This is a genomic window from Streptomyces sp. 15-116A (assembly GCF_025290915.1).
In the GTDB taxonomy this organism is placed as follows: Bacteria; Actinomycetota; Actinomycetes; order Streptomycetales; family Streptomycetaceae; genus Streptomyces.
The window spans coordinates 1-57,671 of sequence record NZ_JAOCQE010000007.1 but is presented as its reverse complement, the minus strand read 5'-3'; the positions used below and the strand labels follow the sequence as shown (position 1 = coordinate 57,671).

Below are 57,671 nucleotides of genomic sequence, written 5' to 3'. Positions count from 1 at the left end.
TGCTGCTGGCGGCGACGCCGTATCTGATGTCGCGTGCCGTCGACGAGGGTCTGGAGCAGGGCGACATGGGCGCGCTGGCCGTCTGGAGCGGCGCGCTGTTCGCGGTGGGCGCGTTCAACGCGTGGCTGAGCATCATGCGGCACCGCACGATGACGCGGGTGCGTATGGACGCCCACTTCCGCACGGTGAAGGTGGTCGTCGGCCAGACAGTCCGCCTGGGCGCCTCGCTGGCCCGCAAGGCGGGCGCCGGTGAGGTCGTCACCATCGGGGTCGGCGACGTCCAGATGATCAGCCAGTCGCTGACCGTCGTGGGACCGGGTGTGGGCGCGGTCGTGGCCTACGCGGTGGTGGCGGGCCTGCTGCTGTCGGTGTCCCCGCTCCTCGCCGCCGTGGTGCTGCTCGGCGTCCCGGTGATCGCGCTGGTGGTGGGCCCGCTGGCCGGCAGGCTGCAGGGCAGGGAGACGGAGTACCGGGAACGGCAGGGCCTGCTGACCGCGCGGATCGGCGATCTGGCGGGCGGGCTGCGCGTCCTGAGCGGCCTCGGCGGCAAGACCCTGTCCGACGCGTTCCGCCGCGACTCGCAGCGGCTGTGCGAACAGGGCTACCGGGTGGGCGCGGTCACCAGCTGGATGCAGGCGCTGGGCGCCGGACTCCCGGCCCTGTTCCTCGCCGGCGTCACCTGGGGCGCCGCCCGCCTGGCCGCACAGGGCGAGATCACCGTGGGCGAACTGGTCTCGGTCTACGGCTATGTCGCCGTCCTGGTCTGGCCGGTGGCGTTCCTCATCGAGTGCGGCTACCAACTGAGCCGGGGCGTGGTCGCGGCCAGGCGCGTCACGGCACTCCTGCGCCTGCAACCCCCGCCCCACACCGGCACATCCGACGCCCCCGCCGAGCCCTCAACCCTGTACGACCCCGAGTCGGGCGTCCGCATCCGGCCAGGCCGCCTGACGGCCCTCACGTCCGCGCATCCCAAGGACACCTTGAACATCATCGACCGCCTGGCCCGCTACACACCGTCCGACGTCACCTGGGGCGACCGGCGCTTGGACGACATCCCTCTCGCCCAGGTCAGAGAACGCATCCTGCTGGCCGACGCGGAGGCACACCTCTTCGCAGGCAAGCTCCGCGATGCAATCGGCGGCACAACAACCCACCCCAGGGGCGCGGGGCTGTATCGATCTGCGGCTCCGCCGCGGGGCGCGACCAGCCACAACGCACCCGCAGCCGCCCCACACCAGGCCACGGCAGACGCAGACGCGCACCTCACCCAAGCCCTCCACACAGCCGCAGCAGAAGACATCGTCCAGGCCCTCCCCCACGGCCTCGACTCCCCCCTCGACGCCCAGGCCCGCAACCTCTCCGGCGGCCAACGCCAACGCATCCGCCTCGCCCGAGCTCTCCTCACCGACCCCGAAATCCTCCTCACCCCCGACCCCACCTCCGCCCTCGACGCCCACACGGAATCCACCGTCGCCGACCGCCTCCGCACCGCCCGCACGGGCCGTACCACGGTGGTCACCACCACCTCCCCCCTCCTCCTGGCGAGAGCCGACCTCGTGCACTACCTCGTCGACGGCAAGGTCACCGCAACGGGCACCCACCACGAACTCCTGGAGAGCGAACCCGGATACAGGGCCCTGGTGTCCCGGGACACCGAGGAGGCAGCACGATGACCCAGCAGCACCTCCCCGTCGCCGGCCCCGCCGAGGTGCGCCGCGCCGCCGCCCACCTCATCCGCACCGACGCCCGCGCCTTCACCACCGTCCTGGCCCTGAACGCCCTCGCGGCCCTCGCCGGCCTCGCGGGACCCTGGCTCCTTGGCCGCATCATCGACGAGGTCCGCGCGGGCGCAGGCCCCTCCGCCGTGGACCGACTCGCGGCGCTCATCCTCCTGTGCGCCGTCGCCCAGCTCCTCCTAGCCCGCTGGGCTCGCTTCGTCGGCCACCGCTTCGGCGAACGCACCCTCGCCCGCGTCCGGGAACGCTTCGTGGACCGCACCCTGTCCCTGCCCTCGGCGGTGGTCGAACGCGCCGGCACCGGCGACCTCACCGCCCGCGGCACCGCCGACGTCACCGCGGTCGGCACCACCCTCCGTGACGCCGGCCCGGCGCTGCTCGTCAACGGCGTACAGGCAGTGTTCGTGACGGCCGCGGTGTTCCTGATGGACCCGCTCCTCGGCGCCCTCGGGGTGCTCGGCCTGACCCCGATCTGGCTGGTCCTGCGCTGGTATCTGCGCCGGGCCCGCGACGGCTACCTCGCCGAGGGCGCGGCCGCCTCCGACGTGGCCGAGGTCGTCGCCTCGACGGCCGCGGGCGCCCGCACGGTGGAGGCGTTCCGGCTGCAGGAAGAACGCATCCGCGCCAGCCGGGACGCGCTGGAGACCGCACGCCGCACCCGCTTCCACACCCTCTTCCTGCGCACGGTGTTCTTCCCGGTGGTCGAGGTTTCGTACCACCTCCCCGTCGCCGGTGTCCTGCTCATCGGCGGGGTGCTGCACCAGCGGGGCGCCGTGAGCCTGGGCGCGGTCGTGGCGGCCGCACTGTATCTGCTCCAGCTCAGCGGCCCGCTGGACGAGGTGCTGATGCGGATCGAGCAACTGCAGAGCAGCGGCGCCTCCTTCGCCCGCGTCGAGGGACTGGCGCGGGCGCCGCGCGCGGCCGCGCCCGCCGACTGTCCGGATCCGGCCGGCGACCGTATCGACGTCACCGGGGTGCGCTATGCCTACGACGGCGGCGGCGAGGTGCTGCGCGGCGTCGATCTCACCGTGAGGCCGGGCGAGCGCCTGGCCGTGGTGGGACCGTCCGGCGCGGGCAAGACGACCCTCAGTCGTCTGCTGGCCGGCGTGGACGCGCCCACCACCGGCACGGTGACCGTGGGCGGCGTGCCGGTCGTCGGCCTGGACCCGGAGCGGCTGCGCCGCCAGGTCGTGCTGGTCACCCAGGAGCACCATGTGTTCCTCGGCTCGGTCCGCGACAATCTCCGGATCGCCGAACCCGCCGCCACGGACGAGGAGTTGTGGGCGGCACTCACAGCGGTCGGTGCCGACACCTGGGTACGCGACCTCCCTGACGGCCTCGACACCGAGATGGGCCAAGGAAGCCACGGGGGCCACGGGGGTCACGGGGTCCACACCACCGACGGCTCGCAAGCACAGCAACTCGCCCTGGCCCGCGTCGTCCTGGCCGACCCGCACACGCTGATCCTGGACGAGGCGACCGCCCTGCTCGACCCGACGACCGCCCGCCACACCGAGCGCGCGCTGGCCGCCGTGCTCGAAGGGCGCACGGTCATCGCCGTCGCGCACCGGCTGCACACCGCGCACGACGCGGACCGCGTGGCGGTGGTGGAGGACGGCCGGCTCACCGAACTCGGCACGCACGACGAGCTGGTGGCGGCCGACGGCGCGTACGCGGCGCTGTGGCACTCCTGGCACGGGGACCGCCCGGCCACGCACTGACGACCTCGGAAACAGTCCGTATATCGAACGAGAACTCCCGGACAACGAACGATTTCCGGCCAAACTTCTGACGCGCTCCTGACAGAAACCGCGATCACCTGCCACTCTTCCCACGGCCGCTGCACAGCAACCCCACAGCGTCAGTCCACCGCTGTGCCGCCGCGCCAGAGCTCCCGCACAGCAGCACGTGGTTCCACGAACCGCCTTGTTCTGCCCGGACGGCCACTCGCCGGCCGGTCTCCCCTGGCCGCGTGATCCGCGGTCGTGCAGAAGGAGTCAGTGTTGAGAAGCAGCTCCTCCCACAGACGCACCCCCCACACCACCCACCGCCGCGCCGCCGCGGTCGCCCTCGCCGGGGTCGCCGCGCTGGTCGCCACGGCCGTGCAGTCCGGCAGCGCCACCGCCGCCCCCGAGCGGACTCCCGCGGCCGCGAGCGCCGCGAAGCCGGGCTCCGAGTCGGTCCGGCTCACCCCCGCCCAGCGCGCCGAGCTGATCCGCGAGGCCAACGCCACCAAGGCGGACACCGCGAAGGACCTCGGCCTCGGCGCCAAGGAGAAGCTCGTCGTCCGTGACGTCCTCAAGGACCGCGACGGCACCGTGCACGTCCGCTACGAGCGGACCTACGACGGGCTGCCCGTCCTCGGCGGCGACCTGGTCGTCCAGGGCGACCAGGCGGGCGAGGCGGACAAGGTCGTCAAGGCCACCAAGGCCGAGGTGACGCCCGCGACCACCACCGCGAAGGTGCCCGCCGCGAAGGCCGAGAGCCAGGCGCTGGCCGCCGCGAAGGCCGACGACGCCAAGAGCCCGGACATCGACCGCGCCCCGCGCAAGGTGGTCTGGGCGGCCGACGGCAAGCCGGTCGTGGCGTACGAGACGGTCGTCGGCGGGCTCCAGCACGACGGCACCCCGCAGGAGCTGCACGTCGTCACCGACGCCACCACCGGCGAGAAGCTGTACGAGTGGCAGGCCGTGCACAACGGCACCGGCCACACCGTCTACAGCGGCACCGTCGACCTGACCACCACCCAGTCGGGCTCGACGTACAACCTCACCGACGGGGCGCGCGGCAACCACAAGACCTACAACCTCAACCGCGGCACCTCGGGCACCGGCACCCTGTTCTCCGGCCCCGACGACGTCTGGGGCAACGGCAGCCCGTCCAACCTGGAGTCGGCCGCCGCCGACGCCCACTACGGGGCCGCCCTGACCTGGGACTACTACAAGAACGTGCACGGCCGCAGCGGTATCCGCGGCGACGGCGTGGGCGCCTACTCGCGCGTCCACTACGGCAACAACTACGTCAACGCCTTCTGGTCGGACAGCTGCTTCTGCATGACCTACGGCGACGGCTCGGGCAACGCCAACCCGCTCACGTCGATCGACGTCGCCGCGCACGAGATGACCCACGGTCTCACCTCCAACACCGCGGGCCTGATCTACAGCGGCGAGTCCGGCGGCCTCAACGAGGCGACCAGCGACATCTTCGGCTCTACGGTGGAGTTCTACGCGAACAACTCCTCCGACGTCGGTGACTACCTCATCGGCGAGGAGATCGACATCAACGGCGACGGCACCCCGTTGCGCTACATGGACAAGCCCAGCAAGGACGGCGCGTCCAAGGACGCCTGGTACTCGGGCATCGGCAGCATCGACGTGCACTACTCGTCGGGCCCCGCGAACCACTTCTTCTACCTGCTGAGCGAGGGCAGCGGCACCAAGACCATCAACGGTGTCACCTACGACTCGCCCACCTCGGACGGCCTCCCGGTCACCGGCATCGGCCGCGCCAAGGCGGAGAAGATCTGGTTCCGCGCGCTGACCACCAAGTTCACCTCGACCACCAACTACGCGGGCGCCCGCACCGGCACCCTCGCGGCGGCCGGTGAGCTGTACGGCACGGACAGCGCCGAGTACAAGGCGGTCCAGGACGCCTGGGCGGGCGTCAACGTGGGCACCCGCTCCGGTGGCGGCGGCGGTGGCGGTACGTCCTTCGAGAACACCGCCGACGTGGCGATCCCGGACCAGGGTGCGGCGGTCACCTCGTCGGTCACCGTCTCCGGCCGGACGGGCAACGCGCCGTCCAACCTCCAGGTCGCCGTGGACATCGTCCACACCTACATCGGTGACCTCCGGGTGCAGCTGGTCGCCCCCGACGGCACGGCGTACACGCTGAAGGGCTACGGCACCGGCGGCAGCGCGGACAACCTCACCACCACGTACACGGTGAACGCCTCCTCCGAGACGGCCAACGGCACCTGGCAGCTGCGGGTGCAGGACAACGCGGCCCGCGACACCGGCTACATCAACAGCTGGAAGCTCACCTTCCCGTAAACCGGACGTGAGTCGCGTGCGCGGCGCCCTGCCTTCCCCGAAGGCACGGGCGCCGCTCTACGCTTGGGTCGTATGTCTTCAGCGGACTTCACCTACGACCACGTCGGCGCCACCCGGGACGCGGGGTTCTGCCCGCCGGGCTTCCACCCGATGCACGTCCGCACCCGGCTGGGCGAGGGCGAGGAGGTGTTCCGCCGGGCCGCCGAGGCGGTGCTCACCTTCGACCTGCACCGTGAGCTGGGGGTGGGCGTCGACGCCGCCGCGGACCGTGCGGCGCCCGGTGTCGATGTCACGATCACCCTGGCCGGGGTGGTGAAGGCGCCGTGCCGGGTGGTGTGGACGGTGGAGGAGGGTCGCAGGGCGGGGTGGGCGTACGGGACGCTGGCCGGTCATCCGGAGTGCGGTGAGGAGTCGTTCGTGGTGGACCGCACGGGTGATGGCACGGTCTGGCTGACCGTCGAGGCGTTCAGCCGGCCTGCCCGCTGGTACACCCGTGCGGGCGGGCCGGCCACGCGTGCGTTTCAGACTGCGTACGCCCACCGGTGCGGCAAGATGTTGCGTCGTCTGGCCACTGCCGGAGCCGAGGACTGAGCGTTGCCGGGTGCGGGTAATTCGTGGCTGGTCGCGCAGTTCCCCGCGCCCCTGAGGGTGTTGCCCTGGCGCTTCTTGGTCAGTGGCCCTTCTCCCTCACCTCATCAGTAGCCCCGCCCCCTCCGTCACATCCTCCGACGGGACCGCCACCAGGCCCAGTTCCGCGCCGGAGGCGAGGAGGCGGTGCGTGGGGAGGATGCGGACCGTGTAGCCGAAGGGGCCCGTGCGGTCCAGGGCGAGGGGGCCCTCGTAGACCCAGCGGCCCTCCTGGTCGGGGGCGCCGGCCGGTTTCAGCGGGACGGGGGTGCCGTCGGTGATGCGGTCCTCCTCGTCCACGCGGCCGGCGACCGCCTGGACCTCCACGTCGTCCGGGCCGAGGGCGCCGAGGTTCACCCGGACCCGCAGGGCGAGGGTGGAGCCGAGTTCCGCGGTGGGCGGTGCCGCCGAGGTCTCCACGTGGTCGACGGTCACGCCGTGCCAGGCGGAGCGCACCCGGGCCTTCCACTCGGCGAGTTCCCGCGCGGAGTCGGCGTCCATGGCGCGATGGGCGTACGCGGCGGGCGCGTACAGGCGCTCCACGTACTCGCGCACCATGCGCCCGGCCAGCACCTTGGGCCCGAGCAGGCTCAGGGTCCGGCGCACCATCTCGATCCACCGGTCGGGCAGTCCGCTCTCTCCGCGCTCGTAGAAGCGGGGCGTGATCCGCTGCTCCAGCAGGTCGTACAGCGCGGCGGACTCTATGGCGTCGCGCCGGTCGGGGTCGGTGCCCGCGCCGTCGGCCGTGGGGATGGCCCAGCCGAAGTCGGGCTGGAACCACTCGTCCCACCAGCCGTCCAGCACGGAGAGGTTGAGGCAGCCGTTGAGCGCCGCCTTCATCCCGCTGGTGCCGCACGCCTCCAGCGGCCGGAGGGGATTGTTCAGCCAGATGTCGCAGCCGGGGTACAGCTTCTGCGCCATCGCCATGCCGTAGTCGGGCAGGAAGACGATGCGGTGGCGCACGCGCGGGTCGTCGGCGAAGCGGACCAGTTCCTGGATGAGCCGCTTGCCGCCGTCGTCCGCCGGGTGCGCCTTGCCGGCGACGACGATCTGCACCGGCCGCTCGGGGTGCAGCAGCAGGTCCATCAGCCGGTCCTTGTCGCGCAGCATCAGCGTCAGCCGCTTGTACGACGGGACGCGCCGCGCGAAGCCGATGGTCAGCACGTCCGGGTCGAGGACGCCGTCGATCCAGCCGAGCTCGGCCGTCCCGGCGCCGCGCTGCCGCCAGGACGCCCGCAGCCGTTCGCGCACCTCCATCACCAGCAGCTCGCGCAGATTGCGCCGCAGGTCCCAGATGTCCTGGTCGGGGATGTCCGCGACCGAGTCCCAGCGGTCGGAGTCGCCGACGCTGAGCGCCTCCTCGGCGCGCTGGGCGCCGATCTGCCGGGCGCCGAGCCGGAACACCTCGGGGGCGACCCAGGTCGGGGCGTGCACCCCGTTGGTGACGGAGGTGATGGGCACTTCCTCCGGGTCGAAGCCCGGCCAGAGCCCGGCGAACATCTCCCGGCTGACCTGGCCGTGCAGCAGGGAGACGCCGTTGGCGCGCTGGGCGAGGCGCAGGCCCATCACGGCCATGTTGAACAGGTTGGGTTCGCCGCCGGGGTAGGTCTCCATGCCGAGCCGGAGGATGCGGTCGACCTCCATGTGGGGCAGTTCGGCGCCGGGGCCGAAGTGCCGGGCGACCAGTTCGCGGTCGAAGCGGTCGATGCCGGCCGGGACGGGGGTGTGGGTGGTGAACACGGTGCCCGCCCGGACCGCCTCCAGCGCGGAGTCGAAGTCCAGCCCCTTGGCGCGCAGTTCGGCGATGCGTTCCAGGCCGAGGAAGCCGGCGTGGCCCTCGTTGGTGTGGAACACCTCGGGTTCGGGGTGGCCGGTGAGCCTGCAGTAGGTGCGCACCGCCCGGACGCCTCCTATGCCGAGCAGCATCTCCTGGAGCAGCCGGTGCTCGCTGCCGCCGCCGTAGAGCCGGTCGGTCACCTGGCGTTCGCCGAGGTCGTTCTCCTCGACGTCGGAGTCCAGCAGGAGCAGCGGGATGCGGCCGACCTGGGCGAGCCAGATCCGGGCGTGCAGCAGCCGGCCGCCGGGCAGCACGAGCGGGACGTGGGCGGGGGTGCCGTCGGGTTCCTCGAGCTGGACGAGGGGCAGCTCGTGCGGGTCGAGGACCGGGTAGTGCTCCTGCTGCCAGCCGTCCCGGGACAGCGACTGGCGGAAGTAGCCGTGCCGGTAGAGCAGGCCGACGCCGATGAGCGGCACACCGAGGTCGCTGGCGGCCTTGAGGTGGTCGCCGGCGAGGATGCCGAGGCCGCCGGAGTACTGCGGCAGGGCGGCCGTGATGCCGAACTCCGGGGAGAAGTAGGCGATGGCGGCGGGCAGCCGGTCGGCCGTCTGGGTCTGGTACCAGCGGTCGCCGGTCATGTAGGCGTCGAGATCGGCCACGACCGCGTCGAGCCGGTCGAGGAAGGCGCGGTCGCCGGCCAGTTCGGCGAGCCGCACGGGTGGCACGCTGCCCAGCAGCCGTACCGGGTCGCGGCCGGAGGCCGCCCAGCGTTCGGGGTCGACGGACTCGAAGAGCTCCCGGGTCCCGGCGTGCCAGGACCAGCGCAGATTGCGGGCCAGATCGCTCAGGGGCCGGAGGGGTTCGGGGAGAACGGGTCGGACGGTGAATCGACGGATCGCCTTCACATTCCACCTCGGCGCGTTCGCTGGAATGGACGCGGTGTGTGCCGCGCCGTCCCTGACGACGGTACCGGGGGAGGTCCCGCCCTCGCCGGGTGCTTGGCCCGCATGCCTCCATTCGCCCTGAACGGCGTACGTGCCGCACATCCGGATATGGCCGATTCCGCCCTCATGGGCGTCCTTGTGGCGCTTGCCCCGGCGCGAGAGGCTGCGTTCGCGGCGTACCGGCCCGCGGGGTTTCCGTCAGGGCCCGCGCGTTTCCGTCAGGGCGGCCCGTACGCCCGAGTCGAGGAGGGGAACTCGGACCATGGCACGGACGCGAACAGGGCGTCTGCGCCGGGTGGGGGGCATCACGGCGGTCTTGTCCGCCGCGGCGGTCGCAGCCGCCTCCCTGCCCGCGCACGCCGCACCGGAGGGGCGCATACTCGGCGCCGGGGCACCGGGCTCGGTGACCGGCAGCTATGTGGTGACACTGAAGGAGGGGACGGGGGCACGCTCGGCGGCCGCACAGGATCTGGCCGAGCGCTACGGGGCGAGAATCAGCCATACCTACGGCACGGTCCTGAACGGCTACGCGATCCGCGCCGACGCCGCCGAGGCCAGACGGCTCGCGGCCGACCCCCGGGTCGCCTCGGTCGTCCAGGACACCCGGGTGACGCTGGACCACACCCAGACCAATCCGCCGAACTGGGGTCTGGACCGCATCGACCAGCGCGGCCTGCCGCTGAACAAGCGCTACACCTGGCCGGACTCCGCGGGCGCCGGCGTCACGGTCTATGTGATCGACACCGGCATCCGCACCTCCCACCAGGACTTCGCGGGCCGGGCGGCGCACGGCTGGGACTTCGTGCAGAACGACCGCACCGCCCAGGACGGCAACGGCCACGGCACCCATGTCGCCGGGATCGTCGCCGGGAAGTCCTACGGCGTGGCCAAGAAGGCGAAGGTCGTCTCCGTCCGCGTCCTGGACGACGCCGGCTCCGGCACCACCGCCCAGGTGATCGCGGGCATCGACTGGGTGACCCGGAACGCGAAGAAGCCTGCCGTGGCCAATCTCAGCCTGGGCGGCTTCTACAGCGCCCAGCTCAACGCGGCCGTGCGCACCTCCATCGCGTCCGGCGTCACCTACACGGTCGCCGCGGGCAACGAGGGCATGCCGGCCGCGCTGTACTCGCCCGCGAGCGTGAAACAGGCGATCACCGTCGGCGCCAGCGACCGGCAGGACAAGAAACCGGCCTTTTCCAACTTCGGATCGGCCCTCGATCTGTTCGCCCCGGGCGTGTCCGTCACCTCGGCCTCCGCGGCGAGCAACACCGGCCGGGCCACCTACTCGGGTACGTCGATGGCGTCCCCGCACGCGGCGGGCGCGGCGGCACTGTATCTCGCCGACCACCGGCGCGCGACCCCGGCACAGGTGGCGAACGCGCTGGTCAAGGGCGCGGTGAGCGGCAAGGTGACGGGCCGCGGGCTCGGCTCGCCGAACCGGCTGCTCCAGGTGCCGCGCTCGTAGCGGGGCTCCGGGCGGCCCGCACGGGGGCGGTGCGCGCGAGGCACCGGACGGCCGTGGGAGCGGGCCCATCGAGGACCGGCTCCGTCCTTCACGGACGGGGCCGGTCTTGTGTGTCGACATACGCGTGAGTAGTTAACAAAGTGCCGGATTGCCTACCCGATGAGGGTGGGAAGGCTCCTGCGGGTACACCCCACAGCAAGACCCCCGCAGGACCCACCTCCCCACAGTCATCCGCCCACCCTCGTTGACGCGGACAGGAGCGGTCATGCCCGCCAAGCACCACTCGCCATCTCCCCCGCCGTCCGGCCGCAGGGCCGCTTCCCGGCGCGGCACCGCGGCCCCCGCTGCCGTACGCCCGGTCGACACCGGTCCCCCGCCCACCCCGGAACCCCCGTCCGCTCCCCTCGCCACCTCGGTGGGGCGCATACCCGTTCTCGACGTCCGCCCGATGGTCCGGCAGGGCCGCAGGCCCGCCAAGGCCGTCCCCGGCGAGACGTTCGAGATCTCGGCCACCGTGTTCCGTGAGGGGCACGACGCCGTGGCCGCCAATGTCGTCCTCAGGGACCCCGAGGGCCGGCCCGGCCCGTTCACGCCGATGCGGGAGCTGGCGCCGGGCACCGACCGGTGGGGCGCGCAGGTCACCGCCGGTGAACCTGGTCTGTGGACCTATGCCGTGGAGGCGTGGGGCGATCCCGTCACCACCTGGCGGCACCACGCGCAGATCAAGATTCCGGCCGGCATGGACACCGAGGTGGTCCTGGAGGAGGGCGCCCGGCTGTACGAGCGGGCGGCCACCGGGGTGCCCGGCTCGGACGGCAGGAACGTCCTGCTCGGGGCGGTGGACGCCTTGCGCGACGAGGACCGTCCGGCGGCCTCCCGCCTGGCGGCGGCGCTGACGCCGGAGGTGGACGCGGTGCTGGCCCGGCACCCGCTGCGGGAACTGGTCACCAGCAGCGACCCGCTGCCCCTGCTCGTCGAGCGGGAACGGGCCCTCTTCGGCTCCTGGTACGAGTTCTTCCCCCGCTCGGAAGGCACCCCGGAGCAGCCGCACGGCACGTTCCGCACCGCGGCCCGCCGCCTCCCGGCGATCGCGGCGATGGGCTTCGACGTCGTCTACCTGCCGCCGATCCACCCGATCGGCACCACCTTCCGCAAGGGCCCGAACAACACCCTGAACGCCGGACCCGACGACGTGGGCGTGCCCTGGGCCATCGGCTCCCCCGAGGGCGGGCACGACGCCGTGCACCCCCGGCTGGGCACGCTGGAGGACTTCACCTGGTTCGTCGAGCGCGCGGGTGAGCTGGGTCTTGAGGTGGCGCTGGACTTCGCGCTCCAGTGTTCCCCGGATCATCCGTGGGTGCACAAGCATCCGGAGTGGTTCCACCACCGCCCCGACGGGTCCATCGCGTACGCGGAGAACCCGCCGAAGAAGTACCAGGACATCTACCCCATCGCGTTCGACGCGGACATGGACGGCCTGATCGCCGAGACCTGCCGGGTGCTGCGGCACTGGATGAGCGTCGGGGTACGGATCTTCCGGGTGGACAACCCGCACACCAAGCCGGTCGTGTTCTGGGAGCGGGTGATCGCGGACATCAACCGCACCGACCCGGACGTGATCTTCCTGGCGGAGGCGTTCACCCGCCCGGCGATGATGCACACCCTGGCCCAGATCGGCTTCCAGCAGTCCTACACCTACTTCACCTGGCGCAACACCAAGCAGGAGCTCACCGACTACCTCACCGAGCTGTCCGGCGAGGCCGCGTCCTACATGCGGCCGAACTTCTTCGCCAACACCCCGGACATCCTGCACGCCTACCTCCAGCACGGCGGCCGGCCCGCCTTCGAGGTCCGCGCGGTACTCGCCGCGACGCTCTCCCCGACCTGGGGCATCTACAGCGGCTACGAGCTGTGCGAGAACACCCCGCTGCGCGACGGCAGCGAGGAGTACCTCGACTCGGAGAAATACCAGCTGCGCCGCCGGGACTGGGAGACGGCCGAACGCGAGGGCCGCACCCTCACCCCCCTGATCACCAAGCTCAACACCATCCGCCGCGAGAATCCGGCCCTGCGGCAGCTGCGCGATCTGCACTTCCACCACGCGGACAAGGACGAGGTCATCGCGTACTCGAAGCGCGCGGGTTCGAACACGGTTCTGGTGGTCGCCAACCTCGACCCGCACCACACCCAGGAGGCCACGGTCTCGTTGGACATGCCGCGACTCGGCCTGGACTGGCACGAGACGGCACCGGTGCGTGACGAGCTCACCGGCGAGACCTACCACTGGGGCAGGGCCAACTACGTACGTCTCGCGCCGGGCGGAGCGCATGTTCTCATCGTCGGCTCCCCGCGGATCGGAGGGTCACCCACAATATGATCGTCAACGAGCCCGTCCCGGACACGTTCGAGGACACCCCCGCCAAGGACCGGGACCCGGAGTGGTTCAAACGCGCCGTCTTCTACGAGGTGCTGGTCCGCTCCTTCCAGGACAGCAACGGCGACGGCATCGGCGACCTGAAGGGGCTGACCGCCAAGCTCGACTACCTGCAGTGGCTCGGCGTCGACTGCCTCTGGCTCCCGCCGTTCTTCAAGTCCCCCCTGCGCGACGGCGGCTACGACGTCTCCGACTACACCGCCGTGCTGCCCGAGTTCGGTGACCTCGCCGACTTCGTCGAGTTCGTCGACGCCGCCCACCAGCGCGGCATGCGCGTGATCATCGACTTCGTCATGAACCACACCAGCGACCAGCACCCCTGGTTCCAGGAGTCCCGCAAGGACCCCGAAGGACCCTACGGCGACTACTACGTGTGGGCCGACGACGACAAGCAGTACCAGGACGCGCGGATCATCTTCGTCGACACCGAGGTGTCGAACTGGACCTACGACCCCGTGCGCAAGCAGTACTACTGGCACCGCTTCTTCTCCCACCAGCCGGACCTCAACTACGAGAACCCGGCCGTGCAGGAGGAGATGATCTCCGCGCTGAAGTTCTGGCTGGACCTCGGCATCGACGGCTTCCGCCTGGACGCGGTGCCTTACCTGTACCAGAGGGAGGGGACGAACTGCGAGAACCTCCCGGAGACGCACGCCTTCCTCAAGCGGGTGCGCAAGGAGATCGACACGCAGTACCCGGACACCGTGCTGCTGGCGGAGGCCAACCAGTGGCCCGAGGACGTCGTCGACTACTTCGGTGACTACCGGGTGGGCGGCGACGAGTGCCACATGGCGTTCCACTTCCCGGTCATGCCGCGCATCTTCATGGCGGTGCGCCGCGAGTCGCGCTACCCGGTGTCGGAGATCCTGGCGAAGACACCCGCGATCCCCTCGGGCTGCCAGTGGGGCATCTTCCTGCGCAACCACGACGAGCTGACCCTGGAGATGGTCACCGACGAGGAACGCGACTACATGTGGGCGGAGTACGCGAAAGACCCCCGCATGCGCGCCAACATCGGCATCCGCCGGCGCCTCGCCCCGCTCCTGGACAACGACCGCAACCAGATCGAGCTGTTCACCGCCCTGCTGCTCTCCCTGCCCGGCTCGCCCGTCATGTACTACGGCGACGAGATCGGCATGGGCGACAACATCTGGCTCGGCGACCGCGACGCGGTGCGCACCCCCATGCAGTGGACACCCGACCGCAACGCCGGGTTCTCCTCGTCCGACCCGGGGCGGCTGTTCCTGCCGACGATCATGGACCCGGTCTACGGCTACCAGGTCACCAACGTCGAGGCGTCCATGGCCTCGCCCTCGTCGCTGCTGCACTGGACCCGCCGGATGATCGAGATCCGCAAGCAGAACGTGGCCTTCGGCCTCGGCACCTACACCGAGCTGCCCTCCTCCAACCCCGCCGTGCTCGCCTTCCTGCGCGAGTACGAGGACGACCTGGTGCTCTGCGTCAACAACTTCTCCCGTTTCGCGCAGCCCACCGAGCTGGATCTGAGCGCGTTCGAGGGCCGGCACCCGGTGGAGCTGTTCGGCGGTGTCCGCTTCCCGGCCATCGGCGAACTGCCGTATCTGCTGACCCTCGGCGGCCACGGGTTCTATTGGTTCCGGCTCCGCAAGGACGCCGCGTAAGGCCCGTAAGGCCTGTCGAAAGACAGGCCCGCAACCCGGGGCGGGGCGTTTCCTCCGCTCCGCCCGGGGCACGCATCAGTAACACCCCGCCCACCGGCGGCGCCCTCGGAGCGCGCCGAACCAGGGGAAAGGACGCGACGCCATGTCGGAAGCCGTCACCCGCACCGTCACGACCCCGCCCGGCCTGCTTGCGTCACTGGATCCACTGCTCAGGGAGTGGCTGCCGAGGCAGCGCTGGTTCGCGGGCAAGGGCCGTCCGGTCACCGGGTTCACCCTGGTCCAGGCCACCGAGCTGCTGCCGCCCACCGCCAAGCTGGGCCTCTACCACCTGCTGGTGCGCGCCCACCAGCCGCTGATGCCCGCCCACGGTGCCGCCGAGCACCCCGGCGACTGCTACCAGCTGCTCATAGGCGTGCGCGAGGCGCTGCCGCCCCGGCTCGCGCCCGCGCTGATCGGTCATGTGAGTGAGGGGCCCCTGGCCGGACGGACGGTCTACGAGGCCCTGCACGACACCCGGCCCGCCGAACTGCTCCTGGAGGCGCTGCGCACCCAGGCCCGGATCGGCGGGCTGCGTTTCGAGCGGGACCCACGGCAGGAGATCCGGGGCGGCCTGGTGCCGCGCCTGATGACCGCCGAGCAGTCCAACTCGTCCGTCGTCTACGGCGATACGTTCATTCTGAAACTGCTGCGCCGGATCGTGCCCGGCGTCAACCCCGATCTGGAGCTGCCGCTCGCACTGGCCCGCGAGGGCTGCGCCCGGGTTCCCCCGCCGACGGCCTGGCTGGTCGCGGACCCCGACGGCTCACCGGTGCCGGCGTCCGAGCCGTACGTCCTGGGGGTGCTCCAGCCCTTCGTGCAGGGCGCCACGGACGGCTGGGAGCTGGCCCTGCGCGAGCTCGCCAAGGGCGAGGACTTCGTCGCCGAGGCGCGGGCGCTCGGGCGGGCCACCGCCGAGGTGCACACCGCGCTGGCCCGCGCGCTGCCCACGGTCACCCTGGGCCACACCCAGCTGCGCTCGATGGTCGACGGCATGACCGAGCGGCTGGAGGCGGCCGTGCACGCCGTGCCGGCGCTGCGCCCGTACGCGGAGGGCCTTCGCTCGGCGTTCACGGCGCTGGACGAGCTGGCCGCGGAGGGGCGCACCTGGACCGCGCAGCGGGTGCACGGCGATCTGCACCTCGGGCAGTGCCTGCGCTCCCCTGCCGGCGACTGGTCGCTGATCGACTTCGAGGGCGAACCGGCCCGCCCGCTGAACGAACGGCGCATGCCACAGCCGGCGGTGCGGGACGTGGCCGGCATGCTGCGCTCCTTCGACTACGCGGCACGCTCGGTGGACCCGCCGCAGCCGGAGTGGGCCGAGCGGTGCCGGGCGGCGTACTGCTCCGGGTACGGCGAGGCCGCCGGGCGCGATCCCCGTACCGACCCGGTGCTGCTGCGCGCGTACGAGACCGACAAGGCTGTCTACGAGGTCGTCTACGAGGCCCGGCACCGCCCCGAGTGGCTCCCGGTCCCGCTGGCCGCGGTACGCCGGCTCACCGTGTCCGACCTGATCTGATCCCCCGCGCTCGTCCAGGAGGCTTCGCCCGTGATCCCCCGCCCCGAGTCCCACGAGACGCCCGCGGCAGCCGAGCCGATGCCCGCGGTGGCAGAGCCGCCCGAGAAGGCCGCGGCGAAGAAGGCTGCCGCCAAGAAGGCGACGGCGAAGAAAGCGGTGACGAAGAAGGCGGTGGCGAAGACAGCGACCGCCAAGAAGACCACCGCGAAGAAGGCGACGGCGAAGAAGGCGGCGAAGAAGACACCGGCGGAGGCGGCACCGAAGGCCCGGAAACCCGCCGGGGAGCCGGCAGCCAAGGCGGCGGCCACGACGAAGACCGCCGCGAAGAAGACGACGGCGAAGAAGACGGCGGCGACGACCGCGGCGAAGAAGGCCGCCGCCAAGAAGCCCGTGACGCAGCCGACGCCGGTCGAGGAGCCCGTGGTGCTTCAGGACGGCCCCCGGGCCGCCGAACCCGCTCACGCCCAGACCGCACCCCCCGAGATGGAACTCGCCGTCTCACCGGCCGTCGACGCCGTCGACCGGGAGCGGCTGCTCAGCGGCACGCATCACGCGCCGCACTCCGTGCTCGGGGCGCACCCGGTGCCCGGTGGGGTGGTGTTCCGGGTGTTCAAGCCGTACGCGCTGGGCGTGACCCTGCTCTCCGGGGGCGTCAGCGTCGAGCTGCACGACGACGGGAGCGGCTTCTTCTCGGGGCTGCTGCCGCTCAGCGACGTCCCGGCGTACCGGCTGCGGGTGACGTACGAGGGGGCGGAGGCGGAGATCGAGGACGCGTACCGCTTCCTGCCGACGCTCGGCGAACTGGACCTGCACCTGATCGGCGAGGGCCGCCACGAGCAGCTGTGGACGGTGCTCGGCGCCCACCCCATGACCCACCAGGGCGTCACGGGCACCCGTTTCTCCGTGTGGGCGCCGAACGCGCTCGGCGTGCGGGTGGCCGGCAGCTTCAACTTCTGGGACGGCACCGGCTGGCCCATGCGCTCGCTGGGCTCCTCCGGGGTGTGGGAGCTGTTCGTGCCGGGGATCGGCGAGGGCGAGCTGTACAAGTTCGAGATCACCCGCCCGGACGGTTCGAAGACCCTGCGCGCCGACCCGCTGGCCCGCCGCACGGAGGTCCCCCCGGCCACCTCCTCGATCGTCACCTCCTCCCGCTACGAGTGGGGCGACGCGGAGTGGCTGGAACGCCGCGCCGAGGTGCCCGCGCACAAGGCGCCGTTCTCGGTGTACGAGGTCCATCTCGCCTCCTGGCGACCGGGACTGACGTACCGTCAACTCGCCGAGCAGCTCCCCGCGTATGTCAAGGACCTCGGCTTCACCCACGTCGAGCTGATGCCGGTCGCCGAGCACCCCTTCGGCGGCTCCTGGGGCTACCAGGTCACCGGCTTCTACGCCCCCACGGCCCGCCTCGGCACCCCCGACGACTTCAGGTATCTGGTCGACGCCCTGCACCAGGCCGGGATCGGCGTCCTGATGGACTGGGTGCCGGCGCACTTCCCGCGCGACGAGTGGGCGCTGGCCGAATTCGACGGCCGGCCGCTGTACGAGCACGAGGACCCGCTGCGGGCCGCCCACCCCGACTGGGGCACCCTGGAGTTCGACTTCGGGCGCCGCGAGGTGCGCAACTTCCTGGTCGCCAACGCCCTGTACTGGTGCGAGGAGTTCCACATCGACGGCCTGCGCGTGGACGCGGTCGCCTCGATGCTCTACCTGGACTACTCGCGCGAGCCGGGCCAGTGGACGCCCAACGAGCACGGCGGCCGGGAGAACCTGGACGCGGTGGCGTTCCTGCAGGAGATGAACGCGACCGTGTACCGCAGGGTGCCCGGGGTCGTGACGATCGCGGAGGAGTCCACCGCCTGGGACGGCGTCACCCGGGCCACCCATCACAAGGGCCCGAGCGGCTTCGGCGGCCTCGGCTTCGGCCTGAAGTGGAACATGGGCTGGATGCACGACTCGCTGCAGTACATGAGCCACGACCCGATCCACCGCAGCTACCACCACCACGAGATGACCTTCTCGATGGTGTACGCGTACAGCGAGAACTACGTGCTGCCGATCTCCCACGACGAGGTGGTGCACGGCAAGCGGTCCCTGGTGTCGAAGATGCCCGGCGACTGGTGGCAGCAGCGCGCCAACCTCCGCGCCTACCTCGGCTTCATGTGGGCCCACCCCGGCAAGCAACTCCTGTTCATGGGACAGGAGTTCGCCCAGGGCTCCGAGTGGTCGGAGGCGCACGGCCCCGACTGGTGGCTGCTCGACCCGGACTACGGCGCCGAGGCCGACCACCGCGGCGTACGCGACCTGGTACGCGACCTCAACACCGTCTACGGCCACACTCCCGCCCTGTGGAGCTGCGACACCGAACCGTCCGGCTTCCGCTGGGTCACCGGGGACGCCGCCGAGGACAACGTCCTCGCCTTCCTTCGCTACGACACGGACGGCACCCCCCTGCTGGCGGTGTCCCACTTCGCCCCGGTCGTCCGCCACGACTACCGCATCGGCGTCCCCGACGACATCCCGGCCTGGCACGAGGTGATCAACACCGACACCGCCCGCTACGGCGGCAGCAACGTGACAACCCCGGACCCGATCAAACCGGAACCCCAGGGCCGCCACGGCTTCCCCGCCAGCATCCGCCTGACCCTGCCGCCTCTGTCGACGGTGTGGCTACGACCGGCCTAGCACCAACACGCTTTTGAGGGGCGCGGGGAACTGCGCGACCAGCCACAACGCACCCGCAGACCGCTACACCACATCGACCAGCCCCTTCGGCAGCGGCTCGGCATGCACAACCCCGAGCCGCTGCGTAGCCCGGGTCAGCGCCACATACAGATCACTCGTGCCGTATCTTCCAGGCTCGACCACCAACACGGAGTCGAACTCAAGCCCCTTGGCCTGACGCGCATCAAGCAGCACTACCGTGTGCGTCAGGTCCGGCTCAGCCCCCGCAGTCACGCCGTCCAACCTCGCAGCCAGCGCCCGATGCAGCTCACGGGGCGCAATCACAGCAACCCGCCCCTCCTCCGGCGTAAGCTCACGCACCGCCTCGGCCACAGCCCCCGGCAGATCATCCACCGCCCGCACCCAAGGCCGCACGCCAGTGCTCCGCACCGAACTCGGCGGCTCGAACCCAGCATTCTCGGCGCGGACGACAGCCGCAGCCACGTCCATGACCTCGGACGGCGTCCGGTAGTTGACGCCGAGACGCGTGTGCTCCCACCGGTCCTCGACATACGGCTCGAGAATCTCCGCCCAGGACCCCACACCCCCCGCCTCCGACGTCTGCGCCGGATCCCCGACCAGCGTCATCGACCGCGTCGGACTGCGCCGCATCAGCAGCCGCCACGCCATCGGCGACAACTCCTGCGCCTCGTCGACGATGATGTGCCCGAACGCCCACGTCCGGTCGGCGGCGGCCCGCTCCGCCGCACTGCGGTGGTCGTCCTCCTCGTGCCGTTCCGCGAAGCGCTCCGCGTCGATGATGTCGTGCGCGGAGAGCACCTCGGAGGCCTCGGGGTCGTCCTCCTCCTTGTCCTCGAACTCGTACGTCCGCGACGCGTAGGACACGTCGAGCACGCCCTGCGCGTACGCGATCTGCCGCAGCCGCTCCCGCTCGGCCCGCTCGCGCGCGATGCGGTCGTCCTCACCGAGGAGTTCCGCCGCCTCGTCGAGCAGCGGCACGTCGGAGACGGTCCAGTGCCGGGTCACCGGGCGGCGGATCGCGTCGGCGTCCTCGGCCGGCAGGAAGTCCTCGGGCGCGGCCAGGAAGTCCGCGACGAGCTGCTGCGGAGTGACCCTCGGCCACAACTGGTCGATGGCGGACCAGACTTCCGGGTTCTCGGCGAGATCGTCGCGGATCTGCGTGATGTCACTCGGGTCGAGCAGATTCGAGCCGTCGAACGGATCCGTGCCGATGCGCTCGGCGTACAGATCCGTGAGCGTGTTGAGGATGTGCCCCTCGAAGTGCTCGCGTGCGGCGTTGTGCGGCAGCTTGGTCGCACGGGTGCGTTCGCGGGCGACGTTCACCAGGCCGTCGTCGAGCATGAGGATGTCGCGCTCGTGCTCGATGGTGATCACCGGGTCGGGCAGCGCCTGCCGACTGCGGACGACCTCGGCGAGGACGTCGGCCATGTCGGCGCGGCCTTTCACGGCGGCCGCCTCGGGGGTGTCGGTCTTCGTCGCCTTCACGCCGGGGAACAGCTCGCCGACCGTCGCGAGGAGCACCCCGGTCTCGCCGAGGCTGGGCAGGACCTCCCCGATGTAGCCGAGGAACGCCGGGTTGGGGCCGACGATGAGGACGGCGCGGCGGGCCAGCAGTTCGCGGTGCTCGTAGAGGAGGTAGGCGGCGCGGTGCAGGGCGACGGCGGTCTTGCCGGTGCCGGGGCCGCCCTCGACGACCAGGACGCCGCGGTGCGGGGCGCGGATGATGCGGTCCTGGTCGGCCTGGATGGTGCGCACGATGTCGCCCATGCGGCCGGTGCGCGCGGAGTTGAGCGCGGCGAGCAGTACGGCGTCGCCGCTGGGGTCCTCGTGCCCGGTGCGGGTCTCGTCGCCGAGGTCAAGGATCTCGTCGTGCAGGGCGGTGACCTCGCGGCCCTCGGTGGAGATGTGCCGGCGGCGCCTGAGCCCCATCGGGGTGTGGCCGGTGGCCAGGTAGAAGGGGCGGGCGACGTCGGCGCGCCAGTCGATCAGCACCGGGGTGCGCTCGGCGTCGTCGGCGCGCAGGCCGATGCGGCCGATGTGGTGGGTGTCGCCGGAGGTCAGGTCGATCCGGCCGAAGCACAGGGAGCCGTCCACCGCGTTGAGCGCGGCGAGCAGCCCGGAGCGCTCGGCGACGAGGATGTCGCGCTCCAGCCGGGCCTGCATGGGGGTGTTGCCCTGGGCGAGCGCGTCGGTGAGGGACCCCTCGGTGTCACCTCGCAGGGCGTCCACGCGTGCGTACAGCCCGTCGATGAATTCCTGTTCGTGCCGCAATTCATCGTCCGGAAATTCGGTGTTTGACAATTCCACTCCCGCCCGGATATACTGTGCTCACTGAACTTATCCGCGACCTCTCCGAATTGAAGTCGCGAATCAATGAATATACGCAAGGAAAACCCCCGGACGCAATTGTCCGGGGGTTTTCCTTGCGCTGCTGGGCTCAGAGCACGTCGGCCAGCTCCTCCAGCAGCCGCCGCTTGGGCCTGGCCCCCACCATCGACCGCAGCGGTTCCCCGTCGCGGAACACCATGAACGTCGGCATCGACAGCACCTTGTACGCGTTGGTGGTGCCGGGGTTGGCGTCCACGTTCAGCTGGACCACCTTCAGCCGGCCCGCCTCCTCGGCGGCCAGCGCGCTCAGTACCGGTGCCATCTGCCGGCACGGCGGGCACCAGTCGGCGGTGAACTCCACCAGCACCGGCGTCGACGCCCCGATCACCTCCGTCGCGAAGTCCGCGTCGGTCACCTCGGCCACTCCACTCGCCCTGCTCACCTGTGCTTCCCTCCCAGTTCGCACAGCGGCTCCGGACCGCCCGGTACCGCAGCGTCGGCGGCCAGCTCCGCACGGGCCGACTCCGCCCGCGCCAGCTGCTGACCCACCTTCGCCCGCACGGTCTGCAACTCGCCGATGAGCGCGTCGAGTTCGTCCAGCTTGCGCCGGTAGACCGCGAGCGAGGCGGGGCAGGAGTCGCCCTCGGGGTGCCCGGCCCGCAGGCACTCCACGAAGGGCCGGGTCTCCTCCAGGCCGAACCCGAAGTCCTGCAGCGTGCGGATCTGCCGCAGCAGCTTCAGATCGCTCTCGTCGTACGTCCGATAACCGTTGCCCGCACGCCGCGCGGGCAGCAGCCCGCGTGCCTCGTAGTACCGCAGCGTCCGCGTGGTGGTCCCGGCCCGTGCGGCCAGCTCGCCGATTCGCATGCGTCGAACGTAAGCCTTGACGCCGACGTCAGGGCAACAGCGATCCGGCAAAGGGCCGAGCGGCCAGGTCCGTGGGGGAAGGAACCTGACCGCTCGGCGGCCGGGGGCCCGCAGGACACGGCCCGGGGTTCAGGCCCGGGCCGTGTCCGGGGTGGGGGAGGGCAGGAGCTGTCAGGCCTTCGCCAGCTCCTTCTCGCCGCCGGGCTCCGGCAGCTCGGCGCGGTCGGTGTCCGGGACGGAGCCGTGGTCGTCCAGGAGGGTCTTCTCGTCGAAGGGGATGCGGCCGGCGAGCACCTCGTCGACGCGCTCCTTGTCGATCTCCTTGGTCCAGGTGCCGACCAGCACCGTGGCGACCGCGTTGCCCGCGAAGTTGGTCAGGGCACGGGCCTCGCTCATGAAGCGGTCGATGCCGACGATCAGGCCGATGCCGTCCACCAGGGCGGGCTTGTGCGACTGCAGCCCACCGGCCAGCGTCGCCAGACCCGCGCCCGTGACACCCGCCGCGCCCTTCGAGGCGACCAGCAGGAACAGCAGCAGCGGGATCTGCTCGCCGACCGACATCGGCGTGCCCATGGCGTCGGCGATGAACAGCGAGGCCATGGTCATGTAGATCATGGTGCCGTCGAGGTTGAAGGAGTAGCCGGTCGGGACGGTGATGCCGACGACCGGCTTGCTGACGCCGAGGTGCTCCATCTTCGCGATGAGCCGCGGCAGCGCGGACTCGGACGAGGACGTGGACAGGATCAGCAGGAACTCACGGCCCAGGTACTTGAACAGGGTGAGGATGTTGAGCCCGGCGACGATACGCAGCAGCGCGCCCAGCACCAGGAAGATGAACAGCACACAGGTGACGTAGAAGCCCAGCATCAGCACCGCGAGGCTCTTGAGCGCGTCCAGGCCCGCGGAGCCGGTGACGGCGGCCATGGCACCGAACGCACCGATCGGCGCGGCCCACATGATCATGGCCAGGACCCGGAAGACCAGCCGCTGGATGTGCTCGATCCCGCGCAGGATCGGCTGCCCGGCGCCGCCCATGGCCTGCAGCGCGAAGCCGCAGAGCAGCGCGATCAGCAGGGTCTGCAGCACCTCGCCCTGGGTGAACGCGGACACGATCGTGGTCGGGATGATGCCCAGCAGGAACTCGGTGGTGTCCTTGGCCTCAGCGTCGACCTGGGCGTGCCCGGTCTCCTTCACCGCGTCGGTGATCGCGAGGCCGGTGCCCGGCTCCAGGATGTTGCCGACAACCAGGCCGATGCCCAGCGCGACCAGCGACATGACCAGGAAGTAGACCATGGCGATACCGCCGACGGCGCCGACCTTGGCGGCCTTCCGTACGGAGCCGATGCCCAGCACGATGGTGCAGAAGATGATCGGCGAGATCATCATCTTGATCAGGTTCACGAACCCGGTGCCGATCGGCTTCAGCTCGACCGCGAAGTCCGGTGCGATCAGGCCGACGGCGATACCGAGGGCGACCGCGATGATCACCGCGATGTAGAGATAGTGGGTGCGGTCCCGTTTCTTCACTGCGGGTGCCGTTTCGGGGGTGCTGGCGGCCACGGCTGCCCTCCTTGACGTCTTCGTCGGCAACACCGGCGTGCGGCTCACGTCCGGGGGAATTGAGGAATGCCGTGACTATCTCCCGGCCTGTGAGGGCGGTCACCCTTCCGTTCATTTAGTTCACGCTCACCGTGCGAGGCACACTGACGGCATGCGCATCCCCGTCCCCCGGCCCCGGAGTCTCGCGGGCCAGCTGTTCGCCATGCAGGCCGTGCTCATAGCGGTCCTCGTGGCGGGGTACGCGCTGTTCACGTACGTCAGCGACCGCAGCCAGGCCGAGGAGGCGGCCGGCCGGCAGGCCACGGCGGTGGCCCGCTCCGTCGCCGACTCGCCCTCCGTGCGGCGGGCGATCCGCACCTCCGACCCCTCGGCCGAGCTCCAGCCGTACGCGGTGGCGGTCGTCCGGCATACGGACGTCGACTTCGTCACGATCATGAACCCGCGGGGCATCCGCTGGACGCACCCCGACCCGGACCAGATAGGGCGCGCCTTCATCGGCCACACGGCCCCGGCGTTGCAGGGCCGCACCTTCACCGAGACCTACACCGGCACGCTCGGCCCGTCCGTCCGCGCGGTCACGCCGGTCCGGGACGGCGAGCGGATCGTGGGGCTGGTCAGCGCGGGCATCCGGGTGGAGGAGATCAGCCAGCGGGTCCAGGGCCAGCTGGCGGCGCTGCTCGCGGTCGCGGCCGGCGCGCTGGGGCTCGGCGCGATCGGGACGTACGTCATCAACGCCCGGCTGCGCCGGCACACCCACGGCATGAACGCGACCGAGCTGAGCCGTATGCACGACTACCATCAGGCCGCGCTCCACGCCGTGCGCGAGGGGCTGCTGATGCTGGACGGGCAGTACAGGGTCGCGCTGATCAACGACGGCGGGCGGGAGCTGCTGGGGGTGTCGCCGGAGGAGGACGTGGTGGGCAGGTCGGTCGCGGAGCTGGGGCTTCCGGCGCCGCTGACGGGTGCGCTGCTCGCCTCGGAGCCCCGGATGGACGAGGTGCACCTGACGGCGGACCGGGTGCTGGTGGTGAACACCTCCCCGGTGTCGGGCGGGGAGCGCCGCGGCACGGTGGTCACCCTGCGCGATGTGACCGAGCTCCAGTCGCTGATGGGTGAGCTGGACTCCGAGCGGGGCTTCACCCAGGCGCTGCGCTCGCAGGCGCACGAGGCGGCGAACCGGCTGCACACCGTGGTCTCGCTGATCGAGCTGGGCCGCGCCGAGGAGGCGGTGGACTTCGCGACCGCCGAGCTGGAGCTGGCGCAGGCGCTCACCGACCAGGTGGTGGCGGCGGTGAGCGAGCCGGTGCTTGCGGCGCTGCTGCTGGGCAAGACGGCCCAGGCCAACGAGCGGGGCGTGGAGCTGGTGGTGTCCGAGGACAGCCGCCTGGACGACGGTCTCCTCCTGGACAGCCTCCCGGCCCGCGACCTGGTCACCATCCTCGGCAACCTGATCGACAACGCGGTCGACGCGGCCCAGGGCGGCATCGGCCCCCGGGTGACGGTCACGGCGCTCACCGACGACGACGGCGAGCTGATCCTCCGCGTCTCCGACACCGGCCCGGGCGTGGACCCGGACCAGACGGAGACGGTGTTCCAGCGCGGCTTCACCACCAAGCCGTCCGGACCGGGCGGCCGGGGCCTGGGCCTCGCCCTGGTCCGCCAGGCGGTGATCCGCCATGGCGGCGCCCTGACGGTGACCTCGGCGGAGGGGGGCGGCGCGTGCTTCGAGGCACGGCTGCCGCTGAGGGCGGCCTCGCCGGCCACGGTCCCGGTCCCGGGAGGCGAGGCATGACCGACCGCCCCATCAGAGTCCTCGTCGTCGAGGACGACCCCGTCGCCGCCGACGCGCACGTCATGTACGTCGGCCGGGTCCCCGGCTTCACCGCCGTCGGCAAGGCGCACACGGGTGCGGAGGCCCGCCGGGCGCTGGAGCGCACGCCGGTGGACCTGCTGCTGCTGGACCTGCACCTGCCGGACGTCCACGGCTTGCAGCTGGCCCGCTCTCTGCGTGCCGCCGGGCATCATGCGGACGTGATCGCGGTGACGTCGGCGAGGGACTTGGCGGTGGTGCGGGAGGGCGTGTCCCTGGGCGTCGTCCAGTACGTCCTGAAGCCCTTCACCTTCGCGACCCTCCGCGACCGCCTCGTCCGCTACGCCGAGTTCCACGCGGCGGTCGGCGAGGCGAGCGGCCAGGACGAGGTCGACCGGGCCCTGGCCGCCCTCAGGGCACCCGGCCCGGCCGCCCTGCCGAAGGGCCTGAGCGCGCCCACGCTGGAGCGGGTGACGGTCGCCCTGCGCGACGCCGGGGAGGGCCTGACCGCCACCAAGGTCGCGGAGGCGGTCGGCATCTCCCGCATCACCGCCCGCCGTTACCTGGAGCACCTCGTGGACGCGGGCCGCGCGGCCCGCCGCCCCCAGTACGGCACGGTCGGCCGCCCGGAGTTGCAGTACAGCTGGGTGAGCGGTCCGTAGACGCCGGCCGGGACGACGCGCCTGTGCTCAGGGACTCGCCGCGGTGCTGTCGGACTCGCTGCGCAGAACGCAGAGTCGTTGCCCTCGGGATCGGCGAGGGTCGCCCGGCCCGAACCGTCCGGATTCCGGTGGTCGGCCACAAGGCTGGGCACGACCCCGCACGCGTACGTCGAGGCGGTACGCGTGGAGAGGGCGCGCCGCGAACTGGAGTCCTCCGACGCCACGTTGGACCGCGTCGCGATTCTGTGCGGCTTCAAGACCGCCGACACCCTCGTACGGGCCTTCCGCCGCCGCCTGAACACGACACCGACGGAGTACCGGCGCAGGTTCCGGGTGCCTGAAGCCCCCTGAGGCAATCTCCGCACACGCATTGACCTGACTAGACCAGTCAACCTACGTTCACCACGCAGCCATCCAGGCCACAGCGTCGTGCGCCCGTAGGAGGTCGTGCCCGTGCGCCCCACCGCCGTCATACTCCTCGCCTCAGCCCTCACCGCCGCAGCGACCCTCACCGCCTGCGGTGGCGGTTCCGGGAGTGATCCGGACACGCTGAAGGTGTCCTTCAAGCAGTCCACGGACAACTCCATCAAGGTGATGGACACCTATCTCGCCGGCATCAAGAAGCAGTTCGAGAAGGCGAACCCCGGCAAGAAGGTCGAACTCGTCCCGATCAAGGCGCCGGACGCGGAGTACTACACCAAGCTCCAGCAGATGCTCCGCTCCCCCAAGACCGCCCCCGATCTGGTCTACGAGGACACCTTCCTCATCAACTCCGACATCACCAGCGGGTACTTGAAGCCGCTCGACCCGTATCTGGCGAAGTGGAAGGACTGGGGGCAGTTCATCGACACCGCCAAGGCCGCGGCCCGGGGTGAGGACGGCAAGACGTACGGCGTGCCGGACGGCACCGACACCCGGGGGCTGTGGTTCAGCAAGGACGTCTTCGCCAAGGCCGGGCTGCCCGCCGACTGGCAGCCGAAGACCTGGGAGGACGTGCTGGACGCGGCCCGCGCCATCAAGGAGAAGGCGCCGGACGTCATCCCGCTGAACGTCTACACCGGCAAGCCGGTCGGCGAGGCGGCCACCATGCAGACCTTCGAGATGCTGCTGTACGGCACCAACGACGGCTCCTTCGACCCGCTGTACGACAAGAGCAGCAAGAAGTGGATCACCGCGGGCAAGGGTTTCAAGGACTCCCTCGCCTTCGTCGAGACCGTGTTCAAGGAGAAGCTGGGGCCGGAGGTCTCCGACGCCCTCGATCCCAACGTCGGCACCCGCGTGCGCGGCGAGTGGCTGCCGCAGGGCAAGCTCGGTATCGCCCTGGACGGCTCCTGGCTGCCGCAGGACTGGCTGGAGGGCAGCGGGCACGAGTGGCCCGAGTGGTCGAAGGAGCTGGGGCTCGCCGCCATGCCGACGCAGCAGGGACAGGCGCCCGGCAAGGTGAGCATGTCCGGCGGCTGGACCTGGTCGATCCCGGCCAAGGCGGCCAACCCCGACCTGGCCTTCGAGTTCATCAAGACGATGCAGACCAAGGCCAACGCGCAGAAGTGGTACGTCGCCAACTCCGGTATCGCGGTGCGCGAGGACGTGGCGAGCGACCCCGCGTACGCCGAGGCGCAGCCCGGCATCACGTTCTTCACCGGCCTGGTCGAGCACACGCACTACCGGCCCGCGTATCCGGCGTACCCGAAGGTGTCGACGGCGATCCAGGAGGCGATGGAGGGCGTGACCACCGGGGACATGTCGGTTCAGGAGGCGGCGCGCGCCTACGACGAGGCGCTCAAGGACGCCACCGACAACCAGGTCGTCGAGAAGTGAGCGACGGGAAGCAGCGCCCATGACCGCCGCCGCACCGCACACGGGCCCGGGCCCTGGCCCGGATCTCGCCAAGATCCCGCCGGGCCCGCCGGCACCACAGCCTTCGCCGACCCGGAGCGGGCCGCGCCGCCTGCTCCCCCGCTTCCTGCCCCTCACCCCCGCCCTCGCCCTGCTGCTGCTCTTCCTTGCCGGGCCGATCGCGTACTGCGTGTTCATCGCCCTCACCGACCTCCAGCTGACCGGTCAGGCCGAGTCGTCGTTCGTCGGTCTGGAGAACTTCCGCCGGGCCTTCGGGGACGAGGAGTTCCTCAACGCCGTATGGCTGACGCTGGTGTTCACCGTGCTGTCGTCGCTGATCGGGCAGAACACGCTCGGCCTCGCGCTCGCCGCGCTGATGCGGCGGGCGTCGAAGCCGGTGCGCACCCTGACCGGTGGCATCGTTGTCACGGCCTGGGTGCTGCCGGAGGTCGTGGCGGGCTTCCTGCTGTACGCCTTCTTCCGCCGCGAGGGGACGCTGAACGCCATCCTGGACTGGCTCCATCTCCCCTCCCAGAACTGGCTGTTCACCCTGCCGATCCTCGCGGTGTCCTTCGCCAACGTCTGGCGCGGCACGGCGTTCTCGATGCTGGTGTACTCGGCCGCGCTGAACGAGATCCCGAAGGAGATCACCGAGGCCGCCGAGGTGGACGGCGCCGGCGGCTGGCGGCGGATGTGGCACATCACGCTGCCGATGATCCGCCGGTCCATCGGGACGAACCTGATGCTCAACACCCTGCAGACGCTCTCGGTGTTCGGGCTGATCTGGGTCATGACGCGGGGCGGCCCCGGCGGCAAGAGCCAGACGCTGCCGCTGTTCATGTACGAGCAGGCCTTCCAGAACAGCCTGATCGGTTACGGGACGGCCGTCGCCCTGCTGCTTCTGCTGGTCGGCTCGCTGTTCTCGCTCGTCTACATGCGTCTGCTGCGGACGGAGGTCTGATACGCCGTGCCCCGACCCCTCGCCCATCCCCGCCCCGCCCGTCCCCTCGCCTCCCGCCGCACCGCCCGCCGCCTCGCCGCCGACGCCGGGCTGCTCCTCGTCGCCGCCGCGTTCGTGCTGCCGCTGGCCTGGGTCGTGCTGTCCGCGCTCGACCCGCGCGCCGGTCTGAGGGTCAAGGCGCCCGACGGGCTCACCCTGGGCCACTTCGACGCGATCCTCACCGACGAGATCACCTTCACCCCGCTGCTGAACAGCCTGATCCTGTGCGGCGGAGCGACCCTGCTCACGGTGGTGTGCGCGGCGCTCGCGGCGTACCCGCTGTCCCGGTTCCGCTCCCGCCTCAACCGCCCGTTCCTGCTGACGATCCTCTTCGCGACCAGCCTGCCGATCACCGCGATCATGGTGCCGGTGTATGCGCTGTTCGTCCGGGTCGATCTGATCGACACCCTGCAGGGCACGATCTTCTTCTTCGCCGCCTCCCAGCTGCCGTTCGCGATCTGGCTGATGAAGAATTTCATGGACGGCGTGCCCAAGGAACTGGAAGAGGCGGCGTGGACGGACGGGGCCTCGGCCTTTCAGTCGCTGGTGCGGATCGTGCTGCCGCTGATGGGTCCGGGCGTGGCCGTGGTGACCGTCTTCTCCTTCGTGATGATGTGGGGCAATTTCTTCGTCCCGTTCATGCTGCTGCTCAGTCCGGATCTGATGCCCGCCTCCGTGAGCATCAACGACTTCTTCGGCAACCGCGGCATGGTGGCGTACGGGCAGCTCGCCGCGTTCTCGATCGTCTACTCGACGCCGGTGATTCTGCTGTATGTGCTGATCGCACGACGGCTGGGAGGGGGTTTCGCGCTGGGCGGGGCGGTGAAGGGATGATCCCGGGGCGCGGGTGTTCACAGGGGGTGTTCACGGGGGGTGACCCGCCAGTAGCCGTAGGTTCCTACAATCCGTAACTCTGGCTGAACTGACCGTAGTCACCGGCGTCCGGGCTTCTCTAGCTTGGCGGCCGTGCCCCGATCCACCGCTCGACCGAACCACCCCCCGCCCCCTCCGTTCAACGCCCCCGCCGCCCGCCGGCTGCGTGCCGCCCTCGGCATGGGCCCGGAACATGTGGCGCACACGCTGCGCGCCTCGTACGGGCTGCCGTATGTGACCCCGCACCTCGTGGTCGCCTGGGAACGCGGGAGCGCCGCCCCCTCCAGCCCCGAACTGACCGCGCTGGCAGGGGTGTTGTGGTGCTCCCCGGCCGAGCTCATCGGCCGGCCCCGCACCCTGCGCGAGCACCGCATCGCGCGCGGTCTCGCGCCCGAGGACGTCGCCCGGACCGTCGGGCACGAGCTCCAGGCGTATCTGCGGATGGAGGAAACCGGCCAGTGGCGCGGCACCGACCGCCAGAGCGCCGCCCTGGCCGAGCTGCTCGCGCTGTCCCTGGCCGACTTCGTCGCCGTCACCGGCCGCGAGGACCGGCTCGCGGAGCTGCTGCGCAGTGCGGCGACGACGCGCTGGCAGGCGTACGTCCGGCCGATCGCCAAGCTCGCCCCGGTGGACCGGCGGCTGCTGGAACGGGTGCTCCAGCGCCTGCACACGGACTACCAGGGCCAGATGGCCGCCACCCTCAGCTGGGGCGGCGGCACCGGCGACGCGGGCGACGACGGCCGGGACTTCCTCGACCGGATCGTCGAACAGTTCTGGACGGCGGTGGAGGAGTACGGGGGTTCCCGGTAGTCCGCGACTAGAAGACGGACTCCGCCTCGTCCATGCGGTCCTTCGGGACCGTCTTCAGTTCCGTGACCGCCTCGGCCAGCGGGACCATCACGATCTCCGTGCCGCGCAGCGCGGTCATCCGGCCGAATTCGCCCCGGTGCGCGGCCTCCACCGCGTGCCAGCCGAAGCGGGTGGCGAGGACACGGTCGTACGCGGTCGGCACACCGCCGCGCTGGACATGGCCGAGGATGACCGGCTTGGCCTCCTTGCCCAGGCGCCGCTCCAGCTCGTGCGCGAGCGCCGTACCGATGCCCTGGAAGCGCTCGTGGCCGAACTGGTCGATCTCGCCCTTGCCGTAGTCCATGGTGCCCTCGGCCGGGTGCGCGCCCTCGGCGACGCAGATGACGGCGAACTTCTTGCCGCGGGCGAAGCGCTCCTCGACCATCTTGACCAGCTGGGCGGGGTCGAAGGGCCGCTCGGGCAGGCAGATGCCGTGGGCGCCGGCGGCCATGCCGGACTCCAGGGCGATCCAGCCGGCGTGCCGGCCCATGACCTCGACGACCATCACGCGCTGGTGGGACTCGGCGGTGGTCTTCAGCCGGTCCATCGCCTCGGTGGCGACGCCGACGGCGGTGTCGAAGCCGAAGGTGCGGTCGGTGGAGGAGATGTCGTTGTCGATGGTCTTCGGCACGCCGACGACCGGCAGACCGGCGTCCGACAGCATGCGGGCGGCCGTCAGCGTGCCCTCGCCGCCGATCGGGATGAGCGCGTCGATGCCGAAGTCGCGGATCATGTCGGAGGCGTTCGCGCACGCCTCGCGCAGCCGGTCGCGCTCCAGCCGGGAGGAGCCGAGGATGGTGCCGCCGCGGGCCAGGATGCCGCTGACCGCGTTGAGGTCCAGGGGCCGGTAGCGGCCGTCCAGCAGGCCGGAGTAGCCGTCCTCGAAGCCGATGACCTCGTCGCCGTAGTTGTCGACCGCGCGGTGCACGACCGACCGGATCACGGCGTTCAGGCCGGGGCAGTCGCCGCCTGCGGTGAGAACTCCGATACGCATCGTGCTGTGTCTCCTGGTCGCTGTCGATACCGGTGAGCCGATTCCGATTGTTTCACGTCCCCCAGGGCGGCGCCGACGGCACATGGGCGGGCGCCATAGCCAGCGCCAGAGGTATTGTCAAGAGGGTTCTGCTCACCTCGGTGGGCGATTTTTGTGCGAGGGCCCTTGACCGCCCGAAGGATCCGACGAAACGGAGAGCGCGCGTGACCCGCAGCGTGTACGTGACCGGCATCGACCGCGGCGACGGCCGTCAGGTCGTCGAGCTGGGAGTCATGGAACTCCTGACCCGGCAGGTCGACCGGGTGGGTGTCTTCCGCCCCCTGGTGCACGACGGGCCCGACCGCCTGTTCGAGCTGTTGCGCGCCCGCTACCGGCTCTCCCAGGACCCGGCCACGGTGTACGGCATGGACTACCAGGAGGCCTCCGCGCTCCAGGCCGAGCGGGGCACGGACGAGCTGGTCTCCACGCTCGTCGACCGCTTCCACCTGGTCGCCCGGGACTACGACGTCGTCCTGGTCCTCGGCACCGACTACGCCGACACCCAGTTCCCGGACGAGCTGTCGCTCAACGCCCGGCTCGCCAACGAGTTCGCCGCCTCGGTGATCCCGGTCGTGGGCGGCCGCAAGCAGACCGCCGAGTCGGTGCGCGCCGAGACCCGCAACGCCTACCGGGCGTACGACACCCTGGGCTGCGACGTGCTGGCGATGGTGGTCAACCGGGTCGCCCGCGAGGACCGGGACGAGATCGCCGAGCGGCTCGCCACCCGGCTGCCGGTGCCCTGCTACGTCCTCCCGGACGAGCCGGCGCTGTCCGCCCCGACCGTCTCGCAGATCGCGCACACCCTGGGCGCCAAGGTGGTGCTCGGCGACGACTCCGGGCTGGCCCGCGACGCCCTGGACTTCGTCTTCGGCGGGGCGATGCTGCCGAACTTCCTCGCCGCGCTGACCCCGGGCTGTCTCGTGGTCACCCCCGGCGACCGGGCCGACCTGGTGGTCGGCTCACTGGCCGCGCACAGCGCCGGCACCCCGCCGATAGCCGGGGTGCTGCTCACGCTGGACGAGGTGCCCGGCGACCACATCCTCACCCTCGCCTCCCGCCTCGCCCCCGGCACCCCGGTGCTGTCGGTGACCGGCACCAGCTTCCCCACGGCCGAGCAACTGTTCTCCCTGGAGGGCAAGTTGAACGCGGCCACCCCGCGCAAGGCGGAGACCGCGCTCGGCCTGTTCGAGCGGTACGCCGACACCGCGGAGCTCACCCGCCGGGTCTCCGCGCCCAGCAGCGACCGCGTGACGCCGATGATGTTCGAGCACAAGCTGCTGGAGCAGGCCCGCTCCGATCTGCGCCGGGTCGTGCTCCCGGAGGGCACCGAGGAGCGGGTGCTGCACGCGGCGGAGGTGCTGCTGCGCCGGGGCGTGTGCGAGCTGACGCTGCTCGGGCCGGTCGAGCAGATCCGCAAGAAGGCCGCCGACCTGGGCATCGACCTCGGCGACAGCCAGATCATCGACCCGGCCACCTCCGAGCTGCGCGACGCCTTCGCCGAGAAGTACGCGGCCCTGCGCGCGCACCGGGGCGTCACCGTGGAGCTGGCCTACGACGTCGTCTCCGATGTGAACTACTTCGGCACGCTGATGGTCGAGGAGGGCCTCGCCGACGGCATGGTGTCGGGTTCCGTGCACTCCACGGCCGCGACGATCCGGCCCGCCTTCGAGATCATCAAGACCAAGCCGGACGCCGACATCGTCTCGTCGGTGTTCTTCATGTGCCTGGCGGACAAGGTGCTGGTCTACGGCGACTGCGCGGTCAACCCGGACCCGGACGCCGAGCAGCTCGCCGACATCGCCGTGCAGTCGGCGGCCACGGCCGCCCGGTTCGGGGTGGAGCCGCGGATCGCGATGCTGTCGTACTCGACCGGCACCTCCGGCTCCGGCGCCGACGTGGACAAGGTGCGCGAGGCGACCGAGCTGGTGCGCAGCCGGCGGCCGGACCTGAAGATCGAGGGTCCGATCCAGTACGACGCGGCCGTGGAGCCGTCGGTCGCCGCGACCAAGCTGCCGGAATCCGAGGTCGCCGGGCAGGCGAGCGTACTGATCTTCCCCGACCTGAACACCGGCAACAACACCTACAAGGCGGTGCAGCGCTCGGCGGGCGCCATCGCCGTCGGCCCGGTGCTGCAGGGTCTGCGCAAGCCGGTCAACGACCTGTCCCGGGGTGCCCTGGTGCAGGACATCGTGAACACCGTGGCCATTACAGCCATCCAGGCCCAGACCCCGCCCTCGTCTTCCTCCCCCTCCCTCGCAGAGAAGGCTTCCGACCAGTGACTGCCACGCGTGTCCTCGTCCTCAACTCCGGCTCGTCGTCGGTGAAGTACCAGCTCCTCGACATGCGCGACAGCAGCCGGCTGGCCACGGGCCTCGTGGAGCGGATCGGGGAGGAGAGCTCCCGGGTGAAGCACACGGTCGTGGCGACCGGGGAGACCCGGGAGCGGACCGGGCCGGTCGCCGACCACGAGGCCGCCCTGAAGGCGATGTCCGAGGAGCTGGCGGCGGACGGTCTCGGCCCGGACTCCCCCGAGCTGGCCGCGATCGGCCACCGCGTGGTACACGGCGGCAAGCACTTCACCGAGCCGACCGTCGTCGACGACGCGGTGCTCGCCGAGATCGAGCGGCTGATCCCGGTGGCGCCGCTGCACAACCCGGCCAACCTCACCGGTATCCGTACGGCGATGGCGCTGCGCCCGGATCTGCCGCAGGTGGCCGTGTTCGACACCGCCTTCCACACCACGATGCCGGAGTCGGCGGCCCGCTACGCGATCGACGTGGAGACCGCCGACGCGCACCGCATCCGCCGCTACGGCTTCCACGGCACCTCGCACGCGTATGTCTCCCGGGCGACGGCCGAGCTGCTGGGCAGGGCGCCCGAGGAGGTCAACGTCATCGTGCTGCACCTGGGCAACGGGGCCTCGGCCTCGGCCGTGCGGGGCGGCCGGTGCGTGGACACCTCGATGGGGCTGACCCCCTTGGAGGGGCTGGTGATGGGTACGCGGTCGGGTGACATGGACCCGGCCGTCATCTTCCATTTGATGCGTGTTGGTGAAATGTCCGCCGACGAGATCGACACTCTTCTCAACAAGAAGAGCGGTCTCATCGGACTGTGCGGTGACAACGACATGCGGGAGATCCGCCGCAGGATCGACGAGGGCGACGAACAGGCGAAGCTCGCGTTCGACATCTACATTCACCGGTTGAAGAAGTACATCGGTGCCTATTACGCCGTTCTCGGGCACGTGGACGCGGTGGCGTTCACCGCCGGGGTCGGCGAGAACGCCGCCGAGGTGCGCTCGGCGGCCGTGGCGGGCCTGGAGTCGCTGGGCCTCGCGGTGGACGAGGAGTGCAACGCCGTACGCGGCGGTGAGCCACGGCTGATCTCGCCCGAGGGCGCGCGGGTCGCGGTCGCGGTGGTTCCGACGGACGAGGAAATGGAGATCGCCACTCAGACATACGCACTGGTCGGAAACAACAACTGAGAACAAGTGAGCATCGGGAATCTCATTTGTATTTTCCGCCAGACGGAATATTCCGTTGCGAAACAAACCGATAGGATCGCCCCATGCGCCGTTCGAAAATCGTCTGTACTCTCGGCCCCGCGGTCGACTCCCACGAGCAACTCGTCGCCCTGATCGAAGCCGGCATGAACGTGGCCCGCTTCAACTTCAGCCACGGCACCCACGCCGAGCACCAGGCCCGCTACGACCGGGTCCGTGCCGCGTCCAAGGAGACGGGCAGGGCCATCGGCGTCCTCGCCGACCTCCAGGGCCCGAAGATCCGTCTGGAGACCTTCGCCGAGGGTCCCGTCGAGCTGGTGCGCGGTGACGAGTTCACCATCACCACCGAGGACGTCCCCGGCGACAAGACGATCTGCGGGACGACCTACAAGGGCCTGCCCGGCGATGTGGCCAAGGGCGACCAGGTGCTCATCAACGACGGCAACGTCGAGCTGAAGGTCACCGAGGTCGAGGGCCCCCGGGTGAAGACGATCGTCATCGAGGGCGGCGTCATCTCCGACCACAAGGGCATCAACCTGCCCGGCGCGGCCGTCAACGTGCCCGCGCTGAGCGAGAAGGACGTCGAGGACCTGCGCTTCGCCCTGCGGATGGGCTGCGACCTGGTCGCCCTGTCCTTCGTGCGGGACGCCAAGGACGTCGCCGACGTCCACCGCGTGATGGACGAGGAGGGCCGCCGCGTCCCGGTCATCGCCAAGGTGGAGAAGCCGCAGGCGGTGGAGAACATGGAGGACGTCGTGATGGCGTTCGACGGTGTGATGGTCGCCCGCGGCGACCTCGCCGTCGAGTACCCGCTCGAGAAGGTCCCCATGGTGCAGAAGCGCCTGATCGAGCTGTGCCGGCGCAACGCCAAGCCGGTGATCGTGGCGACCCAGATGATGGAGTCGATGATCACCAACTCGCGGCCGACCCGCGCCGAGGCCTCCGACGTGGCCAACGCGATCCTGGACGGCGCGGACGCGGTGATGCTGTCGGCGGAGTCCTCGGTCGGCGCCTACCCGATCGAGACCGTCAAGACGATGTCGAAGATCGTCCAGGCGGCCGAGCAGGAGCTGCTGTCCAAGGGCCTGCAGCCGCTGGTGCCGGGCAAGAAGCCGCGCACGCAGGGCGGTTCGGTGGCCCGCGCGGCCTGCGAGATCGCCGACTTCCTCGGTGGCAAGGGCCTGGTGGCCTTCACCCAGTCCGGCGACACCGCGCGGCGGCTGTGCCGTTATCGCGCCGTGCAGCCGATCCTGGCGTTCACCACGGACGAGGCCACCCGCAACCAGCTGACGCTCAGCTGGGGCGTGGAGCCGCACGTGGTGCCGTTCGTGAACAGCACCGACGAGATGGTCGAGCTGGTCGAGCAGGAGCTGGTCCGGCTCAGCCGGTTCAACGAGGGCGACATCGTGGTGATCACCGCCGGCTCCCCGCCCGGCGTCCCCGGCACCACCAACATGGTCCGCGTCCACCACCTGGGCGGCCCGACCAGCTGACACATCGAGTGATACGACGCCGAGGGCGCCCCCTGATTGATCAGGGGGCGCCCTCGGTGTGTGAGCGGCTCCCGGAAAGGCTTCTGACGCGGGCTCAGTCGGTGACGTACTGGTGCAGCCCGGGCACGTGCAGGGTCCCGCCGAACTGGCCGGCCTGCTGCACCTTCACGTTGGTGAAGTAGATCAGTGGGATGTTCAGCGGCGGCGGGTGCTCCGGGTCGAACGTGATCGGGATCAGCCCGAGCAGGTTCCCGGAGATGCTCTCCGTGTACATCACGGTGTCGCCCTCGCGGATGGTGGAGGTCGACCCCTTCTCGGCCTGCACGTGGTACGTCTTGCCGGTCGCCGGGTCCTTGACCGTCTGGTGCAGGTCGCCGATGTCGGTACCGCCGGAGATGACGTACTTCAGCACCTTCTTGACGGTGCCGTTGGCCGTCTTCACCTCGACGACGCCCTTGTAGTCGGCGCCCTTCAGCAGCAGCGAGCTGGCGTCCAGGAACCAGGGGTCGTCGGGCAGCGGGACCGTGTTGTCGATGCCGCCCTCGGCGTCGGTGGCGACCGGGCAGTCCTCGGGGTCGACGCCGGCGCTCTTGGAGGGGCTGGGGCTCGGCGAGGCGGTGGCCTCCGGGGTGGCCTCGGCGGCCTCCTCGGCCTTCTCGACGGTCTCCTCCGCCGCCTCGCCCGCGTCCTTCGCCGCTTCGGTCGCCTTCTCGCCGGCGTCCTCGGTTGCGTCCTTCGCCGTGCCGGTGACCTTCTCGGTGGTCTCCTGCGCGGGGTCGGCCGCTTCCTCCTTCGCGGCTTCGGTCGCGGAGGCGGACGGGGTGGGGCTCGGGCTCGCCTCGGCGTCCTGGTCCCCGGGCGTGAAGATGTCCTTGATCCCGTCCCCGATCTTCTCGAGGAGGTTCTTGTCGGTCTCCGAGGGGGACGGCGCGGGCTGCTCGGGGGCGGTCGCGGACGGGGCGGGCGCGGGCTCGGCCTGGTCGCCGGAACCTGAATCCGGCGAAGAGGACGCGTCCTTGTCCGCTTCCTGCTCAGCACCCGAACCGGCGGCCGGGGCCCGAGGCGCCTCGGCCTCGCTGCTCGGCTTGTCGGCCGGCTTCTCCTCCTCGGCGGCCTCGCTCGCCGACGGGGACGGCGTGGGCGACGCGGAGGTCTTGTCCTCGTCGTCCTCCTTGCCGTCCTTCTCGGCCTCCTCCAGGGCCGCCAGGCACTCCTTGAACTCGTCCGCGGTCAGGCTGTTCGAGGGCGCCTTCTTGCCCGGCTGGTCGTCGGCCTGGGCGAGCGTCGGCGTGAACCCCATGCCCATGAGGACCGCGGTCGGCATCGCCGCGATGGCTATCGCCTTCCCGGCCGGCATGTGGAACCTGGTGAACAGCGGCTTCTTGGGTGCCGCGTGGCGCGGCCCGGTTCTCACACGGGACGCCTCCACATCAGCCCCGTGGGTCACCTCGTCAGCCGGCACTGTGCCTCCCGTTCGCCCCGTTCGCCGGGCTCGTTCCTGACAGATCGTTGGGCTCGCCCACCGTGGCCGGGTCGTCGGCCTGCTTCAGCAGCGTGGTGTCGGTGTCCGCGCCCTCCGGGGATCCGCCCCGCTCGCCCGCGGCCGTCCCGGGCTCCTGCTCGGGCGGTGCGCCCGGCGCCCACGACACGGCCATCGCCCCGCCCACGAGGGAGAGGAGGAAGCCGATGAGGAAGCCGCCGAGGTTGGAGACGGGGATGGACACCAGCGCCAGCAGGATCGCGGCGACACCCGCGAAGAACCGGACGTGCTTCTGGAACCAGAGGCTGACGCCGAGGACGACGAGCAGCACGCCGATGATCAGGGACCCGGCGCCCGCGGTGGTCGCCATGGCCAGCGTCAGATGTCCGATCTGGAGATTCGCGTACGGGAAGTAGGCGATGGGGAGTCCGCCGAGCATGACGAACAGGCCGGCCCAGAACGGCCGCGCGCCCCGCCAGGCGCGGAACTGCAGCCTCCGGCGGGTGAACTGGCCGGCTGCGGCAGGAGTCTCGGCGCTCATGGAAAACAGCTCCCTGGTACGGCGTTGCTGTGGTGGTGATGTGCGCCGCGCGTGAAGGCGCGGCCGGAAGGTGGACGGGCGGGGGTGCCACAGCGCCCCCGCCCGTCAGCGAGTGCTTAGTAGCACTCCTTGGTACCTGCCGAGAGCGACATCTTCAGGCCGCTCAGCTTGAAGGTTCCGGCGGTGGTCGCCCACGCCGTCTGCTTCACGTCGGTCAGCGTCGCGGACTCGGCCTGCTGGGCGAACCCGTACGGGTTGGCCTGCTCCTTGCCGCCCTTCATGCCCGGACCCTTGGTGGCGTCCTTGGCGGCAACACCGATGTCGATGTTGCGGAAGGTGGCGTCGGCGCCGAGGTCCTCGACGTCGATGTACAGGTTCTCCGCCTCGACCGGCTTGCCGCCGCCGCCGGCCTTCAGCTGCAGGCTGACGTTGCCGAACGGGGTCGGGGTGACGACCGACTGGCACATGCCCGTGATCTCCGCGGACTTGAACGCGGAGACGGCGACGGGGTGATGGACCTTCTCACCCTTGAGCGTGTAGCCCTCGTCGATCGCGCCGTACTGCGAGAAGCCCTTGCCTTCGAGCCTCTCCGCCGTCACCTTGAACGACTGACCCGACACGCTGAACGAAGCGGCGAGAGCACCCTGCGCGAGGGCGACACCTATCGCTGCCGTGGCGGCGACGCTGGGCACCATGACCACAGCGAACCGCTTCCATCTGGTCCCGCCACGCACCTGGGACTCCATATTTCCTCCTTCTCGGACGTACATCTCCTGCTCCGGCCGGCCGCCATGACGACGGCTCAGCAGGGCAGGGATGGGAGAAGTGCTACGTCCTCGGGAAGGAGAGCGCCCGACTCGGCGGCGCACAACGCACCCGAATCACCGGCGATCACCCCCGAGCGACAACCACTGGTCGCGCCTGACACGCATCACGCACAACCCTGCCGGACAGGCTTCGCCGTTGAGGGCGAAGACCCCCCTGTCCAAGAACCGGCGTCATTGCCGCCGACCCTGCTCGGTGGGGACCCAGGAGACCCCGCGGCCCGACCGGCTGTCGGGGTGCGGGAATGGACCGAGCGTCGCCGATCGTGGTGCATTCTCGCCGCCCGCACAAGGGGGTTCGTTACTCGCTAGTAACGGCCGGATAACCGCAGTACGACGCAGGGGTCTCGGTCGGCGACGCAGGGTGTCGCGAAGGGGGTGTACAAAACTATTGATCACTGGACAGAATCCGACAGATCAACGGCTGCGACTTACTCGCAGTAACAGCGGCCGCGATTACCAAGATTTGGTAAAGCGCGGCCGCAGTGACCTCTCGGCGACCAATCTTTCACTCGGGCACCACGTGCTGAGTACCCCGCACGCGGGGCCCGAACCCGCCGCCCGCCCTGCTCAGAACAGGGCGCGGGCCAGGGCCCTGCGCGCGGCGATCACGCGCGGATCCTCGGCGCCGACGACCTCGAACAGCTCCAGCAGCCGCACCCGCGCGGCCTCCCTGTCGTCACCCGCCGTACGCGCCACGGTGTCGATGAGCCGGCCGAAGGCGTCCTCGACATGGCCGCCCACCAGATCCAGGTCGGCGGCGGCGATCTGCGCCGCGGCGTCCTTGGGCTTCTCGGCCGCCTCCTTGCGCACCTGCTGCGGGTCCATGCCCTGCACACGCTGGAGCAACTCCGCCTGGGCGAGGCCCAGTTTGGCCTCGGTGTTGCCCGGGTCGTCGGCGAGCACGTTCTTGTACGCCTGGACGGCGCCGCCCAGGTCCCCCGCGTCCAGCGCCTGCACGGCGGCCTCCAGCAGGGCGTCGTACGGCCCGGCGGGCTCGGCCTGGGCGGTCGGTGCGCCCCCCGGCTCGGCCTCCGGGTCGACGACGAGGCCGGTGAGCCCGAAGCGCTGCTCGGCCACCTGCACCAGCTGGTCCAGGGTCTGGCGGATCTGCGCCTCGCCCGCCGCCCCCTGGAACAGCGGCAGGGCCTGGCCGGCCACCACCGCGAAGACCGCCGGGATCCCCTGGATCCCGAACTGCTGCATCAGCATCTGATTGGCGTCGACGTCGATCTTGGCGAGGAGGAAGCGCCCGTTGTACTCGACCGCGAGCCGCTCCAGGACGGGGCTCAGCTGCTTGCAGGGCTCGCACCACTCGGCCCAGAAGTCGATGACGACCGGGACCTCGGTGGAGCGCTGCAGGACGTCGCGCTCGAAGCCGGCCTCGTCGACGTCGATGACGAGATCGGCCGGGGAGACGGCACCGGTGCCGCCGCCCGTGCGCGCCGCTTCGGCACGCGCCTGCTCCGCCTTCGCCTTGGCCTCCTGGGCCGCCTTCACCGCGGCGAGGTCGACGACTCCGCTCATGGACATGTTCCGTGGCTGCATGCGTCTATCCTCCCCCGTACTGCGCGCGTCCGTGAAAACCGCGGTGAAAGCCAGGCTTGCGAGTGCTGTCGCCCCGCGGTGTTGTCGGCGCCGGGTCCCCACCCCACGCCGGTGCGTTGCCGCTGTGGTCGTCGCTCGGCACGTCGGTCACTCGTGCTTTCGCTACGAGTCGTAGCGTAATGGCAAGCGGAGCCGGAGGGACCCCTTCTTCCGGTGATCTCCCTCACGACCGCGCGGGAACGGCCGGTTATCGTCGTGCCATGCACAGCCGCACCCCAGCAGGCCGTACGGGCCGCCCGCGCAGCGCCGCGGCGGACGCCGCGATCCTGGCCGCGACGCGGCAGGCGCTGGTGGAGCTGGGCTGGTCCAAGCTCACGCTGGGCGATGTGGCGACCCGCGCGGGGGTCGCGAAGACGACCCTCTACCGCCGGTGGTCCGGCAAGAACGAACTGGTCGTGGACGCGGTGGCGGAACTCTTCGACGAGCTGCGCCTGCCGGACCGCGGCTCACTCGCCGCCGACATCGAGGGCGTGGTGCTCCAGTTCGCCGCGATCCTGGCCCGCCCGGAAGCACGCAGCGGCCTGATGGCGGTGGTCGCGGAGGCCACCCGCGACGACGCCCTGCGCGAACGCATCCGCGCGTCGATCGTCGACCGCCAGAAACGCCTCGTCCTGACCGGCCGCACCCGAGCCGAGGCCCGCGGCGAACTCCCCCCGTCGAAGAACCCGGAGGAGTCGAGCCGCACGGTCGACCTCATCTTCGACATGGTCGCCGGTGCGGTGGTCCACAGAACCCTGGTCAGCGCGGAACCGGCGGACGAGGAATGGGTCAGAAGCTTCACGAGGGTCTTGCTCGAAGGGTTGAGATCTTAGCTGCGGGCAGTCGTGCCGCTGGGGCGGCACGGGTGGGCGCAGCGGCACCCCGCAAGCGCGGGCAAGCGCCACACCCCCCGCCCAGCCCCAGCACACCGCACTCAGAACCCCGCGGGCTCCGTATACACCCCCCACTCGTCCCGCAGCACCCCGCAAATCTCACCCAGCGTCGCCTCGGCCCGCACAGCCTCCAGCATCGGCTCGATCATGTTCGCCTCGGACCGCGCGGCCGCGACCATCGCCTCCAAAGCAGACCGCACCCGCGCCTCGTCCCGCGCAGCCTTCCGCTCCTTCAGCAACCGCACCTGCTCCCGCTCCACCTCATGACTGACCCGGAGAATCTCCAGATCACCCGTGACGGACCCGGTGTGCACATTCACCCCGACGACCTTCTTGTCGCCCTTCTCCAGCGCCTGCTGATACCGGAACGCCGACTCGGCGATCTCACCCGTGAACCACCCGTCCTCGATCCCCCGCAGGATCCCGGAGGTGATCGGCCCGATCGGGTGCTGCCCGTCCGGGTGCGCCCGCAGCCCCCGCTCCTTGATCTGCTCGAAGATCTTCTCCGCGTCCGCCTCGATCCGGTCCGTCAGCTGCTCGACGTACCACGAACCACCCAGCGGATCGGCGACGTTGGCGACGCCGGTCTCCTCCATCAGCACCTGCTGCGTCCGCAGCGCGATCTCGGCGGCCTGCTCGCTGGGCAGCGCGAGCGTCTCGTCCAGCGCGTTGGTGTGCAGCGAGTTCGTCCCGCCGAGCACCGCCGCCAGCGCCTCCACGGCCGTACGCACCACGTTGTTGTACGGCTGCTGCGCGGTCAGCGACACCCCGGCGGTCTGCGTGTGGAACCGCAGCCACTGCGCCTTCTCACTCTTCGCGCCGTACACGTCCCGCATCCAGCGCGCCCAGATCCGGCGCGCCGCGCGGAACTTGGCGATCTCCTCGAAGAAGTCGACGTGCGCGTCGAAGAAGAACGAGAGCCCCGGCGCGAAGACATCCACGTCAAGCCCCCGGCTGAGCCCCAGCTCGACGTACCCGAAGCCGTCCGCGAGGGTGTACGCCAGCTCCTGCGCGGCCGTCGCGCCGGCCTCGCGGATGTGGTAGCCGGAGACGGACAGCGGCTTGTAGGCGGGGATGCCGGCGCTAGTGTACTCCATCAGGTCGCCGATGAGGCGCAGATGGGGCTCCGGCTGGAAGAGCCACTCCTTCTGGGCGATGTACTCCTTGAAGATGTCCGTCTGGAGCGTGCCGTTGAGCACGGCCGGGTCGACGCCCTGGCGCTCGGCGGCGACGAGGTACATGCAGAAGACGGGCACGGCGGGCCCGCTGATGGTCATGGAGGTGGTGACGTCCCCGAGCGGGATGTCACGGAAGAGCACCTCCATGTCGGCGGCGGAGTCGATGGCGACGCCGCAGTGCCCGACCTCGCCGAGGGAGCGGGGGTCGTCGGAGTCGCGGCCCATGAGCGTCGGCATGTCGAAGGCGACGGACAGCCCGCCGCCGCCGTTGCCGAGGATCATCTTGTACCGCTCGTTGGTCTGCTCGGCGTTCCCGAACCCGGCGAACTGCCGGATGGTCCACGTCCGCCCCCGGTAGCCGGTCGGATACAGCCCACGGGTGAAGGGATACTCCCCCGGCCACCCGATCCGCTCGAACCCCTCATAGGTGTCCCCGGGCCGCGGCCCGTACACCGGCTCCACGGGATCCCCGGAGAGCGTGGTGAAGTCTGCGTCCCGCTTACGGGCAGCGTCGTACCGGGCCTGCCAGCGACGGCGGCCCTCCTCGATGGCGTCAGCGTCCATGCTCCAAATTTACTTGGACGTCCTAGTAAATGTCGACGCCTCACCGCCGTACGCTGCTCCGTACGGCGGTGACCTGCGAAAACGTTACGCCTTGGCGACCGCGGGCGCGGCGTCCTCGACGCTCGCCGCCAGTTCGCGGCTGATCCTGCGCTCCACGAAGAACGCGGCCGTCGGAATCGTCCCGGCCAGCAGCACCCAGAGCTGCTTCTTCACCGGCCACTTCGCCTTGGAGCCCAGGTCGAAGGCGAAGATCAGGTACACGACGTAGAGCCAGCCGTGCGCGATGCTGACCACCTGGGTGAAGTCGGCCGCGCCGTCCATCTTCAGCGCGTACTTGCCGATCATTCCGATGGTCAGCGCGACGAGCAGGACACCGGTGACGTAGGCCATGACCCGGTAGCGGGTCAGCACGCTTCGTTTCATGCAGTCGAGCGTAACGGGCGGTTCCGGGGGATCCCGGGCCGGGTCACGTGTGCCCGGTCACTCCTCCTCGAAGTCCCCCGCCGCCATCCGCAAGGGCCGGAGGATGGCGAAGAGTTCGGCGCATTCCTCGGCGTCGTAGGCGCTGAGGCCGAAGTCCATGGCCATCAGGTCGCGGGTGGCGTTCTCGACGACCTCGCGGCCCTTGTCGGTGATGGAGGCGAGGGTGCCGCGGCCGTCGTTGGGGTTGGGGCGCTTGGCGACCAGGCCCGATCTGACCAGGCGGTCGACCGTGTTGGTGACCGATGTGGGGTGCACCATCAGGCGCTCGCCGATCTTGGACATCGGCAGCTCGCCCGACTTGGAGAAGGTGAGCAGCACCAGCGCCTCGTAGCGCGCGAACGTGAGCCCGTAGGGCTTGACCACCGCGTCGACCTCGGCCAGCAGGATCTGGTGTGCGCGCATGATCGACGTGATCGCCGCCATGGACGGCACATTCCCCCAGCGCTGCTTCCAGAGCTCGTCGGCGCGGGCGATGGGATCGAACGAGAGACTGAGCGGCTTCGGCACGGCACCGACCTTACCGGCCGGTCATATGGTGGTCAGCCCTGTCTCGGAGTTCGGTACCGGGCGGGCCGCCCAGTGCCCCTGTCAGTCTTGCGCGAGGTGACGTTCGACCGTCTCCACCTTCGACGTCAGGCCGTCCGTCACGCCGGGGCGGATGTCCGCCTTCAGGACCAGCGAGACCCGGGGCGCCCGCGCCTCCACCGCGGCCACCGCGCGCCTCACCACGTCCATCACCTCGTCCCACTCCCCCTCGACCGAGGTGAACATGGCGTCCGTGCGGTTCGGCAGCGCGGACTCGCGGACCACCCGCACGGCGTCGGCGACGTACTCCCCCACGTCCTCGCCGACACCGAGCGGCGTCACCGAGAAGGCGACGATCACGCGTTCACCACGCCTTCCTTGCGGGCGCGGGAGGCGATGACCGCGTCCTCGGCCTCACGCCGCAGCCTGCGGTCGGCGAAGAAGCCGCCGGTGGGCAGCACCGCCATCAGGAAGTAGTAGGCGGCGGTCTTCAGGGGCCACTTCGTGCGGTTCCAGGCGTCCGCCCAGAAGATCACGTACAGGATGAACAGGACGGCGTGGACCCAGCCCATGACCGTGACGGCGTTGAAGTCCGTCGTCCGCTTCAGCACCGAGCAGACCAGCAGCAGCAGGAAGGACACGGCCTCCGGTACGGAGACGAGACGCAGCCGGCGGAGGGCGGTGGCGGTTTTGATGTCCACGGGTCACCTTCGATGGGAGAGACAGGGGCCGATCTTGTGAACGTACGCACAAGCGCTCGGCCATTGTGGCAAACGGCGCCCCTAGGGGTTCGCTCAGGGTCCGGCTCCGTCCACGGGCTCTGTCCGCCGGGCAAACCGGCCGCTACCGTCACGTCCGTGGCGATGTTCCGACTTCAGAGCAGCAAGGTGCTCGCCGTCGACATGACCGGAGACGCCGTGAAGGCGAAGAACGGCTCGATGGTCGCGTACGACGGCGAGATGGCGTTCAAGAAGCTCAGCGGGGGTGGCGAGGGCATCCGGGGGATGGTGACCCGGCGGCTTACCGGCGAGCAGATGACCCTGATGGAGGTGAGGGGACACGGCACCTGCTTCTTCGCCGACCGGGCATCCGAGATCAACCTCGTGGCGCTCCAGGGCGACAAGCTGTACGTCGAGTCCAGCAATCTGCTGGCCACCGACGGCGGCCTGCGCACCGGCACCACCTTCACCGGCATGCGCGGCGCGTCCCAGGGCAACGGGCTGTTCACCACGACGATCGAGGGGCACGGCCAGGCGGCGCTCCTGTCGGACGGTCCGGCGGTGGTGCTCCGGGTCAGCCCGCAGTACCCGTTGTCGGTCGACCCCGGCGCCTATGTGGCCCACCAGGGGAACCTGCGGCAGTCCTTCCAGTCCGGTGTGACCTTCCGCACGCTGCTCGGCGAGGGTGGCGGCGAGGCCTTTCAGATCCGCTTCGAGGGCGACGGGCTCGTCTACGTCCAGCCCAGTGAGCGCAACACGATCGCGGGGGACGTCTGAGGTGGGCTTCCGGGAGATCAACGCGAAGATGATCGAGGCGACCGTGGCGCCGGGGCAGCGGCTGTTCAGCCAGCGCGGCGCGATGCTCGCGTACAAGGGGGAGGTCAGCTTCACCCCCAACACGGCGGGCGGCCAGGGCGGGATCATGTCGATGATCGGCCGGCGCGTGGCCGACGAGGACACGCCCCTGATGACGGTCGAGGGCAGCGGCACGGTCCTGTTCGGGCACGGCGGGCACCACGTCCAGGTGATCGAGCTCTCCGGCGACACCCTCTATGTGGAGGCGGACCGCCTGCTGGCCTTCGAGGGCACGCTGCGGCAGGGCACGGTCTTCCTGGGCGCGCAGGGCGGCGTGATGGGCATGGTGCGCGGCCAGGTCTCCGGGCAGGGCCTGTTCACCACCAGCCTCAAGGGGCACGGCTCGGTCGCCGTGATGGCGCACGGCGGCGTGATCGAGATTCCGATCACCCCGGGCCGCCCGGTCCACGTCGACCCGCAGGCGTACGTCGCCCACCACGGCGATGTCCGCAACAAGCTGTCCACGGCACTCGGCTGGCGGGACATGGTGGGCCGCGGCTCGGGCGAGGCATTCCAATTGGAGCTGAGCGGCAGCGGCGCGGTGTACGTACAGGCCTCGGAGGAGAAGCTGTGAGCACCTACGGAACGACCCCGGGCGCCGGGCCCGCCGGTCCCACCGGCCCCGCCGTCTTCGACCCGATGACCCTGCCGGCCGACGACAACGTCAACGCGTACACCTTCTGCGTGGAGCTCAAGGGCACCCAGTGGTTCCTGCAGAAGGGGAAGATGATCGCTTACTACGGCTCGATCGACTTCAACGGCGTCGGGCACGGTCGACTCGACCGACTTGTCCGAACCTCGTTCCATTCGCCACTGCACGCGAGCGACTGGGTGGTGGCGGAGGGCTCGGGCAAGATGCTCCTCGCCGACCGGGCCTTCGATGTGAATGCGTACGACCTGGATGAGGGCAACCTGACCATTCGCTCGGGCAACCTGCTCGCTTTTCAGCCAAGTCTGTCGCTCAAGCAGTCGATCGTTCCCGGCTTTCTCACGCTCATCGGAACCGGAAAGTTCGTGGCCGCGTCAAACGGTCCGGTGGTGTTCATGGAACCCCCGGTCCGGGTCGACCCGCAGGCCCTGGTCGGGTGGGCGGACTGCCCGTCCCCGTGCCACCACTACGACCATGGGTACATGACCGGCGTGCTGGGCGGTCTACGTGCGCTGACGGGCCTCGGCGGGGTCTCCGGCGAGGAGCACCAGTTCGAGTTCGTGGGGGCCGGCACGGTGCTGCTGCAGTCCTCCGAGACGCTGATGGCGGAGCAGGCGACGGGGGCCACTCCGCAGCAGGCGGGCGTGCCCGGCGGCGGGATGTCCGGGGGTCACGGGGCGGGGTCCGGGGCACCGCGCCTTCCCGGACAGCTGGGCGACCTCCAGCGTCGCTTCGGGCTGTGAGCGGTAGTCTGCGGAGTGTGACATCGAACGCGTGCACGCCGTCTACGTCACACGCCACCCCTCACTAGTTCGCTTTTCAACTTCTTAGGTAGACTTCATTCATGGAGACCGAGACGGCCACCCGCTGGCTGACCGATGCGGAGCAGTGCGCCTGGCGCACCCACCTGGAGGTCAACAAGCTGCTGACCTACCAGCTCGAAAAAGACCTGCAGCCGTTCGGCCTGACAATGAACGACTACGAGATCCTGGTGAACCTCTCCGAGACGGACGACCACCGGATGCGGATGAGCGACCTCGCGTCCGCCACCCTCCAGTCGAAGAGCCGCCTCTCCCACCAGATCACCCGGATGGAGAACGCCGGCCTGGTGCGGCGTGAGAACTGCGAGTCCGACCGCCGCGGCCTCTACGCCGTGCTCACCGACTACGGCATGGAGACCATGCAGAAGGTCGCCCCGCACCATGTGGCGTCCGTGCGGCGGCACTTTATCGATCTGCTCTCGCCGGACGCCCTGACCGAACTCGACAAGGCCCTCAAACCCATCGCCGAGCACCTGCGCGGACAGCGCGGGCGCCCCTGACCTCATTCACCGGCGTCCCCCGCGCGCAGCAGCGGCAGGCGGAGCTCGAACAGGGCTCCGCCCGCCGGTGCCGCACCCGCCGTCAGCGTCCCGCCGTGCCGTACGGCGACGTCCCGGGCGATGGCCAGGCCCAGACCCGCGCCGCCGTCGTCCCGGCTGCGGGCCGCGTCCAGCCGTACGAACCTCTCGAAGATCCGCTCCCGGTCCGCCTCCGGGACGCCCTCGCCGTCGTCGGCGACGCCCAGCACCGCCACCTCGCCCTCGCGGCGGACGGTCACCGTGACCGTCTCGCGGGCGTGCCGCTGCGCGTTGTCGAGGAGGTTGGCCAGCAATCGCCCCAATTGACCCCGCGATCCGGCCACTTCGGCCGGCTCCGCGTCCACGGTCACGCCGGTGCGCCCGGCGGACTCCTCGCGGGCCAGCGCCGCCAGGTCGACGCGGGTGCCGGCCGGCTTCTCCCCCGCGTCGAGCCGGGCGAGCAGCAACAGGTCGGCGGCGAGGCGCTGGAGCCGCACGGTGTCCTCGACCGCGCCGTCCAGGTCCAGCAGTTCGGGGTGGGCGGCGGCCACCTCCAGCTGCGTGCGCAGGGAGGCGATGGGGCTGCGCAGCTCGTGCGAGGCGTCGGCGACGAACCGCCGCTGCCGCTCCACGGACGCCTCCAGCGCCGCAAGGGTCTCGTTGGTGGTGCGGGCGAGCCGGGCGATCTCGTCGTGCGTCGCCGGTTCCGGGACGCGGCGGGCCAGATCCTCCGAGGCGGTGATCGCCGCCATCTCCCGCCGGATGCCCTCCACCGGGCGCAGCGCCCGCCGGGTGACCAGCCAGGTCACCCCGGCGACCACGGCCAGCAGCAGCGGGAAGCCGATGAGCATCACGGTCAGCGCGGTGTTCACGGCACTGTGCTCGGCGGACAGCGGGGCACCGGCGTGGACGGTGAGGCGGCCCCGGTCGTGGGTCTCCACCTGGACCTCGGCGAAGCGGTAGTCCTCCGTGTCGCCGTCGATGGTCGCGGAACCGTTGGTGAAGGTGGCCTCGGCGGCGATCAACCCCCCGCTCAGGCCACCGCCCCGATCCGCGACCGAATGTCCTCCGGCGACAGCGCCCCCTTCGCCGTCACATGGTCCCCGGACGACTCCCCCCGCAGCCGCCGCCCGATCCACGGCACCAGATACTCCCGCGCCCACTGCACATCGTCCCGCCGCACCTCCAGCGTCCCCCGCGGCGGCAACGGCGGCCACGCCTGCTCCGGATCCGCCGGCACCTCCAGTCCCAGCACCTGCCCCGCCCGCAGCGCCACGCGCGTGTGCCCCTCGGGCGACAGATGCAGCCGGTCCGCGTCCCACGCCCTGCGGTCCTGCACGCTCCTCAGCGACCACAGATCGAGCACCGGACACCCGTACCGGTCGGCGATCGCCCGCACATGCCCGTTGTACGTGGCGATCTTCCCCCGCAGATGCTTGAGCAACGGCACCCCCCGCGTGTCGAACCCGGTCGTCACCATCACCGTGCCCGCCGCCGCGGCCAACTCGGCGACCGCGCGCTCGAACCGCTCGGCCACCTCGTCCGGATCCGTGCCCGGCCGCAGGATGTCGTTGCCGCCCGCGCAGAACGAGACCAGATCGGGGGCGAGTTCGACGGCCCGCGGCACCTGGTCCGCGACGATCTGGTCGAGCAGTTTCCCGCGCACGGCGAGATTCGTGTACCGGAAGTCCCCTTCGGGCCTGCGGTCGGCGAGGAGTACGGCGAACCGGTCGGCCCAGCCGACGAACGCCCCGTCGGGGCCGGGATCACCGACACCCTCGGTGAAGCTGTCCCCCACCGCCACGTACGACCCGATCACTGCTGCGCTGTCACTCTTCGAATCGTCTGCCACAGCGCCTCATGATTCACCCTCGAATGTGACCTACGCGACCGTAGGCAGGGGTTGACGGGCGGTGAGATAAGCCACTCTCAAAGAATTGGCCAACTCAGGAATACGCACATGTCCGGGCCGGAGAACACACCGACGGCCGGACCCGGGGATCCGGGTCCGGCCGTCGGCGGCGTGTCAGGCAGGTTGTCTCGGGGGTCAGCCGATGGAGACGCCCTTGGAGCGCAGGTAGGCGACCGGGTCCACGTCGGAGCCGTAGTTCGGCGTGGTCCGGATCTCGAAGTGCAGGTGCGGGCCGGTCGAGTTGCCGGTCGAACCGGAGAGGCCGACCTGCTGCCCGGCGGTCACGGTCTGGCCGGCCGAGACGGACAGCGAGGACAGGTGGGCGTACTGGGCGTAGTAGCCGTCGTTGAGCTTGATGACGACCTGGTTGCCGTACGCACCGGCCCAGCCGGCGGAGACGACGGTGCCGCCGCCGACAGCCTTCAGGGAGGTGCCGGTCGGGACGCTGAAGTCGACGCCGGTGTGGTAGCCGCTGGACCACATGCTGCCGGCCACCTTGTAGGCGGTGCCGACGCCGCCGCCCGGCACCGGCGAGCTGTAGCCGGAGGTGGTGGCGGCCTGGTCGGCGGTGGCGGCCTTCGGGGCGGACTGCGCGGGAGCCTCGTCCGCGGACTGCGCGGCCTTCGACGGCTGCGCGGGCTTCGCGGGCTTCGCCTCCGGCTTGGCGGCGGCCGAGTCGGCGGCGGACGGCTTCTTCGGCGCGCTCTTCGCGGCCTGGCCGTCGATCGTGAGCTTCAGACCCGGGTGGATGAGCGACGGGTCCTCACCGACGACCTCACGGTTGTCGGCGTACAGCTTCTTCCAGCCGCCGTCGACGTCCTCGGTCTCGGCGATCTTGGCGAGGTAGTCGCCGGCCTTCACGGTGTACGTGCGGCCCTCACCGTTCTTGTTGTCGGCCTTCTTGCCGGCCGGGGAAAGGGACTGGACGGCCTTTTCCGGAGCCGCCTGCGGCGTGGCGGCGTTGGCGCCGGTGGCGCCGAGAAGCGGCAGCGCGAGTGCGGCGCCACCGGTGCCGGCGACAACGGCGATGGACCGGGTGAAACGCTGAGCCTTGGTACGGCGGTGCTTACCCTTCGCGGGCATGACGAATTCCTCTCCGGCGCCTGCGAGGTGAGCTGTCGGGTTCGGACTGGAGATGCCCGGCCGCGTCTCAACGCGACTTAACCCCAAGCCTGTTCCGGAGACCGGCCCAGGCAGTTGTACCTGTGGGTCCCCCGCTCCTGCCGAACACGGGTCAGTGGTGTGTGCGGGCTCCGGGCGGCGGCAGGATTAGGCGTCCGTCCGGATCGGTGTGGAACGTAAGCGACCCCGACGCAAAGGGACAAGCGCGAGGTTCCATACGAAGCCGTTTTTCCGTGATCCACAGGCACAAATGCCGTCACCGAGCGTCGCTCCGCATTCGATGCCGCCCGCGAATTCCCTTGTTAATCGCCCTGATTGCGTGAACATGGCGACAACACATCGTCACGAATATGACGATGCTCACGCGCCCCCTCCCCATCTCCCTTTCTTCCGGGACACATTATGGCGAAACCACCGAAACGGACACAACACCTTAATAGGCGTCTTAGTCACCGAATCGCCGACCACCTGACCGGGCACCCACCCCGCAGCCCGACCCCTCGAAGACATTCGAGTGTTTCGCCCCTTTCGGGGTATTCGCTCCTCTTCATTGCCTGGGGCAGCCATGTCGTATCGTCGACACGAGCCCGCCGTCGAGCCGCGCGGCGGCGCCGAGTGGGAGGAGCCCCCGTGACGCAGCACGTCCCGTCGACCGAGCCCGAGCTGGCCGGAGTGCGCAACTTCCGCGATGTGGGTGGACTGCCGACCGTGGACGGCCGGCGCGTACGCCACGGGGTGCTGTTCCGCAGCGGTCACCTCGCCCACGCGACCGCCGAGGACGCGGCCTTCCTGTCCTCCCTGGGGCTGCACACGATCTTCGACTTCCGCAACGCGGCCGACCAGAAGCTCGAGGGGCCGGACATCGAGCTGCCCGGCGTGCGCAATGTGAACCTGCCGCTGAGCGACCCGGCCGACGGCGCCGAGTTCTGGAAGATGGTCCGCGACGGCAATCTGGACCAGCTGCGCGAGATCCTCGCGGCCGGCAAGGGCGCGGCCCGCATGATCGCCTCCTACCGCACCACGATCAAGGCGCGCACCGCCGAGCACTCCCGGGTGCTGCACTCCCTCGCCGACGACAGCGTCCCCGTACTGATGCACTGCGCGGCCGGCAAGGACCGCGCGGGACTGTCGGTGGCGGTCACGCTGCTCGCGCTGGGCGTCGAGCGGGACGCGATCTTCGAGGACTATCTGAAGTCCAACGCCAAGCACCGGCGCTACAAGGTGCGCCGCAGCAGCGACGCCCCCGCGGCCTACTCCCCGGAGGTGATGGAGCTGCTCAGCCCCCTCTTCGACGCGCGCGCCGAGTATCTGTCGGCCGCCCTGGAGACCATCGAGGAGACCTGGGGCGACGTCGACACGTATCTGGAGACGGCGCTCGGCTTCACCCCCGAGCACCGGGAGCGGCTGCGCGAGCGCCTTCTCGACTGAGCCGGCCGAGCGCGGCGCCGGCTACTTGGCGCCGACCTCGAACAGCAGGTAGACGAACGCCGCGAAGACGTGCCCCACCGCGATGTAGATGAACAGCCTCACCCACAACGCCCGGGGGAACTTCTCCTCCATGTCCTTCGCGTTCTCGTTCTCGCCGGTCATGGCGCCTCTCCAGGGGTAGGGCCCAGGCACAGCGCGGCCGTGGGACTCTGCAGCAGGGTGTGGACGAACAGCAGCTCGAGCCCGTCGGGGTCCTCGGCCGCGATCCGGTGCGGGGTGAGCGAGTCGAAGTGCGCGCTGTCCCCAGGACCGAGCCGGTGCAGGGTGTCCCCGAGGCGCAGCCGCAGCCGCCCCGTGAGGACGTACAGCCACTCCTCGCCGGGGTGCACGCGCACGATGTCCCCCTGGGAGCCGTACGGGACCCGTACGCGCAGCGCCTGCATGCCGCGCCCGGACGCGCCGGCCTGCCAGTACGTCCAGCCGCCGGCCGCCGTGGGCTCCATGTCGGCGGCACGCACCACGGCGTCCCGGTCGGCGGCCGTCTCCCCGAGCAGCTCGGAGACGGTCGTACCGTAGATCCGGGCCAGGGAGAGCAGCATCGGCAGCGAGGGCTGGCGCTGCCCGGTCTCCAGCCGGGAGAGATGGGCGGGCGACAGGCCGGCCTCGCGGGCCGCGGCCTCCAGCGTCAGGGAGGCCCGGCGCCGCAGCGCCCGAAGCTGCGGCGCGACCACGGGGAGGCCGCCGTCCGGCGGCCCCGTCTCGGAGGAGCTCATACCTCCATTCAGCCGGAGGCTTTACCCCTCGGGCAAATTTCTTGCCTTACAGGCAAAAAACCGAGCACGTGGCTCATCGGTTGGCGACCGCCTGCTTCACCAGCGTCTTCCCGAAGTCCCACATCAGCCCCCCGCCGTCGTGCGCGTCGTCCATCACGGCGGTGAACGCCTCCACGAACCGGTCCACCTCCCGCTCCCCGATGATCAGCGGCGGGATCAGCTTGATCACCTCCATGTGGTCGCCGGAGACCTGGGTGAGGATCCGGTGCCGTTGCAGCAGCGGTACGACGACCATCTGGGCGAAGAGTCCCTTGCGGGCGGCCTGGAGCATGGTCCAGCGTCCGCGCAGCTTCAGCGAGCGGGGCCGGCCGAACTCGATGCCGATCATCAGGCCCCGGCCCCGCACGTCCGCGAGCAGCTCGTACTTCTCCTTCAGCGCCACGAGCCGGGACCTCAGCAGCTCGCCGGTGGCGCGGACAGAGGCGACGATCTGCTCGTTCTCCATGACCGACAGCACCGCGAGGCCCGCCGCCATGGCCTGCGCGTTCGCCCCGAAGCTGGCCGAGTGGACCAGCACCCGGTCCATCGACGAGTAGACCTTCCTGAAGATCCAGTCCTTGCCGATGGTGGCCCCCACCGGCACATAGCCGCCGGAGAGCGCCTTGGCGACGCACACCAGGTCCGGCTCCACGCCCTCCTCGTGCTGGTAGGCGTAGAAGTCGCCGGTCCGCCCGAGCCCGGTCTGCACCTCGTCGGCGATCAGCAGCGCCTTGTGCCGGTGCAGCAGCTCCTGCGCGGCCCGCAGATAGCCGGGGGGCGCCTCGTGCACGCCCTTGCCCTGGATCGGCTCGACGATCAGCGCGGCGACATCGCCCTTCTTCAACTCCCGCTCCAGGGCGTCGAGATCACCGAGGGGGACGGCCGTGTCCGGCAGCAGCGGGGCGAAGCCGTCCCGGAAGCCGGACTCGCCGTTGACCGACAGGGAGCCGGTGGTCAGGCCGTGGAAGGCGTGCGCGCAGTACAGCACGCGCGGCCGGCCGGTGACGTACCGGGCGAACTTCAGCGCGCCCTCGACGGCCTCCGTGCCGCTGTTGCCGAAGAAGACACGGTCCAGGTGCGGGCTGTGCGCCAGCAGCTTCTCGGCGAGCAGCCCGGGCAGCGGCTGGCAGTCGAAGCGGGTGAGGTCGGCGAGGTTCAGGTCCAGGACGTCGTGCAGCGCCTTGCGGACCACGGGGTGGTGACGGCCCAGGCCCATCACCCCGAACCCGGCGAGCATGTCCAGGTAGTCGTTGCCGTCGGCGTCGTAGAAGTAGGCACCGTCGGCCCGCTCGTAGACCTTGTCGAAGCCGATGGTGTGCAGCATGCGCGGGAGCTGGTGGTTGAGGTATCTCCCGTGCAGCTCGTAGCGTTCGGCGCCGCGCTCGGACAGCAGCGCGCCGAGGTCGAACTCCCCGGTGTGCGACGACTCCGAGGCGGACTCGGCGGTGGTCATGCCTGGTGCTCCTGTCGGTCCGCTGATGGCTTGGACTGCTCGTCCTTGACGGCGAGGCTCGCGCTGATCCGCCCGGCGACCTCGACGGGCGTCAGCCCGATGTCGGCGAGCACCTCACCGCGCTTGGCGTGCGCGAGGAACTGCTCCGGGATGCCGAAGCGCCGTACGGGCACGTCGACCTCGGCGTCGCCGAGCGCGAGGGCGACCGCCGAACCGACGCCCGCCGCACGGCTGTTGTCCTCGACGACGGCCACCAGCCGGTGCCGGGCCGCCAGTTCGGGCAGGGCGGGGTCGACGGGCTTGACCCAGCGCGGGTCGACCACCGTGCAGCCGATGCCGCGCGCCTGGAGCAGCTCGGCGGCCTGGAGGCAGACGGGCGCCATCACGCCGACGGCGACCAGCAGCACCTCGGGATCGTCCGCCCGGTGCAGCACGTCCATGCCGCCGATCCGGTCGAACGCCGGGATCGCGGGGCCGATGGACTCCTTCGGGAACCGCAGCAGGGTCGGCGCGTCGTCCACGGCGACCGCCTCGCGCAGCTGGGCGCGCAACTGGTCGGCGTCGCGGGGCGCGGCGATCCGCAGGCCGGGGACGACCTGGAGCACGGACATGTCCCACATGCCGTTGTGGGAAGGCCCGTCGACTCCGGTGACGCCGGCCCGGTCCAGCACGAACGTGACGCCGCAGCGGTGCAGCGCCACGTCCATCAGCAGCTGGTCGAAGGCACGGTTGAGGAAGGTGGCGTACACGGCGACGACCGGATGCAGCCCGCCGGTCGCCAGCCCTGCCGCGGACACGGCCGCGTGCTGCTCGGCGATCCCCACGTCCCACACCCGGTCCGGGAACCGCTCGGCGAAGGCGCCGAGGCCCACCGGGTGCAGCATGGCGGCGGTGATCGCCACCACGTCCTCCCGCTCCTCCCCGATCCGCACGATCTCCTCACCGAACACCGACGTCCACGACGGCCCGCCGGACGGGGAGAGCGGCGCGCAGGTGAGGGGATCCATCACCCCGACGGTGTGGAAGTGGTCCTCCTCGTGGGCGAGCGCGGGCTCGTAGCCCCGGCCCTTCTCCGTGAGGCAGTGCACCAGCACCGGCCCGTGGAAGCGTTTGGCGCGGCGCAGCGCGGACTCCACGGCCTTGATGTCGTGCCCGTCGATCGGGCCCACGTACTTCAGCCCCAGGTCCTCGAAGAGCCCCTGGGGCGCGAAGGCGTCCTTGAAGCCCTTCTTCGCGCCGTGCAGCGCCTCGTACACCGTGCTGCCGATGACCGGCGTGCGCAGGAGTACGTCCTTGCCCCAGGCCAGCACCCGCTCGTAGCTGTCGGTGGTGCGCAGGGTCGCGAGGTGGTTGGCGAGGCCGCCGATGGTCGGGGCGTAGGAGCGCTCGTTGTCGTTGACGACGATGATCAGCGGGCGGTCCTTGGCGGCGGCGATGTTGTTCAGCGCCTCCCAGGCCATGCCGCCGGTCAGCGCGCCGTCGCCGATCACCGCGACGACATGGCCCTTCTGCCCCTGCACCTCGCGGGCCTTGGCGAGACCGTCGGCCCAGCCGAGGGCGGTGGAGGCGTGGCTGTTCTCGATGATGTCGTGCTCGGACTCCTCGCGCGAGGGATAGCCGGACAGGCCGCCCTTGCCGCGCAGCTTGGAGAAGTCCTGACGTCCGGTCAGCAGCTTGTGGACGTAGCTCTGGTGGCCGGTGTCCCACAGGATGCGGTCCACCGGTGACTCGAAGACCCGGTGCAGGGCGACGGTCAGTTCCACCACGCCCAGGTTGGGCCCGAGGTGGCCGCCGGTCCTGGCGACCGCGTGCACCAGGAACTCGCGGATCTCGTGGGACAGTTCGACGAGCTCCCCCTCGGACAGCGCCTTCAGGTCGCGTGGTTGCCGGATGCTCTCCAGGATCGTCACGCTCGGGCCCCCTTCACTTCCGTGCTGTTCAGCTCACGGTGACGGCCGGCTCCCCCGCCGCGGTGCCGTCCTTCTCCATCTGCTCGGCGATCTTCATCGCCTCTTCGATCAGCGTCTCGACGATCTTGGACTCGGGGACCGTCTTGACGACCTCGCCCTTGACGAAGATCTGGCCCTTGCCGTTGCCGGACGCGACGCCCAGATCCGCCTCCCGTGCCTCGCCGGGGCCGTTGACGACGCAGCCCATCACCGCCACCCGCAGCGGCACTTCCATGCCGTCCAGACCGGCCGTGACCTCGTCGGCGAGCTTGTAGACGTCGACCTGGGCGCGGCCGCAGGACGGGCAGGAGACGATCTCCAGCCGCCGTTCCCTGAGCCCGAGCGACTGGAGGATCTGGATGCCGACCTTCACCTCCTCGGCCGGGGGCGCGCTCAGCGACACCCGGATGGTGTCGCCGATGCCCTGCGAGAGCAGCGCGCCGAAGGCGACCGCCGACTTGATCGTGCCCTGGAACGCCGGGCCCGCCTCGGTGACGCCGAGGTGCAAGGGGTACTCGCACTGCTCGGCGAGCTGCCGGTACGCCTCGATCATGACGACCGGGTCGTTGTGCTTCACCGAGATCTTGATGTCCCGGAAGTCGTGCTCCTCGA

The 57,671-nt window shown here is 70.6% G+C and carries 46 protein-coding genes, 2 pseudogenes and 1 riboswitch (1 of these 49 running past the window's edge); of the genes and pseudogenes, 25 read left to right on the top strand and 23 right to left on the bottom strand.

The window, feature by feature from the left end; translation table 11 throughout:
* From N4P33_RS02675 to N4P33_RS02660, 4 genes are all read left to right on the top strand, one after another.
* Window positions 1–1,673, top strand: the 3' portion of a protein-coding gene (locus N4P33_RS02675) for an ABC transporter ATP-binding protein (protein ID WP_260824521.1). Its footprint begins 127 nt before the window's first position; only the last 1,673 of its 1,800 coding nucleotides appear in the window; its start codon lies beyond the left edge, outside the window; it ends in the stop codon at window positions 1,671–1,673.
* A complete protein-coding gene (locus tag N4P33_RS02670) occupies window positions 1,670–3,457 on the top strand; it encodes an ABC transporter ATP-binding protein (protein WP_260824505.1) in 1,788 nt (595 codons plus the stop codon). Before N4P33_RS02675 ends, N4P33_RS02670 begins: the two co-directional genes overlap by 4 nt.
* A gap of 282 nt (window positions 3,458–3,739) precedes the next feature.
* Window positions 3,740–5,788, top strand: a complete 2,049-nt coding sequence (locus N4P33_RS02665) for a M4 family metallopeptidase (RefSeq protein ID WP_260824504.1) — start codon at window positions 3,740–3,742, stop codon at window positions 5,786–5,788.
* Window positions 5,789–5,860: 72 nt separating this feature from the next.
* A complete protein-coding gene (locus N4P33_RS02660) occupies window positions 5,861–6,379 on the top strand; it encodes a DUF1990 family protein (RefSeq protein ID WP_260824503.1) in 519 nt (172 codons plus the stop codon).
* 96 nt (window positions 6,380–6,475) lie between these two features.
* On the opposite strand, the gene N4P33_RS02655 is transcribed toward N4P33_RS02660, so the two are convergent.
* Window positions 6,476–9,097: a glycosyltransferase family 1 protein gene (locus tag N4P33_RS02655; protein ID WP_260824502.1), complete on the bottom strand. Its 2,622-nt coding sequence runs from the start codon at window positions 9,095–9,097 to the stop codon at window positions 6,476–6,478.
* 301 nt (window positions 9,098–9,398) lie between these two features.
* Between N4P33_RS02655 and N4P33_RS02650 the strand changes: the two genes are divergently transcribed.
* The 5 genes from N4P33_RS02650 (at window position 9,399) to glgB (ending at window position 18,912) form a co-directional block, all read left to right on the top strand.
* Window positions 9,399–10,601 carry a S8 family peptidase gene (locus N4P33_RS02650; RefSeq protein ID WP_260824501.1) on the top strand — a complete coding sequence of 401 codons (1,203 nt, stop codon included), beginning with the start codon at window positions 9,399–9,401 and terminating at the stop codon, window positions 10,599–10,601.
* Window positions 10,602–10,866: 265 nt separating this feature from the next.
* Window positions 10,867–12,978 (top strand): alpha-1,4-glucan--maltose-1-phosphate maltosyltransferase, encoded by a 2,112-nt coding sequence (locus N4P33_RS02645; protein WP_260824500.1) that lies wholly within the window; start codon window positions 10,867–10,869, stop codon window positions 12,976–12,978.
* Window positions 12,975–14,675, top strand: coding sequence for a maltose alpha-D-glucosyltransferase (treS, locus tag N4P33_RS02640; protein WP_260824499.1), 1,701 nt, complete (start codon window positions 12,975–12,977; stop codon window positions 14,673–14,675). The genes N4P33_RS02645 and treS overlap by 4 nt, the downstream gene beginning before the upstream one ends.
* A 142-nt stretch (window positions 14,676–14,817) precedes the next feature.
* Window positions 14,818–16,230, top strand: a complete 1,413-nt coding sequence (locus tag N4P33_RS02635; RefSeq protein ID WP_260824498.1) for a maltokinase N-terminal cap-like domain-containing protein — start codon at window positions 14,818–14,820, stop codon at window positions 16,228–16,230.
* Window positions 16,231–16,260: 30 nt separating this feature from the next.
* On the top strand, window positions 16,261–18,912 hold the full coding sequence (gene glgB, locus N4P33_RS02630; RefSeq protein WP_399028268.1) for a 1,4-alpha-glucan branching enzyme: 2,652 nt from the start codon (window positions 16,261–16,263) through the stop codon (window positions 18,910–18,912).
* 63 nt (window positions 18,913–18,975) lie between these two features.
* Here glgB and N4P33_RS02625 read toward each other — a convergent pair whose 3' ends face one another.
* The 4 genes from N4P33_RS02625 to N4P33_RS02610 form a co-directional block, all read right to left on the bottom strand.
* Window positions 18,976–21,252 (bottom strand): HelD family protein, encoded by a 2,277-nt coding sequence (locus N4P33_RS02625; protein ID WP_399028282.1) that lies wholly within the window; start codon window positions 21,250–21,252, stop codon window positions 18,976–18,978.
* Between the two features lie 118 nt (window positions 21,253–21,370).
* Window positions 21,371–21,703, bottom strand: coding sequence for a thioredoxin family protein (locus N4P33_RS02620; RefSeq protein WP_313904432.1), 333 nt, complete (start codon window positions 21,701–21,703; stop codon window positions 21,371–21,373).
* Window positions 21,700–22,128 (bottom strand): MerR family transcriptional regulator, encoded by a 429-nt coding sequence (locus N4P33_RS02615; RefSeq protein ID WP_260824497.1) that lies wholly within the window; start codon window positions 22,126–22,128, stop codon window positions 21,700–21,702. The genes N4P33_RS02620 and N4P33_RS02615 overlap by 4 nt, the downstream gene beginning before the upstream one ends.
* Before the next feature lie 171 nt (window positions 22,129–22,299).
* Window positions 22,300–23,688 (bottom strand): cation:dicarboxylate symporter family transporter, encoded by a 1,389-nt coding sequence (locus N4P33_RS02610; RefSeq protein ID WP_260824496.1) that lies wholly within the window; start codon window positions 23,686–23,688, stop codon window positions 22,300–22,302.
* A gap of 151 nt (window positions 23,689–23,839) precedes the next feature.
* Between N4P33_RS02610 and N4P33_RS02605 the strand changes: the two genes are divergently transcribed.
* The 7 genes and pseudogenes from N4P33_RS02605 (at window position 23,840) to N4P33_RS02575 (ending at window position 30,679) form a co-directional block, all read left to right on the top strand.
* Entirely contained in the window at window positions 23,840–25,480 is a 1,641-nt protein-coding gene (locus N4P33_RS02605; protein ID WP_260824495.1) for a sensor histidine kinase, read from the top strand.
* Window positions 25,477–26,160, top strand: a complete 684-nt coding sequence (locus N4P33_RS02600) for a response regulator (RefSeq protein ID WP_260824494.1) — start codon at window positions 25,477–25,479, stop codon at window positions 26,158–26,160. The genes N4P33_RS02605 and N4P33_RS02600 overlap by 4 nt, the downstream gene beginning before the upstream one ends.
* Window positions 26,161–26,298: 138 nt before the next feature.
* A pseudogene (locus N4P33_RS02595) lies at window positions 26,299–26,511 on the top strand (helix-turn-helix domain-containing protein); the annotation flags it as partial.
* A 96-nt stretch (window positions 26,512–26,607) separates the two neighbouring features.
* Complete coding sequence (locus N4P33_RS02590; RefSeq protein WP_260824493.1) at window positions 26,608–27,978, top strand: extracellular solute-binding protein; 1,371 nt, start codon at window positions 26,608–26,610, stop codon at window positions 27,976–27,978.
* A 19-nt stretch (window positions 27,979–27,997) separates the two neighbouring features.
* On the top strand, window positions 27,998–28,957 hold the full coding sequence (locus N4P33_RS02585; protein WP_260824492.1) for a carbohydrate ABC transporter permease: 960 nt from the start codon (window positions 27,998–28,000) through the stop codon (window positions 28,955–28,957).
* A gap of 6 nt (window positions 28,958–28,963) precedes the next feature.
* A complete protein-coding gene (locus N4P33_RS02580; protein ID WP_260824491.1) occupies window positions 28,964–29,830 on the top strand; it encodes a carbohydrate ABC transporter permease in 867 nt (288 codons plus the stop codon).
* A gap of 123 nt (window positions 29,831–29,953) precedes the next feature.
* A complete protein-coding gene (locus N4P33_RS02575; protein WP_399028260.1) occupies window positions 29,954–30,679 on the top strand; it encodes an XRE family transcriptional regulator in 726 nt (241 codons plus the stop codon).
* A gap of 7 nt (window positions 30,680–30,686) precedes the next feature.
* On the opposite strand, the gene N4P33_RS02570 is transcribed toward N4P33_RS02575, so the two are convergent.
* The gene (locus N4P33_RS02570; RefSeq protein WP_260824489.1) at window positions 30,687–31,712 is read right to left on the bottom strand and encodes an ATP-dependent 6-phosphofructokinase; all 1,026 of its coding nucleotides are present in this window, start codon (window positions 31,710–31,712) and stop codon (window positions 30,687–30,689) included.
* A 203-nt stretch (window positions 31,713–31,915) separates the two neighbouring features.
* Between N4P33_RS02570 and pta the strand changes: the two genes are divergently transcribed.
* The 3 genes from pta to pyk all read left to right on the top strand — a co-directional run bounded on the left by pta (window position 31,916) and on the right by pyk (window position 36,746).
* Entirely contained in the window at window positions 31,916–34,030 is a 2,115-nt protein-coding gene (pta, locus tag N4P33_RS02565; RefSeq protein ID WP_260824488.1) for a phosphate acetyltransferase, read from the top strand.
* Window positions 34,027–35,235 (top strand): acetate kinase, encoded by a 1,209-nt coding sequence (locus N4P33_RS02560; RefSeq protein WP_260824487.1) that lies wholly within the window; start codon window positions 34,027–34,029, stop codon window positions 35,233–35,235. The genes pta and N4P33_RS02560 overlap by 4 nt, the downstream gene beginning before the upstream one ends.
* Window positions 35,236–35,318: 83 nt before the next feature.
* Window positions 35,319–36,746: a pyruvate kinase gene (gene pyk / locus N4P33_RS02555; protein ID WP_260824486.1), complete on the top strand. Its 1,428-nt coding sequence runs from the start codon at window positions 35,319–35,321 to the stop codon at window positions 36,744–36,746.
* Window positions 36,747–36,840: 94 nt separating this feature from the next.
* Here pyk and N4P33_RS02550 read toward each other — a convergent pair whose 3' ends face one another.
* The 4 genes from N4P33_RS02550 to N4P33_RS02535 form a co-directional block, all read right to left on the bottom strand.
* Window positions 36,841–38,208 (bottom strand): hypothetical protein, encoded by a 1,368-nt coding sequence (locus N4P33_RS02550; protein WP_260824485.1) that lies wholly within the window; start codon window positions 38,206–38,208, stop codon window positions 36,841–36,843.
* Entirely contained in the window at window positions 38,198–38,767 is a 570-nt protein-coding gene (locus N4P33_RS02545) for a DUF6114 domain-containing protein (protein WP_260824484.1), read from the bottom strand. The genes N4P33_RS02550 and N4P33_RS02545 overlap by 11 nt, the downstream gene beginning before the upstream one ends.
* A gap of 116 nt (window positions 38,768–38,883) precedes the next feature.
* Window positions 38,884–39,513, bottom strand: a complete 630-nt coding sequence (locus tag N4P33_RS02540) for a DUF6230 family protein (protein ID WP_260824483.1) — start codon at window positions 39,511–39,513, stop codon at window positions 38,884–38,886.
* Between the two features lie 648 nt (window positions 39,514–40,161).
* Window positions 40,162–41,139 carry a tetratricopeptide repeat protein gene (locus N4P33_RS02535; protein WP_260824482.1) on the bottom strand — a complete coding sequence of 326 codons (978 nt, stop codon included), beginning with the start codon at window positions 41,137–41,139 and terminating at the stop codon, window positions 40,162–40,164.
* 260 nt (window positions 41,140–41,399) lie between these two features.
* Here N4P33_RS02535 and N4P33_RS02530 point away from each other — a divergent pair, with 260 nt between their 5' ends.
* On the top strand, window positions 41,400–42,011 hold the full coding sequence (locus tag N4P33_RS02530) for a TetR/AcrR family transcriptional regulator (protein WP_260824481.1): 612 nt from the start codon (window positions 41,400–41,402) through the stop codon (window positions 42,009–42,011).
* Between the two features lie 101 nt (window positions 42,012–42,112).
* Here N4P33_RS02530 and N4P33_RS02525 read toward each other — a convergent pair whose 3' ends face one another.
* From N4P33_RS02525 to N4P33_RS02505, 5 genes are all read right to left on the bottom strand, one after another.
* Complete coding sequence (locus N4P33_RS02525) at window positions 42,113–43,813, bottom strand: methylmalonyl-CoA mutase (protein WP_260824480.1); 1,701 nt, start codon at window positions 43,811–43,813, stop codon at window positions 42,113–42,115.
* An 84-nt stretch (window positions 43,814–43,897) separates the two neighbouring features.
* Window positions 43,898–44,236, bottom strand: a complete 339-nt coding sequence (locus N4P33_RS02520) for a DUF3817 domain-containing protein (protein ID WP_260824479.1) — start codon at window positions 44,234–44,236, stop codon at window positions 43,898–43,900.
* A gap of 57 nt (window positions 44,237–44,293) precedes the next feature.
* Window positions 44,294–44,803 (bottom strand): MarR family winged helix-turn-helix transcriptional regulator, encoded by a 510-nt coding sequence (locus N4P33_RS02515; RefSeq protein ID WP_260824478.1) that lies wholly within the window; start codon window positions 44,801–44,803, stop codon window positions 44,294–44,296.
* 81 nt (window positions 44,804–44,884) lie between these two features.
* On the bottom strand, window positions 44,885–45,181 hold the full coding sequence (locus tag N4P33_RS02510; protein ID WP_260824477.1) for an MTH1187 family thiamine-binding protein: 297 nt from the start codon (window positions 45,179–45,181) through the stop codon (window positions 44,885–44,887).
* Window positions 45,178–45,522, bottom strand: a complete 345-nt coding sequence (locus tag N4P33_RS02505) for a DUF3817 domain-containing protein (protein WP_260824476.1) — start codon at window positions 45,520–45,522, stop codon at window positions 45,178–45,180. Before N4P33_RS02505 ends, N4P33_RS02510 begins: the two co-directional genes overlap by 4 nt.
* 162 nt (window positions 45,523–45,684) lie before the next feature.
* Here N4P33_RS02505 and N4P33_RS02500 point away from each other — a divergent pair, with 162 nt between their 5' ends.
* The 4 genes from N4P33_RS02500 to N4P33_RS02485 all read left to right on the top strand — a co-directional run bounded on the left by N4P33_RS02500 (window position 45,685) and on the right by N4P33_RS02485 (window position 48,365).
* Window positions 45,685–46,317: an AIM24 family protein gene (locus N4P33_RS02500; protein WP_260824517.1), complete on the top strand. Its 633-nt coding sequence runs from the start codon at window positions 45,685–45,687 to the stop codon at window positions 46,315–46,317.
* A gap of 1 nt (window position 46,318) precedes the next feature.
* Complete coding sequence (locus N4P33_RS02495) at window positions 46,319–46,969, top strand: AIM24 family protein (RefSeq protein WP_260824516.1); 651 nt, start codon at window positions 46,319–46,321, stop codon at window positions 46,967–46,969.
* Window positions 46,966–47,787, top strand: a complete 822-nt coding sequence (locus N4P33_RS02490; RefSeq protein WP_260824475.1) for an AIM24 family protein — start codon at window positions 46,966–46,968, stop codon at window positions 47,785–47,787. Before N4P33_RS02495 ends, N4P33_RS02490 begins: the two co-directional genes overlap by 4 nt.
* A gap of 101 nt (window positions 47,788–47,888) precedes the next feature.
* Entirely contained in the window at window positions 47,889–48,365 is a 477-nt protein-coding gene (locus tag N4P33_RS02485; protein ID WP_260824474.1) for a MarR family winged helix-turn-helix transcriptional regulator, read from the top strand.
* Between the two features lie 2 nt (window positions 48,366–48,367).
* Here the strand turns inward: N4P33_RS02485 and N4P33_RS02480 are convergent.
* The 3 genes and pseudogenes from N4P33_RS02480 to N4P33_RS02470 form a co-directional block, all read right to left on the bottom strand.
* Window positions 48,368–49,387: pseudogene (locus N4P33_RS02480) on the bottom strand (sensor histidine kinase); the annotation flags it as partial.
* Between the two features lie 29 nt (window positions 49,388–49,416).
* Window positions 49,417–50,202, bottom strand: a complete 786-nt coding sequence (locus N4P33_RS02475; protein ID WP_260824515.1) for an SGNH/GDSL hydrolase family protein — start codon at window positions 50,200–50,202, stop codon at window positions 49,417–49,419.
* Window positions 50,203–50,430: 228 nt separating this feature from the next.
* Entirely contained in the window at window positions 50,431–51,378 is a 948-nt protein-coding gene (locus tag N4P33_RS02470) for a M23 family metallopeptidase (RefSeq protein WP_260824473.1), read from the bottom strand.
* A 4-nt stretch (window positions 51,379–51,382) separates the two neighbouring features.
* Window positions 51,383–51,545: riboswitch (cyclic di-AMP (ydaO/yuaA leader) on the bottom strand.
* Between the two features lie 502 nt (window positions 51,546–52,047).
* Here N4P33_RS02470 and N4P33_RS02465 point away from each other — a divergent pair.
* A complete protein-coding gene (locus N4P33_RS02465; RefSeq protein WP_260824472.1) occupies window positions 52,048–52,845 on the top strand; it encodes a tyrosine-protein phosphatase in 798 nt (265 codons plus the stop codon).
* 21 nt (window positions 52,846–52,866) lie between these two features.
* On the opposite strand, the gene N4P33_RS02460 is transcribed toward N4P33_RS02465, so the two are convergent.
* The 5 genes from N4P33_RS02460 to N4P33_RS02440 all read right to left on the bottom strand — a co-directional run.
* Window positions 52,867–53,007, bottom strand: a complete 141-nt coding sequence (locus N4P33_RS02460) for a DUF6126 family protein (RefSeq protein WP_260824471.1) — start codon at window positions 53,005–53,007, stop codon at window positions 52,867–52,869.
* The gene (locus N4P33_RS02455; protein WP_260824470.1) at window positions 53,004–53,618 is read right to left on the bottom strand and encodes a helix-turn-helix domain-containing protein; all 615 of its coding nucleotides are present in this window, start codon (window positions 53,616–53,618) and stop codon (window positions 53,004–53,006) included. The genes N4P33_RS02460 and N4P33_RS02455 overlap by 4 nt, the downstream gene beginning before the upstream one ends.
* A gap of 73 nt (window positions 53,619–53,691) precedes the next feature.
* The gene (locus N4P33_RS02450) at window positions 53,692–55,110 is read right to left on the bottom strand and encodes an aspartate aminotransferase family protein (protein WP_260824469.1); all 1,419 of its coding nucleotides are present in this window, start codon (window positions 55,108–55,110) and stop codon (window positions 53,692–53,694) included.
* Window positions 55,107–57,020, bottom strand: a complete 1,914-nt coding sequence (gene dxs, locus N4P33_RS02445; protein WP_260824468.1) for a 1-deoxy-D-xylulose-5-phosphate synthase — start codon at window positions 57,018–57,020, stop codon at window positions 55,107–55,109. Before dxs ends, N4P33_RS02450 begins: the two co-directional genes overlap by 4 nt.
* Window positions 57,021–57,048: 28 nt before the next feature.
* The coding region (locus N4P33_RS02440; RefSeq protein WP_260824467.1) for a flavodoxin-dependent (E)-4-hydroxy-3-methylbut-2-enyl-diphosphate synthase at window positions 57,049–57,671 on the bottom strand (623 nt) is incomplete at its 5' end.

Bases quoted from the DNA above. Each gene is read 5' to 3' on its own strand.
- N4P33_RS02670 (WP_260824505.1), top strand. From the start codon at position 1,670: ATGACCCAGCAGCACCTCCCCGTCGCCGGCCCCGCCGAGGTGCGCCGC.
- N4P33_RS02660 (WP_260824503.1), top strand. From the start codon at position 5,861: ATGTCTTCAGCGGACTTCACCTACGACCACGTCGGCGCCACCCGGGAC.
- N4P33_RS02650 (WP_260824501.1), top strand. From the start codon at position 9,399: ATGGCACGGACGCGAACAGGGCGTCTGCGCCGGGTGGGGGGCATCACG.
- N4P33_RS02645 (WP_260824500.1), top strand. From the start codon at position 10,867: ATGCCCGCCAAGCACCACTCGCCATCTCCCCCGCCGTCCGGCCGCAGG.
- treS (WP_260824499.1), top strand. From the start codon at position 12,975: ATGATCGTCAACGAGCCCGTCCCGGACACGTTCGAGGACACCCCCGCC.
- N4P33_RS02635 (WP_260824498.1), top strand. From the start codon at position 14,818: ATGTCGGAAGCCGTCACCCGCACCGTCACGACCCCGCCCGGCCTGCTT.
- N4P33_RS02615 (WP_260824497.1), bottom strand. From the start codon at position 22,128: ATGCGAATCGGCGAGCTGGCCGCACGGGCCGGGACCACCACGCGGACG.
- N4P33_RS02605 (WP_260824495.1), top strand. From the start codon at position 23,840: ATGCGCATCCCCGTCCCCCGGCCCCGGAGTCTCGCGGGCCAGCTGTTC.
- N4P33_RS02600 (WP_260824494.1), top strand. From the start codon at position 25,477: ATGACCGACCGCCCCATCAGAGTCCTCGTCGTCGAGGACGACCCCGTC.
- N4P33_RS02585 (WP_260824492.1), top strand. From the start codon at position 27,998: ATGACCGCCGCCGCACCGCACACGGGCCCGGGCCCTGGCCCGGATCTC.
- N4P33_RS02570 (WP_260824489.1), bottom strand. From the start codon at position 31,712: ATGCGTATCGGAGTTCTCACCGCAGGCGGCGACTGCCCCGGCCTGAAC.
- pyk (WP_260824486.1), top strand. From the start codon at position 35,319: ATGCGCCGTTCGAAAATCGTCTGTACTCTCGGCCCCGCGGTCGACTCC.
- N4P33_RS02545 (WP_260824484.1), bottom strand. From the start codon at position 38,767: ATGAGCGCCGAGACTCCTGCCGCAGCCGGCCAGTTCACCCGCCGGAGG.
- N4P33_RS02540 (WP_260824483.1), bottom strand. From the start codon at position 39,513: ATGGAGTCCCAGGTGCGTGGCGGGACCAGATGGAAGCGGTTCGCTGTG.
- N4P33_RS02535 (WP_260824482.1), bottom strand. From the start codon at position 41,139: ATGCAGCCACGGAACATGTCCATGAGCGGAGTCGTCGACCTCGCCGCG.
- N4P33_RS02530 (WP_260824481.1), top strand. From the start codon at position 41,400: ATGCACAGCCGCACCCCAGCAGGCCGTACGGGCCGCCCGCGCAGCGCC.
- N4P33_RS02525 (WP_260824480.1), bottom strand. From the start codon at position 43,813: ATGGACGCTGACGCCATCGAGGAGGGCCGCCGTCGCTGGCAGGCCCGG.
- N4P33_RS02520 (WP_260824479.1), bottom strand. From the start codon at position 44,236: ATGAAACGAAGCGTGCTGACCCGCTACCGGGTCATGGCCTACGTCACC.
- N4P33_RS02500 (WP_260824517.1), top strand. From the start codon at position 45,685: ATGTTCCGACTTCAGAGCAGCAAGGTGCTCGCCGTCGACATGACCGGA.
- N4P33_RS02485 (WP_260824474.1), top strand. From the start codon at position 47,889: ATGGAGACCGAGACGGCCACCCGCTGGCTGACCGATGCGGAGCAGTGC.
- N4P33_RS02470 (WP_260824473.1), bottom strand. From the start codon at position 51,378: ATGCCCGCGAAGGGTAAGCACCGCCGTACCAAGGCTCAGCGTTTCACC.
- N4P33_RS02460 (WP_260824471.1), bottom strand. From the start codon at position 53,007: ATGACCGGCGAGAACGAGAACGCGAAGGACATGGAGGAGAAGTTCCCC.
- N4P33_RS02455 (WP_260824470.1), bottom strand. From the start codon at position 53,618: ATGAGCTCCTCCGAGACGGGGCCGCCGGACGGCGGCCTCCCCGTGGTC.
- N4P33_RS02450 (WP_260824469.1), bottom strand. From the start codon at position 55,110: ATGACCACCGCCGAGTCCGCCTCGGAGTCGTCGCACACCGGGGAGTTC.